Genomic DNA, 56,705 nt, shown 5'->3' on the forward strand with positions numbered 1-56,705 from the left:
ATCGAGCGTCGCGGATCGCACCGTCCACTGTGGGCCGTTTTGCGCTCGCATCCGGCGTGGACGACACGCTAGATCCGCACGGGCCCGCGTGTCCAGTCCGGAACCGGACGGTATCGGACAGCCGGGCCCTCGCCGGACGGGGACCTCGGTCGATCCGGTCGCCCTCGCGTCAGCCGATCCGGAAGCCGAGCGCCTGCGCGATGACCACGGCCTGCTCGGCGTCGACGATGGCGCCGGCCCGCTCGACGACCGTCGGGTCGAGCGCGGTCAGGTCGCTGCCGCGCAGGTCGGCGTCGCCGAGCCGGGCGCTGTGCAGCTGCGCGCCGGAGAGGTCGACACCGGTCACCGTGGCGCCGGTCAGGTTGGCGCCGGTCAGGTCGACCTCGCGCATCCGCACGTCGGTCAGCCGGACCCCGCGCAGGTCCGCCCCGGGCAGCGCGACGAACGACCAGTCACCGCCGGCCACCGTCAACGGGCGCAGGTCGCACTGGTTGAAGGTGCTGCCGACCAGCTTGCACCCGGTGAACTCGGCCTCGAAGAGGTTGCACCGCTTGAAGACGCAGCGGGTGAAGGCAGAGTCGACGTGTTGGGAGGCGTTGAACAGCACGTTGCCGAACGTGCAGCCGGTGAAGACCGCGCCGCGGCTCACCGCCTCGGTCAGGTCCACGTGGAAGAACTCGCAGCCCACGAAGTGCCGGTCGGTCAGCTCCTCGCCGTACCAGTCCTCGTGGCGGAAGGTCACGTCCTCGGTCAGCTCCGGCATCCGGCCAGGCTAGTGCCGGCCACCGACAGCCGGCCGACCGGTGGCCGCCCCTACCGCTATCGGCGTACCGGCTAGTAGGTTCGGCGGCGTGAGTGTGGCGCTGAGCAAGGACCCGGATCAGATCGGCTTCGACCCGGCGCGGCTGGCCCGGATCGACGAGCACTTCGGCCGGTACGTGGACGACGGCCGGCTCGCCGGCTGGCAGGTGGTGGTCACCCGGCGCGGCGAGGTGGCGCACTCCTCGACGTACGGCCTGCGGGACCGGGAGTCGGGCGCTCCGGTCGAGGCCGACACGCTCTGGCGGATCTACTCGATGACCAAGCCGGTCACCTCGGTCGCGGCGATGATGCTGTGGGAGGAGGGCCGCTTCGAGCTGACCGACGAGATCAGCCGCTGGCTGCCGGAGTTCGCCGACCTGCGGGTCTACTCGAAGGGGTCGACGCTCAAGCCGTACACGGTGCCGGCGATCGAGCCGATCCGGGTCTGGCACCTGCTCACCCACACCGCCGGCCTGACGTACGGCTTCATGCAGACCTCCGTGGTCGACGGGCTCTACCGGGCGGCCGGCTACGACCTGTACCCGCCCGAGGACGTCGACCTGGCCGGCGCCTGCGCGGCCTTCGGCGAGCTGCCGCTGCTGTTCCAACCCGGCACCGCCTGGGGCTACTCGGTCGCCACCGACGTTCTCGGCCGGCTGGTCGAGGTGGTCTCGGGGCAGAGCCTCGACGCGTTCTTCGCCGACCGGATCTTCGGCCCGCTGGGCATGACCGACACCCGATGGTGGGTCGAGGGCGACGAGGCCGAGCGGCTGGCCGCGCTCTACGTCCCCGAGCCGCGCAGCGGCCGGGCGGTCCGCTACGACAGTCTCGGCTCGCTCGCCCACCGCAAGCCCGCCCTGCTCTCCGGTGGCGGCGGCCTGATCTCCAGCGCCGCCGACTACCACCGCTTCACGCAGGTGCTGCTGCGCGGCGGCGAGCTGGACGGGGTACGCCTGCTCGGGCCGCGCACGGTGCGCTTCATGACCCGCAACCACCTGCCCGACGGTCAGGACCTGGGCACCCTGTCCACCGGCGGCTTCGCCGAGACCACCCTGGACGGGATCGGCTTCGGCCTCGGCTTCGCGGTGGTCGACGACCCGATTCCCAGCCGGGTGCCGAGCAGCGTCGGCGAGTACTACTGGGGTGGGGTGGCCAGCACCGCCTTCTGGGTGGACCCGGCCGAGGAGATCACCGCGCTGCTCTTCACCCAGCTGATGCCGTCGAGCACGTACCCGCTGCGCTCACAGTTGCGTCAGCTCGTCTACGCCGCCCTGGTCGACTGACGGGATCGTCGTTCCACCGGCGGGCGGCTGGCCCAGTCCCTAGCCTGGGCTGGTGAGCACCATCGTCGTGTTTGGCGCGGGCGGCACCGCCGGGTCGCGGATCGCCGCCGAGGCGGTCGACCGGGGGCACCGGGTGATCGCCGCCGTCCGCCGTCCGGAGGCCACCTCGTACCTGCCGGCCGGCGTGCGGACGGTCACCGGCGACGCCACCAGCGAGCGGAGTGTCCGGGAGTTGGCGCCGGACGCGGACGCCCTGGTGGTCGCGATCGGCGGTGGTGAGCGCGAGCTGTGGCGGAACGCGGCGGAGAACCTGGTGACCACGCTGCGCGGGATGCCGGCCGCGCCGCGGATCATCCACCTGGGCGGCGGGTCGACGCTGCTCACCCCACGTGGCACCCGCATCCTCGACGAGCCGGACTTCCCGGCACAGTATCGGGACTCGTCGCTGGGCCAGGCCGACGCCCTGGACTACTACCGCACCGCCGCCGACGGGGTGAGCTGGACGTACGTCTCGCCGCCCCCGCTGGAGTTCCACCCCGGCGAACGCACCGGGCACTACCGCACCGGCACCGACGAGCCGGTCACCGACGATCAGGGCCGCTCGGTGCTGACGTACGAGGACCTGGCGGTGGCGATCGTCGACGAGATCGAGCAGCCGCGGCACCAGAACGCCCGGTTCACCGCCGCGTACTGACTCCCGGCGCCGTCAGTCGGCGAGCCGGGCGGGGAAGCCGCCGGTGGCGATCGGGCCCCAGGCGTCGATGGTGACCCGGATCAGGGACTTGCCCTGGCGCACCATCGCCGCCCGGTAGTCGTCCCAGTCCGGGTGCTCGCCGGAGATGCTGCGGAAGTAGTCGACCAGGGGCTCCAGCGCCTCGGGCAGGTCCAGCACCTCGGCGGTGCCGTCGAGCTGCACCCAGGGCCCGTTCCAGTCGTCGGAGAGCACGCAGGCCGAGACCCGCGGGTCGCGGCGGATGTTGCTCACCTTGGCCCGCTCGGGGTAGGTGGAGACGACCAGCCGACCCTGCCCGTCCACGCCGGCGGAGACCGGGGAGGACTGCGGGCGACCGTCCGCCCGGGTGGTCATCAGCACGACGCGGTGTCGCGGCCGGAGGAAGTCGAGCAGGGTGTCCCGGTCGACCCGGGTGTTCTTCGCGATGCTGCGCGCCATCACTCCTTCCTACCAGGGCGGCGGCGGGTCAGCCGGGCCGGGCCGCGCGGTGCGCCGCCTGGGCCGGCACCCGGGGCCGACCGGCCGGGCGCCAGGCCCGGCCGTTCGCGTAGATCACCCGGAAACCGAGGTACGAGGCGAGCGGCGCCCAGTGCGCCGAGCCCATCCGCAGTTCGGCGGCATTGTGCCGCTGACCGTTGGCCAGCACGTCGAGCAGCACGGTTTCGAAAGCGGCCGATTCGACCCAGTCGACTTCCCGGGTGAAACCGCAGATCAGCGCGGCTCCGGTGACTTCCAGGAACTCGCGCAGCACCGCGTCGGAGGCGCGCAGCACCGAGCAACTGCCGAAATAGAGCCGGCGCCCCTCGCAGCGGCCGGCCATCAACTCGGCCACCTCGTTCAACTCCACGGACTGCCAGTCGGTGAGGCAGAGTCGGCTCGGCTCGCCGTGCATGGCGAAGAAGCCGACCCGGTGGTCGGCGTACTGCTTGAGGAGCCAGCGGTCCAGGAAGTAGAAGAGCTCGTCGCGGGTGGCCGCGTCCTTGTGGATGAACCGGATCTTGCCGAGCCGTTCCAGCAGCTCGAGGGTGGGCAGCACAGAACCCCGCTCGTTGAGGTCTCGGTGCCACTGGCCCTCGACACAGAAGACGCCACCGCGTGCCACGTGCACCTCCGCCAGTCCGCCGCCCGGGCTGACGTTACCGGCCCCCGACGGCCAAGGAACATCACCCTCGGTGTGGCTGATTGCGACGTTCGGTGTGGTTGCCCACCGGCGGGGCGATCGGGGGCAAATGGCTGTTTCGCAAATCAGCCGAATTCACAGGCAATACCCAAGGAAGACCAATCGTGAGGACAATTCTCGTTATTGCCGCCAAGCGCGCTGATCGGTGCGAGGGTGGAAATCACGGGACGTCTCGGTCGATGTCCTGGAGCCACCCCATTCGCTCTCCTATCGGGAGGACTTCTGTGCGCGTAAACACCTTGAAGCGAGCTGCCGTCGCATTCGCTCTGGCGCTGCCCGGGGCCGCGATCGCCTCGGTGGTCGCCGCACCCGCGGCGCACGCGGACGGCTGCTACACCTGGAACCGCACCCTGTCCCAGGGACGCTCGGGCAGCGATGTCCGCCAGTTGCAGATCCGGGTGGCCGGCTGGGCCGGATACCGGGACATCGTGGAGAACGACGGCATCTACGGACCGAAGACCGCCGCGGCGGTCAAGCGGTTCCAGCAGGCGTACGGGCTGCGCGCCGACGGAATCGCCGGCCCGCAGACCTACGCGAAGCTGTACCAGCTCCAGGACAACGACTGCACGCCCGCGCACTTCAGCTACAGCGAGCTGGACAACGGGTGCGGCGGGAGCGGGTGGAGCGGCGGTCCGCTGTCGGCGAGCCAGACCAAGCAGAACGCGCTGCGCACCATGTGGAAGCTGGAGGCGCTGCGCAAGGGCCTCGGCGACAAGCCGCTCTACGTCTCGAGCGGCTTCCGCAGCAGGAGCTGCAACAACCAGGTCGGCGGCGCGTCCGACAGCCAGCACCTGTACGGCAACGCGGCCGACGTCACCTCGCGGACGTCGTCGCTGTGCCAGGTCGCCCGCAGCGCGCGTAACAACGGCTTCAGCGGCCTCTACGGGCCGGGCTACCCCGACCACGACGACCACGTGCACGTCGACTCGCGGCGGGAGAACAACAGCGACGACAGCTCGAACACCACGAGCTGGTCCGCGCCGGACTGCGGTATCGGGGCCGGCAACGACTGACGGCTCGGGCAGCACGACGCCGGCCCGGCGCGGGTGGGGAACCTCCGCGTCGGGCCGGCATCGTGTCGCCCCGGGTCGGGCAGTCGGGCGGGGGGTGGCGCCGGTCAGCTCGCCCGGGGCCAGCGCGGCGCGGTGACGGGGGGAGTCACCGGCCGGCCGGGAGCGGTGGGTCGTACCCCGGGTGGGACGACCCGCGCGGCCGGGTGTCGCGCCGTCAGCCCGTTGGTACGCGCGGCCTGGGCCGAGTAGCCGGCGGGACGGGCGGACGACGGCCCGGTCGCGGTGAACGGGAAGGGCACGTGCACGAAGGGGTTGCCGTGCCGGATCAACGCCTCGATCTGCCGCTCGTTGAGCCCGTGTGTCTCAAGCACCCGCCGCCCCCAGCGGTGCAGCCGGCAGGGGTAGGAGGCGCCGTCGTTGCGGCACAGTGGCCCGGTGGGCCACTCCTCCGCGGCATGCACGACCACCGCCCGGACCGCGAGCCGGACGTCCTCGGGGGTCAGCGGCGCCGGCACCGGCACCTCACCCAGAACCTGATCGATGGGATCCGTCGACTGCTCACCAACACGCACGGCAGGCCTCCCGCAGTTCGGCAGCGGTACGGCGGACCTACCGCACCGACATCCTCGGCCAGTGGTACGGCCGACACCGGACGAAAGTTCAATTCCGGTACGCGGTAAGCAGATCGTCCGGAGACAACACGGGTATCCCCTCGACGGCGGCGCCGCTGCGCGACACGGCCAGGGCCGGCACCGTCTCGTCAGCGCCGGGCAACCGGGACCGGTGTAAAAGCAGTCGGCCCAGGTCATGCGCGTCGAAGGGGCGATTCTCCTGCCACTTGACGGAGCCGACGAAGCGGATGCGACCGGCGACGGGCCCACGATCGGCGCCGACGACGTCGATCTCCGGGTCGTTGGTCCTGGTCCAGTAGCCGCCGATCACCGCCGCCTCCGCGGGCAGGCGGTCGCCGGGTAGCCGGCGGAGCGCCTCCCGCACAACCGGCTCGATCACCCGCCCCCGCCAGGATCCCCATGACGTGACGATCCGGTTCAGGGTCAGGTCGCCCCGGCCCCGTTCGATCTCGGAGAGATGGGGCCCCAGGAACGACAGCCAGAAACGCAGGTACGGATCGGCCACCGCGTACCGGGTCTCCCGGGACGGCTTCGTCGACAGCGGAACGCTGACCTCCACCGTGCGCTTCTCGGTCAGCAGGCGCAGCGCCCGGGTCAGCGACGCCTGTGGAAGATCGCCGGCCGCCCGTGAGATCAGCGAGAAGGTCCGCTCGCCGGAACCGATGGCCCGCAGCACCAGACCCGCCTGCGACTGGGGCGGGAACTCGGCCGCCAACGCGCGCTCACCGCTGACCAGCAGGGCAGAGGTCGGATCCCGTACCGCGTCGGTCAGATACTCGCGTACCGGTGCGCCGGGCGGCCACTCGTCGAGGATCAACGGGAGACCGCCCGACACCAGGTAGGCGTCGAACGCGTCAGCGGCGGAAAGGTCGAGCATGTCGCGGACGTCGGCCGGGCTCAGCGGTGGGATGACCATCTCCGTGGCACGTTGGTGGAACGGCCGGCCGTAGTCGTTCAACGCCTCCATCATCGCCAGGTCGGATCCGACACAGATCAGCAGGACCGGCCGCCGGGACAGCTCGCGATCAAAGACCTTCTGCAGCGTCCCCTCGAAGCCCGGGTCGCTCCGGATGAGGTACGGCATCTCGTCCAGGACGACGACACTGGGCCGGTCGGTCGGCAGCGCGGCGGCGAGCAGGGTGAGCGCCGCGTCCCAGGTCCGTGGTTGCTGCTCGCTGAGCAGCTGGGCGCCCGGCAGTGTCGACGTGGCCGCCGCCTCCACGAAGAGCGCTAGATCGGCGGCGACGGTCGGCTGCGCCGAGGCGGTGAAGAAGAGGTGCGGCACGTCCGCCCGCTCGACGAACTCCTCCACCAGTCGGGACTTGCCCACGCGACGGCGACCCCGCATGAGGAGGGCGCGGCCTGGCCGTCCAGCCCGACCACCGCGTTCCACTCGGGAGAGCATGCCGTTCAGCAGCGACAGCTCGCCGTCCCGACCCACGAAGCCGTCCACGCGATCACCCCTGACACACCCAACGATGGAACACTCAAAAATGAGTGTAACCGTATCGGTGCTGGCAGGGCTCGATCGCTCCGATCGGCGTGTTGCGCTCAGACCAGGCCGGCGTCGTGCACCAGCAGGGCCACCTGGACCCGGTTGTTGAGATCGAGCCGGGTCAGCAGCCGGGAGACGTACGCCTTCACCGTCGCCACGCTCATGAACAACTCCCCCGCGATCTCCGCGTTGGTGCAGCCCCGGCCCAGCGCGACCGCCACCTGCCGCTCCCGCTCGCTGAGCCCGGTGAGCAGCCGCAGCGCCCGCTCCCGGCGCGAATCGGGGCTGGCCGGCCCGGGGGCGGCGGTCACGTGCGCGATCAGCGTCCGGGTCACCGTCGGGGAGAGCGTCGCCTCGCCGGCCGCCACCCGGCGCACCGCGTGGACGATGTCCACCGGCGGGGTGTCCTTGAGCAGAAAGCCGGCCGCGCCGGCGCGCAGCGCCCGCAGCACCTGCTCGTCGGCGTCGAAGGTGGTCAGCACCAGCACCTCCGGCGGGTGCGGCTGGGCGCGCAGCGCCTCGGTGGCGGTCAGCCCGTCCACCCGCGGCATCCGGATGTCCATCAGCACCACGTCCGGGGCGTACGCGGCGACCGCGGCCGGCACCTCACCGCCGTCGGCCGCTTCACCGACCACGACCAGGTCCGGCAGGCCGCCGAGAATCATCGACAGACCGGCCCGGACCAGGGCGTCGTCGTCCACGATCAGCACCCGGACCGGAGTGACCTCCGCTCCCACCCCGGTCTCGCCGGGTGGGCCGGTCACGCCGGCCACGGCAGCCAGGCGGCCAACCGGAAGTCACCCCCGTCGTCCCGGCCGTACGCCAACCGGCCGCCGGCGAGGGTGACCCGCTCGGTGATGCCCACCAGGCCGGTGCCGGCGCCCGGTAGCGCAACCTCGGTCGGGGTGCCCACCGGCCACCGGTTGCTGATCGCCACGGTCAGCCCGGCTCCCGGACCGCCGGCTAGATCCACGGTGACGGCCGCGCCGGCCGCGTGCTTGCGGGCGTTGGTCAGCCCCTCCTGCACGATCCGGTACGCGGCCCGCCCCAACGCCACCGGCACGTCCTGGGCCGCGGCGACGCTGTCGGTGACGTTCACCCGCACCCCGGCCGCCCGCGACTCGGCGATCAGGGCGGGCAGGTCGGCGAGGGTGGGCTGCGGAGGCTCCGGGGCCTCGCCGTCGCCCTCCGCCCGGAGCACGCCGATCACCTCGCGCAGGTCCTGAAGAGCGGCATGTGCGCTGCCCCGGATCACCCCGGCCGCCCGGGCCACCTCGTCCGCGGGCGCGTCCGGGCGGAATTCCAACGCGCCGGCGTGCAGGCTGAGCAGCGAGATCCGGTGGGCCAGCACGTCGTGCATCTCCCGGGCGATCCGGGTGCGCTCGAGGTGGCGGGCCTGAGCGACCCGCAACTGCTGCTCCGCCTCGGCGCGCTCGGCCCGCTCGCGCAGCGACACGATCAACTGACGGCGGGCCCGGACGAACATCCCCCAGGCCAGCACGGCGAAGCTGAGCACCACGCCCCACGACGCGGTGGCCCAGTACGACATGTTCGGATCCGGGCGCAGCCAACTGAAGACCATGTTGGTGACCAGGCCGGCACCGGTGACCGCGATCGCGACGGCCGTCCGCCGGTGCACCACCACGGTGAAGTAGAGGATCACCAACGGGATTGCGGCGGCCATCGAGAACAGCGTCAGCGGTGTGGTGGCCACCACCAGCCCGAGCGGCCACCGACGGCGCAACCAGAGCAGCCCGCAGCAGACCAACCCGATCAGGGCGTCGGCGCCGGTCATCCAGCCGTGCGGGAGCGGCGTGGTCATCGACGGGTCGGGCGACAGGGCGTCGGCTGTGGCGAAGAGCACCCAGAGCAGGGAGACCAGGAAGGCCAGCGTGTCGACCGCCCAGTCCCTGGTGGTGCGGCGCGGCCGGCGGGTCGCCGCGGCCGGGTTGGCCGCGTCGGCCAGCGCCCCGGGCAGCAGCCAGGGGTGTTCCGGCACGGCGAGGCTGGTCACGAGGCAATGCTAGGCAGCCGACCGGCACCGCGACCAGCTACCAAAGTCGAGACCCAGACGTCGACCAAGGTCGGTGCGGCGCCGACCGGTGGCCGCAGCGGATGGCCGGGCGGCGCGGGCAGGCTCGACGACATGATCACCGTGGAGAACCTCACCAAGCGATACGGGCCACACCCGGCGGTGGACGACGTGTCGTTCCAGTGCGAGCCGGGCACGGTCACCGGCTTCCTCGGCCCGAACGGCGCCGGCAAGTCCACCACCATGCGGATGATCTGCGGGCTCACCGCACCGACCGCCGGCCACGCCACCGTCTCCGGGCGCCCCTACCGGGAGCTGCCCAACCCGGGGCGGGAGGTGGGCGTGCTGCTGGACGCCTCCGCCCAGCACGCCGGGCGGACCGGGCGCGAGGCGCTGACGCTGTCCGCGTACACCATGGGGTTGGACCGGCGGGAGGTCGCCGCGAAGCTCGACCTGGTCGGGCTGAACGCGGTGGCCGCCAAGCGTCGGGTCCGGGCGTACTCGTTGGGCATGCGCCAGCGGCTCGGCCTGGCACACGCGCTGCTCGGTGACCCCCGGGTGCTGATCCTCGACGAGCCGGCGAACGGCCTGGACCCGGAGGGGATCTTCTGGATGCGCGGCCTGCTGCGCGACTTCGCCGACCGGGGCGGCACCGTGCTGCTCTCCTCCCACCTGCTGCGCGAGGTGGAGGCGGTCGCGGACCGGCTGGTGGTTATCGGGGGCGGCCGGATCGTGGCCCAGGGCAACAAGGACGAACTGCTCGCCGGCGGCGGCACGCTGGTCCGGGCCCGCGACGGCGCGGCGCTGCGCCGGGCGCTGGACGCGGCCGGCCTGACCGCGGCCGACAGCACCGACGGGCTGCTGGTGCAGGCCGACGCCGAGGCGGTCGGCCAGGCCGCCGCGAACGCGGGCGTCGCGCTCGCCGAGCTGCGCCCCGCCGACGGCGGTGGCCTGGAACAGCTCTTCCTCACCCTGACCGCCGGCGAATCCACCAAGGAGGCCGTCCGATGACCACCACCACCGCGCCCGCCGCCGGCGCCGTCGCGCCCCGGCAGCACGCTCCGGTACGCCGCCCGTCGCTGCTCCGGCTCACCGCCGTGGAGCTGCGCAAACTCGTCGACACCCGGGCCGGCCGCTGGCTGCTGATCACCATCGGCCTGATCGCCGCCGTGGTCGTCACCCTCCAGTTGATCTACGCCAACGACGCCGACCAGACGTTCTCCAACTTCTTCGTCCCCTCGCTGCTGCCGGTGGGAGTGCTGCTGCCGGTGCTCGGCATCCTCTCCATCACCAGCGAGTGGTCGCAACGGACCGCCCTCACCACGTACGCCCTGGTGCCCCGCCGCGAGCGGGTGGTGACCGCGAAGCTGGTCGCGGTCATGGTGGCGGCACTCGGTTCGGTGCTGGCCAGCCTCGCCCTCGCCGCCGTCGGGACGCTGGTGGCCTCCGCCACCGGGGGCGCGGGCAACTGGCAGCTCGACGGGTCGCTGATCGTGAACGCGGTGATCCTCCAGGTCACCAGCGTGCTGATGGGTGCCGCCTTCGGTCTGCTGCTGCTCAACCCGCCGCTGGCGATCGTCGGCTACTTCCTGCTGCCCACCGTCTGGGGGGTGCTGGGTGAGATGGTCCGGCCCCTGCGCGGCCCGTCCGAGTGGCTGGACACCAGCAAGACCATGGAACCGCTGTTCAGCAGCGACGCGCTCACCGGCGAGCAGTGGGGGCGGATCGTGGTGTCCCTGCTGGTCTGGATGGTTCTCCCGCTGGCCGCCGGCCTGTTCCGGACGCTGCGCCGCGAGGTGTCCTGACCATGGACGTCGCCGGTCACCGACCCCGCACCGTGGTCAGCGGCGGCCCGCTGGAGCTGGCAGTCCTGTGGGGCGGCTTCCCGCTGCTCGGCGCCGGCGCCGGATGGCTCCTCGCGGCGGCGACGGGCTGGCTCGTCCGGCTGCCCTGGGTGCCGTTCAGCGGCCTGGTGGAGTGGCTGGACCGGTTGCCCGAGCCGCAGGCCACCGTCGGCACGATCACGGTGGGCGTCCTGGCCGGTCTGGTCATCGCCGGGATCGGCACCGCCGAACGGCTGATCGTCACCGTCGACGCGGCGCAGGTCCGGCTGCGCCGCTCCGATCAGGACCGGACCGTCGCACGGGCCGACACCCGCGTGGTCTTCCTCGCCGACAAGCACCTCGTGCTGCTCGACACCGACGGCGCGGAACTCGTCCGGGAGCCGACGGACCTGCCGGCCACCCAACTGGCTGCGGCGTTCCGCGCACACGGCTGGGGCTGGGCGGACGGCGATCCGCACCGGCCGGCGTACCGGCTGTGGGTGCCCGACCTGCCCGGGCTGCCCGCCGGCGCGGACGCCCTGCTGCGGGCCCGCGAGCGGGCGATCCAGCGGGATCGCCGCGACGATGCCCGGGAGCTGCGGCGGGAGTTGGGCCGGATCGGGGTGGTGCTGCGCGACGAGGACAAGCGGCAGTACTGGCGGCTGACCGGGCGGGCGGTCACCCCCGGGGCGGAGGAGCCGACTTCGGCCGAGCGGGGGCCGGACGGGCGGTAGCGTCAGTCCCAGGAGATCCTGGGAGCGCGCGATGACCGAGCAGCAGCCGTACCGGGTGGTGTCTCGACACCCCGGCTTCGAGCTGCGCCGGTACCCGGCCCACCTGGTGGCCGAGATGCAGATCCAGGCGTCGTTCACCCGGGCCCCGATGGAGGCGTTCCGGCCGTTGGCCGCCTACATCGGGGGCGCCAACCGGGCCCGGCACCCGATCGGGATGACCGCTCCCGTGATGCAGGAGGCCACCGGCACCGAGAAGATCGCGATGACCGCTCCGGTGGTCCAGGAGGAGGGCGAGCAGCCGGGCGCGTACCTGGTCCAGTTCGTCATGCCGGCCGGCTTCACCGCCGCCACCCTGCCCGAGCCGGTGGACCCCCGGGTGCGGATCCGGGAGGTCCCGGCGCAGCTCGCGGCGGCGATGCGCTTCTCCGGACGGTGGACGGAGAAGGCGTTCGGCGAGCGGGCCACCATGCTCGGCCGGTCGGTCACCGCGGCGGGGCTGCAACCCACCGGGGCCATCCGGTACGCCCGGTTCGACCCGCCGTGGAAGCCGTGGTTCCTGCGCCGCAACGAGGTCGTGCTGCCGGTGGTGGAGTGAGGCGGGCCGAGCAGCGGCCGATTGACCTTCGTCGTTTTCAGGAGTAACAGTGACGGCACGGACCGCGCGGGGGCGCGGTCGGAAGGAGGACGACGATGACCTCCACGGGTGCCAGTTCCGGCGGCAGCGGGGTGTTCCGTCGCAAGCCGGTCGAGGACATCGCGGACGCGAGCGAGGAGGGCCTGTCCCGCTCGCTCGGGCTGTGGCAGCTCACCGCCATCGGGGTGGGCGGCATCATCGGCGCCGGCATCTTCGCCCTGGCGGGCGCCGTGGCCAACGAAACCGCCGGCCCGGCGGTGCTGGTGTCGTTCCTCATCGCCGGCCTCGCCAGCGCCGCCGCCGCGCTGTCCTACGCCGAGTTCGCCGGCATGATCCCCAAGGCCGGCTCGGCCTACACCTACGGGTACGCGGTGCTCGGCGAGGCGGTCGGCTGGTTCATCGGCTGGGACCTGTTGCTGGAGTACACCGCGATCGTCGCGGTGGTGGCGATCGGCATCTCCGGCTACTTCGGTTTCCTCGTCGGCGAGTTGGGCGCGGAGCTGCCGGCCTGGATGCTCGGCGCCCCGGGCACCGGGGACGGCCACGTCGTCGACCTCTTCGCGGTGGCGCTCTGCCTGCTCATCGCGTTCCTGCTCAACCAGGGCATCAAGACCGCCGCCCGGTTCGAGACCTTCGTGGTCGGGCTGAAGGTGGCCGTCGTCCTGCTGGTGATCGTGGTCGGCTTCTTCCACATCCGTACGGCGAACTACTCGCCGTTCTTCCCGTTCGGGTTGAGCGGGGCGTTCACCGGCGCGGCCACCGTCTTCTTCGCCGTCTTCGGCTACGACGCGATGAGCACCGCGGCCGAGGAGTCCCGGGACGCCCGTCGCCACATGCCGAAGGCGATCATCTGGTCGCTGGTCATCTCGATGGTGCTGTACGTGCTGGCCACCTTGGTGCTGACCGGGATGCAGAACTACCGGAACATCGACGCGGAGAGCGGCTTCTCCTCGGCGTTCGAGTCGGTCGGCCTGTCCGGGCTGGCCAGCGTGATCGCGGTCGGCGCCATCATCGGGATCCTGACCGTCATGTTCACCTTCATGCTGGGCGTGACCCGGGTGTGGTTCTCGATGAGCCGTGACGGGCTGCTGCCGGCGTGGTTCAGCAAGCTGCATCCGGTCCGCCGGGTGCCCACCCGGGTCACCTGGATCGTCGGTGGGGCCTCCGCGCTGATCGCCGGCTTCCTGCCGATCCGGGAGGCGGCGGAGCTGACCAACATCGGCATCCTGCTCGCCTTCGTGGTGGTCTGCATCGCGGTGATCGTGCTGCGCTACCGCCGACCGGACGCGCCGCGTACCTTCCGGCTGCCGGGGATGCCGGTGGTGCCGGCGGCCGGCGCGCTCTTCTCGGTCTGGCTGATCACCTACCTGGCCCCGGAGACCTGGCTGCGCTTCGCCGTCTGGTTCGTGATCGGCCTGCTGATCTACGCCTTCTACGGTTACCGGCGCTCCGCGCTCGCCGGCCGCCCGCCGGCGGGACCGGCCGGGCCCTCCGAACCGAGCGGCCGGAGCGGCCCCGACGGATCGGCGCGGTAGCCCAGCGCGGGCGGCCAGGCCAGCAGCAACCCCATCCCGAGCCCGGCGAGCAACCCGATCAGCGAGTACAGCACGTCGGAGTCGGCGGCGTTGATCGGGCTGTTGCCGGCCAACGCCGTGAACATCGCGCCGACCGGCAGCAGCACGATCATGACGATGGCCACCACCAGCAGCAACACCGTCGGACCCACCAGCGCGGCGAGGGCGGCCACCGCGTGACGCCGCCACGACGGCCGCCCACCAGGCCAGTCCCACGCCAGCAGGGTGACCCCGGTCAGCAGCACCGCCCCGAGGGCCAGCTCCGGCAGGGCCCGCGGGCCGGGCGGGATCGTCCGGATCAGTCCGACGCCGGCCACGGCCGCCACGCCGAGCCCGGCCGCCAGCACGCAGCGGGCCCGGGTCCGGGCCGGGGCCGCCGCCAGGGCCGCGCCGATGGTCAGGGCGACCAGCAGCACGCCGGTGGCGAAGGCCGCCGGGTTCAGCTCGGGCTCCCGGTCGGTCGGTGACTCGATGCCGGTGGCCACCATCGTCAGCACCCCGGCCACGCAGGCCGCGCCGGTCAGCGCCCACCGGTCCGTACCCGCGCCGGTTGCGTCGCGCTCCCGCCACCACGGGACCGCCGCCACCGCGCCGAGCACCGCGCAGCCGACGGCGGCGAGCAGCACCGTCGGCCCCGCACCGGTCGGGTCGGCCCGGTCGATCGTCACGTCGGCGGCGAGCCAGAGACCGCCGAGCAGCACCGCCGGCCCGGTCCACCGCAGGCGCCCCCGGCCGGCCAGCACCAGCCCGAGGACCACCGCGACGATCGCCGTGAACCGCAGGTCCCGTGCCCAGTAGGCGTTGTTGCCCGGCAGCCGCTCGGACCAGGGGCCGATCGGCTCGGTGAGTGGTTGCAGCACCGTCATGCCGATCGCCCAGAGCAGCGCGGCGGCGGCGGACAGGAGCAGCCCGACCGGGCGCGCGGATCGCATCCGTGGACCGTAGCGCTGCGAGGGCCGCGGCGGCGGCCCTCGCAGCGGGACGGGTCATCCGGCGAAAGCGCCGATCGCCGACCGGGCGGGCTAGTGGCGCAGCAACCGCCACGTCGGCAGCACGCTCGCCACCACCGCGAGCAGCAGGCACAGGCCGACCACCCCGCCGATCACCGACCAGGGCACGGCGAGGTCCACCGGCACGCCGACCTGCTCGGCGAGGCCGGCGCGGATGCTCAGCAGACCCGCGAACGCCACGCTCCCGCCGAGTAGCGCGCCGATCAGCACCACCAGGGCGGACTCGGCCGTGACCAGCCAGAGGACCTGCCGTCGGGTCGCGCCGGCCAGCCGGATCAGCCGCAGGTCGGCCGCCCGGCCGGCGGCAGCCAGCAACAGCGTGTTGGCCACCGCGATGGCCCCGTAGCCGGCGGACACACCGATCAGCAGCAGCGTGAACAGCCAGACGAGGCGGTCCTCGGCGGCGTCCGCCTCGGCCGCCCAGGTGGCGACGTCGACGATCCGCGCGCCGACCGGCGGATCGATCCGGTCGCGGACGTACACCGTGGAGGTCAGCGCCGACGGGTCGTGCGTTCGCACCACGGCCCGGGGCACGAGCAGGTCGCCGGGGAGCGAGTCGTCGGTGACCACGGCCACGACGCGCAGCGGCACCAACGTCCCGTCGGCGAAGACCAGCTCGTACGCCTCGGATGGCAGCAGGTTCGTCGAGGCGGTGACCACCACCGTGTCCTCGCCACGTAGGTCGTTCAGGGAGCCGGCGACGACGGTGAGCGCCCGGTTCGCGGCGGCGAAGCCCGCCGGGTCCACACCGAGCGCGGTCAGTGGCCGGTTCTCCGGCAGCGTTCCGGGGTCGGTGCGGAAGACCGTGGTCGGCAGGAGGGCGGTGCCACCGGCCGCGGCAACGGCCTGGTCCGACAGACCGGGTCCCCCGTCGGGCACGACGATCCAGCCGGCGTTCACGTTGTCCGCCCGGCCTGCCGCGTACGCGGCGGTGGTGGTGCGCACCATCCCGGACACCAGCACCGCGAACGCGACCGTGAGCAGCACCGGCGCGGCGAGGGACGCGGTCCGCCGGGTGGCGGTCAACGCGCCACCCCGGACCAGCATCCCGATCGCCCCACCGGGCCGTCGCACCGGAGACCGCAGCAACCGCACGACCGGCCCGACCACCGCCGGGGCGAGCACGGTGGCACCGGCCACCAGGGCCATCACCGCGTAGAGGGCGTACTGCGCGGCGACCCGGGCTTCGTCGGCGGTCGCCGTACCGACGCTGAGCGCGGCCCCCACCGCGACGAGAAACGCCCCGGTGGCGACCCGCAGCCGCCCGATCGGTCGCTGCTCCACCGCGGCCTCGCGCAGCGCCTCCAACGGGCGGACCCGGGCCGCTCGGCGGGACGCCGACCAGACGGCCAGCAGAGCGATCACCGGCCCGGCGACGAGCGAGACCGCGACCGGCCAGAAGGCGTAGCGGACCGCGAAGGTCGCCGGCTCGAAGCCGACGTCGACCAGCAGTCGACCCAACCCCGGGGCGAGTGCCGCGCCGACCAACAGGCCGACGAGCCCGGCCGAGGCGCCGACGGCGAGCGCCTCGGCGTACACCATGCGGCGGACCTGGCGTCCGGTGGCGCCCACGGCGCGCAGCAGGCCCAGCTCGCGACGGCGTTGCGCGATGGTGAACGCGAAGGTGGAGGCGACCACGAACACCGTGACGAAGCCGGCGAGGGCCGCCGTGGCGGTGAGCACCTGCATGCCGATCCAGCGGGTACGGGCGTCACCGCGCGGCTCCAGCGCGCCGCGTTCGTCGCCGGTCAGCACCTGTCCATCGCCGCCGACGACACCGCGAGCCGCCACGGCGACCCGTTCCGGGTCGGCGCCGGGCGCGAGCAGCAGACCGATGGCCCGGACGCCGGGCGCGAGCACGGCGGCGACCTCGTCCGCGACGTAGACGCCGGGCGCGTCGACCAGACCGCTGACGGTGTACGGCTCCGGACCCGCCGCCGTGAGAAGGGTGACCGGCACGCCGGTCCGCAGCCCGAGCGCACGGTCGACGACCACCTCGCCGGCCTTGCGGGGCGGCTCGCCGGCCGTGCGGCGCAGTCCACCCAGCTGGGCGCTGGACCAGCCGTGGCCCTGGTGGGCGTCCTCCCGTCGGGCATCAGCGGCCGAAGGACGGTCGCCGACGAGCGGCTGGGCGTAGAAGGTCCGGTCCGGAACCGCCGCCGCGACGCCCGGCAGACCGGCCAGCCTGCTGGTGAGCTCCGCCGCCGCGGTGGCGGACCAGGGTCGGGTCGGCACGAAGGAGTCAGCCTCCGTACCCGCCTCCGGACTCTGCACCACCACCGCCGCCTGCGCCAGCCGGTCCGGGACCTGCGGACGCCCGGAGGCGAGCAGCAGGGTGGCCGTCGCGACCAGCGCGACCCCGATGGCGACGGCCACGAACGCGCTGGCCGAACGCCGGATGCTCAGCACGACAGCCCCTCGGTGGTCTCCGCGGCGTGCCGGGACGCGCCCACGGGATCCGCCTCACGCTCGGCGATCCGGGCGGCGACGGCAGCGGCGGTGATCCCGCCGGTCAACTCGTCGACGACGCGGCCGTCGGCGAGCAGGAGGACCCGATCGGCGTACGCGGCGGCGCTGGGATCGTGGGTCACCATCACGACGGTCTGCCCGTGGTCGTCGACGAGCGCGCGCAGCAGCCGGAGCACCTGCCGCGACGCCGCGCTGTCCAGTGCCCCGGTCGGCTCGTCGGCGAAGAGCACCGCCGGACGGGTGATCAACGCTCGGGCCACGGCGACGCGCTGCTGCTCGCCACCGGACAGCTCACTCGGCCGGTGTCCGGCCCGGTCGGCCAGTCCGACGGCGTCGAGCGCGGCGGCGACGTCCCGGGCCGGTGGGCGGCGGCCGGCCAGGCGCAAGGGCAACTCGACGTTCTGCGCGGCGGTCAGCGTGGACACCAGGTTGAACGCCTGGAACACGAAGCCGACGCAATCGCGCCGCAGTCGGGTCAGCTCGTCCTCGCCGAGGTCGTTCAGACGGATGCCGTCGATCGTGACGATCCCCTCGGTCGGGCTGTCCAGCCCGGCCGCGCAGTGCAGCAGCGTGGACTTTCCCGAGCCGGAGGGGCCCATCACCGCCGTGAAGGTGCCGCTCGCGAAGCTGGTCGTCACACCGTCGAGCGCCGTCACCGGCCGATCCCGGGTGCCGTACACCGCTCGTACCCCCGTCAAGGTCACCGTGTCTGTGGTCATGGCCGTCACGGTGCCGGCTCCGGCAGGTGTCGCGCGTCGTGCCAGCACGGACACTTTCCGGCCCGCCCGTGGGCGGAGTCCGCGGGCGACCGGTGACCAGGCGTCGTACCCGAGGATGACGGCCCACGGGTGGACGCCCCCACCGCGGCTGGCCGATACCGTTTGTCGGGTGATCGCTCTCCTGCTGTCCCGGCGACTGCGGCCGATGGATCTGTACATCCTGGACGCCGTCCTGGCCGTGGCGGTCGGCGGGCTGCTCTGCCCGTACGCGGCGCTCGAGTCGCCGCTGCACGGTGGCGTACGCGAACCGCTCTGGGTGTCCGTGCTCGTCGGAATGACTCTCGGGCTGCCGTTGGCCGTCCGGCGACGGTGGCCGGTCTCGGTCGCCGTCGTGATCAGCTCGATCAGCACCGTTGCCCTGGTCACCGGCGTGATTCCCAACTTCGCGGCTGCCGCGCCGGCGTTCGCCATCGGCCTTTCCTTCTACACGGTGGCCGTGTCGACGGCCACGCGCCGATCGATGATCTGCGCCGCCGGTTGTCTCGCTCTGGTGAGCGTCGCGCTGGTGCTGACCGCGGGTGACCTCTGGTCGCGGACCGGGGCGGTCGCCTACGCCGCCGTCATGATCGCGCCAGCCTGGCTGATCGGCTGGCTGATCCGGGAGCGACGCGCTCTCGCCGCCCGGCAGGGCGAGCATCTGATCCGCCAGGCCACCACCGAGGAGCGGCTGCGGGTGGCCCGGGAGCTGCACGACGTGGTGGCGCACACGTTGAGTCTCATCGTGGTGAAGGCGGCCGTCGCCAACCACGTCGCCGAGGCCGACCCCCGCGAGGCGGGCGCCGCGCTGCGGGTGATCGAGGAGACCGGCCGGACCGCGCTGACCGACATCCGCCGGGTGCTCGGCGTGCTGCGGGAGGAGACCTCGTACGCGCCGGCGCCCGGGTTGGACGAGCTGCCCGGGCTGGCCGAACGGGCGACCATCGGCGGCGTCGACGTCCGGCTGGACATCCGGCGGGAGGAACCGGACGGCGCGGTCCCGGAGTCGGTGGGCCTCGCCGTGTACCGGATCGTGCAGGAGGCGGTGACCAACGTGGTGAAGCACGCGGCGCCCGCCGCCTGCCGGGCGACCGTGACCGTCACGCCCGGTGAGGTACGGGTGGAGGTGATCGACGACGGTCGGCGGCCGATCGGGGTGATCGGGGAGGGGCACGGGCTCGTCGGCATGCGCGAGCGGGTGGCGGTGCACGGCGGCGACTTCCGCGCCGGGCCACGTGCCGGCGGTGGTTTCGCGGTGACGGCGCGGCTGCCCTACCGGGTCGCCGCATGATCCGGGTGCTGATCGCCGACGACCAGGCGCTGCTGCGCGGCAGCTTCCGACTGCTGGTGGACCTGGCGCCCGACTGCACCACCGTGGGTGAGGCGGGCACCGGCGTGGAAGCCGTCGCGCTGACCGCCGAGCATCGGCCGGACGTGGTGCTGATGGACGTACGCATGCCGGAGATGGACGGCATCGAGGCGACCCGGCGGATCTGCGCCGACCCGGCGATGGCGGCCACCCGGGTGCTCATCCTGACCACCTTCGACCTCGACGAGTACGTCTACGGCGGACTCCGGGCCGGCGCCAGCGGCTTCCTGCTCAAGGACACCCCACCGGCGGAGCTGCTGACCGGCATCCGGGTGGTCGCCGCCGGTGAGGGGCTGCTCGCGCCGACGGTGACCCGCCGGCTGATCGACGAGTTCGCCCGGCGGCCGGAGCCGGCCCGACCGCTGCCGCGCCGGCTGGACGGGGTGACCGAACGGGAACGGGAGGTGCTCGCGTTGATCGCCCGGGGCCTGTCCAACGCCGAGCTGGCCGCGCACCTCACCCTCAGCCCGGCCACCGTGAAGACACACGTGGGGCGGCTGCTGACCAAGCTGGCGGTACGCGACCGCGCGCAGCTCGTCATCGTCGCCTACGAGACCGGCCTGGTGGGTCCGGGCGGACCGGGTCCGGTCGGCCTACGCTGACCTGGTCGGCCCGGTGATCGAGGAGGACCCCATGACCCGGTACGTCGCCCTGCTGCGCGGGGTCAACGTCGGCTCCACCCGGCTCGCGATGGCCGACCTGCGCCGCCTCGTCACCGATCTCGGGCACGAGGACGCCCGGACGTACCTGCAGAGCGGCAACGTGGTGTTCGGCAGCACCGTGCGCGACGCCGAGAAGCTGGCCGGCGGTATCGAGCGGGCGCTCGCCGACGAGCTGGGGCTGAGCGTGCCGGTGCTGGTGCGCAGCGCCCGGGAGCTGGCCGCGGTGGCCGGCGGCAACCCGTACGCCGAGCGGGAGGACGACCCGACGAGGCTGCTGGTGGCCTTCCTCGCCACCGCCCCGAAGCGGTCCACTGTGGACGCCCTCACCGTGCCCGGCGGCGAGAACGTGGCGTTCACGGTGACCGGTCGGGAGGTTTACCTGCACTTTCCCGAGGGCGGCTACGGGCGGTCGAAGTTCACCAACGCGTACCTGGAGAAGAAGTTGGACGTGGTGGCCACCACCCGGAACTGGAAGTCGGTGCGCGCCCTGGCGGAGTTGGCCGCCGGCTGACCCGGCGGGGGTCGCGACGCCCGGGCCGCGACCGCCGCCGAGGCCGGTCAGAAGTGGTACGCGGTCTCGTACTCGGGCACCAGCACCCGGCTGCGCGGCGAGATCCTGCGCACCGCCGCGATCATGTCGTCCAGCCGGACGCGGTCGGCCGGTGCGACGGGCGGCGGGTTCCGCAGCTCGGTCTCGAAGTTGTCCCAGTGCACCGGCACCACGACCTTCGGGTAGTCCAGGCCGGCCAGCAGCCGGGGCAGGTAGTCGCCGGTGGTGGTGGCGCTCTGCATGGCCACCATGGCCACGTCCGGCGCCAGGCCGGTGAGGTTCCGCTCGGCGACGTCGCTGGCCCCGGTGAAGTAGACCGACGGCCCGCCGTCGACCCGCAGCAGGTAGCCCAGGGTGTCCCCCTCCGGCAGGTCCGCGATGGTCGCCGGCCGCGGCGGCGGGCTCACCCGCACACCGGGAAAGGCCACCGAGTACGAGGGGTTGCGGCTGTGCAGGGAGCCGACCACCTCGATCGTGTGATCGCCGAAGTCCAGCACCTCTCCGCCCTTCACGGGGCTGAGCTGCGTCGACGGCATCCCGTAGGCCAACCCCAGGTGGTACGCGGTCAGCGTGCCGAACACCCGCGCGCCGGTGCGGCCGGCGATGTACGGCACGTCCATGAAGTGGTCCCAGTGGGTGTGCGTGACCAGCACCGTCGCGGCCCGGTCGACGCGCGGGTCGATCACGTCGGTGCGCACGGTCAACCCGGCGGCCGGGTTGAACGGGCCGGTGAACAGGCCGGTGTCGATCCGGCTGAGGTACGGGTCGACCAGCACGGTCCGGTCCCTGATGTCGACGCGCCAGCCGGCCGTGCCCCACCAGCGGAAGCTGACCGCTCCGGCGCGACGGGTGGCCGGTGCGGAGGCGGCGGCCGTCGGCGCGGCGTGGGCCGGGGTGGCGGAGGTAGCGGCGAGGCCACCGGCGGAGACCAGGGCGGTGGTGGCGGCGGCGTCGCGCAGGAAGCGACGACGGTCGAGACTGGGCATGACGGATCTACTCCCCGTGGTCGGGCGGTTGGTCGATCCGAGCCAACCAGCGCCACCTCGCCCAAGTCCAAGATCCAAGACCGTTCGCTCCGATACCGATCCGCATATCGGGCCGGCTCAGGGCCCGTGTGCCGCCGCTCGGACGGGCGGAAAATCAGTCGGCGCGCAGCGCCTCGACGGCCGTGCGAGCCGCCTGCCCCATCGCCAGGTCCACGTCGATCCGGCGCGGGGCCAGCCGGTCGGCACGGGCGAAGATGGCGATGGCGTACCGGCCGCCGTCGGGATACTCGGCGACGCCGGCCTCCAGGTGCAGGCCGGGCAGGGTGCCGGTCTTTCCGGACACCCGGACGCCGGGCGGGAACCCAGCGGCCAGCCGGGTCCAGAAGATCTGCCGGGCCATCCAGGTGCGGACCATCGCGCAGGCCGCCGCCGGCCCGGCCTCGTCGCGCCAGATCAGGGTGAGCAGCCGGGTGATCTCCCGGGCCGTGCTGGACGTGGTGCGCGCGGGGTCGAACACCCGCATCGCCCGGACCCGGTCGACCGGCAACGTGGGGAAGATCCGGGCGAACTCCGCCTCGGTCCGCGCGCCCACGTCGGCGAGCATCGCCTCGACCAGGTCCCGGGGGCCGCCGAGCACGCGGGTACGCGTCAGCCCCAGCTCGGCGGCGAGCATCGGCAGCAGGTCCGGGCCGACCCGGCGCAGCAGCAGGTCGGCGGCGGTGTTGTCGCTGACCGACATGGCGAAGTACGCGAGGTCCCGCAGCGACACCTCGGCGTCGTCGGTGCAGCCGGCCAGCCCCCACCCGCCGAGCCGGTCGGCGGCGGTGACCAGGATCCGCTCGGTCGGGTCCAGCTGACCGGCGACGACCTGCCGGGCGAACTCCAGCACCAGAAGGATCTTGAAGATCGAGGCGATCACCACCTGCTCGTCGGCGCGCACCCCGACCTCCGGACCGCCGCCCGCCGGGTCGTCGGCGGTCAGGTCCACGGCGTCCAGGTCGACGGCGTGCAGGCTGCCGGTGACCGCGGCCCCGGCGAAGATGGCCTCGATGCGCTCCCCCACGTCCACCCCGGCACGGTATCCAGCAGCACGATGCCGGCGCTGGCGTAGGGTCCCGGCCGTGGACCTGCTCCGACACCTGCGGCACTTCGTGGTGGTCGCCCACGAGCTGCACTTCGGGCGGGCCGCGGAGCTGCTCGGGATGGCCCAGCCGCCGCTGAGCCAGTCGATCCAGCGGCTCGAACGGGAGCTGACGGTCGAGCTGTTCGACCGGTCCCGCCGCCAGGTGCGCCTCACCACCGCCGGTGAGCTGCTGCTCGGCGAGGCGGAAGAGCTGCTCGCCGGGGAGGGTCGGCTCCGCAGCCTGATGGGACAGGTCCGGGCGGGCGAGCTGGGCGTCCTGCGGGCCGGTGTGCCGCCGGAGACGCCGGCGGTGACGCTGCGCGCTATGCTGGACGGGCTCACCGCCCGCGCTCCCGGCCTGGACGTGGAACTGCACGAGCTGACCAGCAGCGAGCAGGTGCGGATGCTCACCGAACGCACCCTGGACGTGGGGCTGGTGCACCACCCGGTCGCGGCGGACGGGCTGCGCTTCGGCGCCCCGGTCGACGTACCCCTGGGGGTGCTGCTGCCGCGCACCTCGCCGCTGGCCCGCGACCGGGAGGTGGCGCTCGCCGCGCTGGCCGGCCTCGACCTGGTGGCCGCGCCCCGGGCCACGGCGCCGCGCTGGCACGACCACCTGCTGGACGTGTGCCGCCGGCACGGCTGGCGGCCGGCGCGGGTCCGGCCGGCCCGCAACCCGGAGTTCCTCTTCGGCCTGGTGCTGGCCGGCGGCGCGGCGGCCGTCGAGCCGGCGACGGTGGCCCGCCGGGAACCCCGGATCGCCTGGCGGCCGATCGCCGGCGCGCCGCTGGCAAAGCGCACCTCGGCGGCCTGGCCGGACCGGTCCGCGCACCCGGCGGCGCCGATGTTCGGGCAGCTCGCCGCCGAGGTGCTGGCCGGTGCCGAGCCCGCGCCGATCGCGCCCGGCACCCCGTCGGCGCCCGCCGCGCGACCTTGGCCGGTGCTCTTCGACACGACCGGGTGAAGCGGCCCGCACGCCACGTTGCGCTCGTCACTTCGGATCCGGCGGTGAAACCACCACCCGCTCGGGTAGGGATAACAGGTGGCACGGGTGGACGTGATCTCGCGCCCGGGTGCCTCGAACGAAAGACGCGAAGGAGCCGCAGTGGCCAACACGATTCCCGACATCAGCCTGAACGACGGCACGACCATCCCGCAGCTCGGCTTCGGGGTGTTCCAGATCGAGCCGAAGGACACCGTCGCGGCGGTGGCGAAGGCGCTGGAGGTGGGCTACCGGCACATCGACACCGCCGAGATGTACGGCAACGAGGCCGAGGTGGGCCAGGCGGTCCGCGAGTCCGGCCTCGACCGCGGCTCGGTCTACGTGACCAGCAAGCTGAACAACGCCTTCCACCGTCCCGACGACGCCCGCAAGGCGTTCGACTCGACGCTGGCGGCGCTGAAGATGGACTACATCGACCTGTTCCTCATCCACTGGCCGCTGCCGACCCTGTACGACGGCGACTTCGTCTCCACCTGGAAGGCGCTGGAGGAGTTCCAGCGCGACGGCCGGGCCCGCTCGATCGGCGTGTCGAACTTCCAGGTGTCGCACCTGCGGCGGCTGGCCGTCGAGGCGGACGTGGTGCCGGCGGTGAACCAGATTGAGGTGCACCCGTACTTCGGCAACGAGGAGGTCCGCGCCTACGGCCGCGAGCACAACATCCTCACCGAGGCGTGGTCGCCGATCGCGCAGGGCAAGGTGCTGGGCGACCCGACGGTGGTCGACATCGCCGAGCAGCTCGGCCGGACCCCGGCGCAGGTGGTGCTCCGCTGGCACGTGCAGCGCGGCGACATCATCTTCCCGAAGTCGACCACCCCGGAGCGGATCGAGGAGAACACCCGGATCTTCGACTTCGAGCTGGACGACACGGCGATGGAGCGGATCACCGAGCTGGACAAGGGCGAGTCCGGCCGGCAGGGCGGGCACCCGGACACCTTCGCCTACCTGCCGGCGTAACGCGACGGTCGGCGACGGCGCACAGTGAAAGGGGGCCCGGTCGGGCCCCCTTTTCGCGTGAAAGGACCGCCCCCGGCGATGTCGCTCCGCCGTACCATCCTGGTTCCGCTGTCGTTGCTTCTGTTCGCCTCGGCGGCCTGCGCCCCGAGCCAGGCCGCCGGGGCTCCCCGCTGGTCCGCGCCGGCGGTGTCGGCCTCGCCGACCCCGCCGAAGCCGCGCCCGGCGCCGACCTCCACGGCCGAGGTCCGCAGCCGGGTGACGGGGGCGATGCTGGACCTGGACGCCCAGTTCAACCCGGAGATCGCCCAGTACACCGACGAGAACACCGACGCCTGGAAGTTGATCTCCCTGTGCAGGGCGAGCCTGCCGTCGGACATCAAACGCACCGCGTACCGGGAGCGGCTCTGGGACGGCGAGACCGTGTGGATCCGGCAGTACGTGGTCGGCTACCTGAAGGTGTCCGGTCGCAAGCTCGCCGACGAGCTGCGGTCCGTCCTCGCGACGTGCAAGGAGTACGAGGTGCCCGACGACGGGCGCACGTCGACGATCGTGCGGCCCTCGCCTCCGCCCATGCCGAACGGCCCGGACGTGATCACCTTCTGCGAGCGGCTGAAGGGGAAGGCGACCCGGCACCAGTGCACTCTGCTCCTGGTGCGCGGCAACTTCGTCATGGAGGTGGACGCCTCTGCGGCCAATGGCGACCTGGCGGCCAGCACCGCGCTGATCGCGAAGATCGCGCCGCTGGCGGTTGCCGCCTTCGAGAAGGCCGTCTGAACGCTGCCGTTGGGCGGGCGCCGCTGCTGCCGCGCCCGCCCCTCCCCCCGGCCGACGACCCCTCGCCAGCCTTCGGTCAGATCCGGCCCACGGAGTCCTGGTTCTGCAGCACCAGCCAGCGCCCGTGGTGGTACGTGTAGCTGACCCCGATCAGCAGCGGCACCCTGGTGCCGGTGGCCGGCACCGCGTAGACGGAGTCGAACAGCACGAACCCGGTCCGGCAGCCCACCACGGTCTGCTTGGCCACACTGAACGACTGCGTCCAGGAGTCGTCGGCGAAGAACCCGCGCAGCCAGTCCACGGTGGCCCGTTTGCCGTCCAGCACCTCCCCGTCGGACGCGAAGACGGAGGTCACGTCGGGGTGCAGCAGCGCGGCGAAGCCGTCCAGGTCGCGGCGGGCGGTGGTCTCCACGTACGCCCGGACCGCGCGGTCGAATGCGCGCTCGCAGCCACGGGCCGCCGCGTCGCCGGCTGTGGTGTCGCCCGGTGCGGGGCCGGCGGCCGACACCGCGGCGGGAGCAGCCGCCAACAATCCGGCGGCGAGCCCGACCAGGACGATCGTACGGCCGAGCCGGCCGGCGGGGCGGGCGGAGGCAGGTGGGCGCATCGGGTTCTCCTTCGGACGAGTGGTTGTGCCGTCGCAGCCAACCCGGCCCGCCACGCTGCCGGCCACTGATTCGAACCAGCTCGAATGCGGACCGCACATCGATGCCACCGCTTGTACGATCCGCGCTGTGATGGTCGCGCATCTGGACGGCCCGAGCCTCGCCCGGCTCCGGTTGGCGATCTCTCCCGCCGCGGAGGTGACGTCCTGGCTACGGGCCGCGCTCTCGCGGTTCGGGCATCCGGTGCACGGCGATCCCGGTCCGGCCGCCCGCGCCGCTCTGCGGCACCCCGACGTGGCCCTGGTCGCGGAGCTGGTGACGCCGCCCGGCCGGCTCGGCTACACGCCGGACCTGCTCACGCCGAAACCGCCGCTGGGTCCGCTCGACACGGTCTTCGACCAGCAGTTGGCGGCCATGGCGGCGACCCCGGCCGACGCGGTGGCGATGCAGGTGAACGAGCGGTTCCCGGCGGGCGGGATGCCGGCGCGGGTCCGCGCGGCGGTCGACGACGGCACCCTCGCCCGGCGGGTCACCGACGGGCTGCGCCACTTCTGGCAGGCCGCGCTCGCCGAGCGGTGGCCGGCGGTGCGGGCCACGCTGGAGGCCGAGCTGGCGGTGCGGGCCACCGCGATGGCCACCGCCGGGGTGGGCAGCATGCTGAACGGCCTGCACCCCGGGGTCGGCTGGACCGGCAGGTCGCTGACCATCGACAGCTCGTACCGGATCACCACGGCGCTCACCGGCGCGGAGCTGGTGCTCGCGCCGTCGGCGCTGGCCTGGCCGCAGTTGTCCACCCAGCTCTGCGACGAGGGCAACGCGGTGCTGGTCTACCCGATCGGCGCCGGGCGGGCCCAGCAGCGCCGGGCGGGCCGGCTCGGCGACCTGGTCGGTGTGAGCCGGGCGGCGATCCTGGCGGACCTGAACGTGCCCCGGTCCACCGGGCAGCTGAGCGAGCGGCACCGGCTGGCCCCGGCCACCGTCTCCTACCACCTGGGGGTGCTGCTGCGCTCCGGCCTGGTGGTCCGTGCCCGGGAGCGGCACAGCGTGCTCTACCGGCGGTCCGACCACGGGGACGAGCTGGTTGGCTGCCGGTCGGATCAGGGTGCGACGCGCTCGGCGAGCCCTTGATCCCGGCCAGGGTACGGTAACGCGCTTCCACCGTCCGGTGCACGTACTGGTGTCACGCGTCAGCCCGGCGGAGGCGTTCGGCTGCATGCGCCCGTAGCGCATCGCCGCCCGCCGGGGTGCCACCGCACAGTGCCATCTCCCGGGCGTTGTACGCGGCCATCCACAAGCTGGCCGCCCATGCGATCTCCAGCTCCACGGCCGTGAACAAGCGCCCTCGAAGGTCTTGATATCTCACCAGGAACGCCTCGGAGCTGTCGATCGGCGCCAGCGTGGGCGGTCCGGAACTGGCGAACGACCCGCTCGCCGCTCCCACCAGCGCCGCCTCCGGCTGCCACGCCAGGCTGTCCCAGTCGTGCACCGCCCACACCTGCCGACCCTGCCACCGCAGGTTCTGCGCCTCGAAGTCGGCGTGGCCGAGCACGCACGGCAGGCCGGCGGCCAGCAGCCGCCGCCGGGCCCGCTCAGCCGTCTCCACGATGTGCTCGGACACGACACTCTGGTCCCGGCTGTCGAGAACGTCGATCGCCGGCCACACCCCAGAATCGGTGTGGTCCCACCGCACCCAGGGCGGATTCGGAAGCGGCGGCGCGACGGTCACGCCGGCAAGTTCGCCCATCAGCCGGGCGAACACCTCCGCGCAGCGCATGGCCATGCCCGGCGAGTCCCCGTGCAACACCTCGCCGCCGGGCCGCAATTCTTCGGCGTGCACGGCCAGCGCACCGACACCGACCACCGGCGTGAGCGGCCGGGCACACGGGAACCCGCGCTCGGCCAGCCGGGCCTGCGCCGCGACACACGACGCGGCCCGGCCGTCGTCGGCGCGCGCCTTGACCACGACGTCCCTGCCGCCGGCCAACCGCAGACCGAACACCGTCGAGACCTGCTGCGACTGGAACAGCACGCCGGCGGGTTCACCGCCCAGATGGTCCAGACACCAAGCCGGCAACCAGGCCGGCAGCTCATCCAACGGCACACTCAGGACTGTGCCACAGGGGCACCGAACGCACCTGAGACGAGATCGTCCGCTGGACGATCACCGAACCTCCCTGACGATCCGCCCTGCCCTGGTGAACGCTTGACCTGGAGTGCGCTCCAGCCGGCAGGGTGGCACGCGGGCGCCCACCGGTAGGGCGCCCGGAAGGAGATCCCCATGCGGTACCGCACGATCGGCACCGACCCGGCGACCCGGCGCGAGGTCAGCGTGCTCAGCCTCGGCGCGATGCTCTTCGGCAGCGCCACCGACGAGGCCACCTCGTACGCGATCCTCGACCGGTACGTCGAGGCCGGCGGCACCTTCATCGACACGTCGGACAACTACGCGTTCTGGGTGGACGACGGCCAGGGCGGGCAGAGCGAGGAACTGCTCGGACGGTGGCGGCGCAGCCGGGGCGTCGGCCCCGAGATCGTCATCGCCACCAAGCTGGGCGCCCGCCCGCTGGCACCCGGGACCAGCTACCTGGACAACGCCGAGGGCCTGTCCGCCAAGGTGATCCGCGAATCCGCCGAGCGCAGTCGGGACCGGCTCGGCGTGGACCGGCTGGACCTGCTCTACGCGCACATCGAGGACCGCACGGTGCCGCTGGCGGAGACCGTCGAGGGCTTCGCCGAGCTGGTCGCCGAGGGGACGGTGGGCCTGCTGGGGGCGAGCAACCACCGGGCCTGGCGGGTCGAGCGGGCCCGCGCGCTGGCCGCCGCGGCCGGCCTGCCGGGGTACGAGGTGCTCCAGTACCACCGCAGCTACCTGCCGAACCGGACCGACCTGACCAGCGCGCTGGACCCGGACGGCGAGCCGGGCGGCGTCAGCGGCGACCTGCTCAGCTACCTGCGCGCCGAGCCAGAGCTGACCCTGGTGGCGTACTCGCCGCTGCTCAAGGGTGCCTTCACGCGGGCGGACAAGCCGCTCAGCGCGGCGTACGACCTGCCGAGCGCGCCCCGCCGGCTGGCCGCGCTGCGCGAGGTGGCCGGTGCGACCGGTGCGACGGTCAACCAGGTGGTGCTGGCCTGGTTGCTGGGCGGTGACCTGCCGTCGATCCCGCTGGTCGGCGCGTCCTCGGTGGCCCAGCTCGACGAGAGCCTCGCGGCGGTGGACCTGGAGCTGACCGCCGAGCAGCGGCACCGCCTCGACACCACCTGGTGACCTGCGACAAACCGCCCCGCCGGCGTCAGCCCTCGGCCGGTGGGGCGGTCAGGTCGAGCTGCCAGTCGTTGGCACGCATCAGGTGCCCCGGCGGGTATTCGAACCCCGTCTCGCCCAGCAGGGTGAACCCGGCCTTGCGGCAGACCGCGTTCGAGGCGGGATTGTCGACCGAGGGGTAGGCGTGCGCGTAACGGCGGGTCCGCCGGGCGCGGGCCACGTCGACGACCGCGCGCACCGCGGCGGTGGCCAGCCCCTGCCCCCGGTACGCGGGCAGCACCGCCCAGCCCATCTCGTACACCGGCTGCTCGCGCCAGTCCCGGGCCCAGTAGCCGACGCTGCCCGCCCGCGCCCCGTCCGGCAGCACCAGGGTGAACATGCAGCCCTGGCCACCCTCGGCGAAGTGCACGTAGCGGTCGTGCCGGGCGAGCACCTGCTCATCGGTCTCCGGGCCGCCGGTGTGCTTGCGCGTGTCCGGTGAGTTGAGCTGCCGCAGCAGGTCGAGGTCGTCCTCGTGCCACGGCTCGATACGTATCTGTGCCATTCCTTAACTGTGTCGCGGCCGAGCAGCCCGCAGAGTCGCCTGGGCTAGCCGGTCGACTCGGTCGGCAAACCCCGTGCGCGGCCCGCCCTTGGCTTCGGCAATGGGGGACGCCGTTTCGACGGGGTGCCCGGACTCCCGGTCGCCTGAGGGTGTGACCGACAGGTTGGCCTCGTCGATCAAAGCTTGGGCGCGATCCCCGACCTGCCGACGCTGCTGCGGCGACTCTAGGGCCTCGGCCCGCAACGTCGACATGGTGAGCGACCAGGCCCGGTTGAGGCGCTGAGGGTCGTCAAAGAGGCTCGTCTCCAACGGCGGCCCTGGATCGACGTAGCTGCTGGACGGCAGCACCCAGACGGCGTCGTCCACGAGGTACTGATCCTCGGGCTGCCCTTCGGGCTGCCCCTCAGGTCTCGGTGTGTCGGGTGTCGCCACAGTTCCTCCAGTCTCTTTCGTCATCGCCATGCGAAGTCGCCAGCACCAAGATCCTCGCGCCTTATCAGGTCATTGAAGTGCACGAGCTTGAGCGCGAACCGGTAGCTGATATAGATCAAGTTCATCGCCGAGATGAGGCAGAGCGTGATCCACCGCCAATCGGTTATTCCAACGAAGGTCAGCGGGTCGGCGATGCTCTCCGCGATGATCGGGTCCGGTGCAGTCGGTGGAGGAGAGCCGAGATAGAGCACAACCGCGACCACCGAGACCACTCCACTGACGATGAGCGACAGGCGCGCGAGCAGTGACCCACCGACCAGCGCGTCCTTGTCCGACGAGAGGCCGAACCAGGAGGCGGCCACCGCCGGCAACGCCAGCATCAGGGCAGGCAGACCTCCCACCTGGGCGCTCTGCGGACTGGTCACGAGATTGCCGGCAACCGCCAGCAGGAGGGTGGTGGCCAGGGCGGTGATCGTCGCGCGCCCTCGGGCACCGGGCGGGGTCTCTTTAAAGGTGGTGATCAGCTGCAGGTCTCGCAGTTTCGGCGCAGCCCGGGAATAGCCACGCATGTAGACGTGCACGAAATTCTGCCCACGCTTGCGGCGTACTCGGAAATGATGATCGGTGACCCGGTCATCGTCGGTCGCACTTCTCGACCTGTCGAGTTCGTGCGCGCAGAGGTGCCTCTTGTTGTCGGCCTTTTTGCCGTGTCGGCCCTCGTCGGCGGGGACCCCGACAGCTGCCCTGCCGCGCCACTGGCGAGTCAATAGGACCCTGCAGTGCCGGCACTGCAGGAACTGCTTGATCACGTACTTGTTCGCAGGGGCGTTGACCCGGAGGTGGTAGCTCTCGGCGGTGAGGGCCATCTCCACGGGGATCGCCACCTTGTCCGGCTTGAGGCCGAGCCCGAGCCGGAGCAGACCCCGCCAACTCGTGGTCAGGGAAGCCGGCACGTAGGTCCGCTCGTACTTGATTAGGAATCGCCCACTGGACGCTTCGGCCGTGGAGATGACCGCGACGATCGGGTACGACCAACCCAGGGCCGAGACGTACTTGCGGACGCGTTCCCGACTGTCGTCGTCGGGAAATTTGATCTTCTCAAGAATCACGTTCAACCGTTCGTGCACCTGACCGGTGGGCAATGGCCCACGAGTCGCCACGATCTGGAGCATGGCCAGCTCGGCTGCGCGCACGGGCTCGTCCAGTGTTGTCGGCGGAGAGGGCGCGTCCTTGGCAGCGAAGATTTCCATGAGGATGAGCCGAAGCCCCGCTGCGGCCAGCTTGGTGGTCTCCTCGTAGGAGAGGGTCGGCAACGAACTGCCTCCCGCCGACTGCAGCTGGAAGTTGTCCACCAGTTCGCCCTTCACCGGCTGCAGGATCGGGATGTAGAGAGCCCTTCCGCCATCCTCGGCGTCGGGCAGGCTGAACGAGATCGCTACCTGCTGCCGCACCGCCCGCTCGTCGAGGTCGATGGTTTCCGCCAGCCGTGAGCGGGAGCGGGCCGGGTCGACGATGAGCTCCACGAACATCGTCATCGCCTTGCGGTCCTGCTCGCTGAGGCGCTCGGCCGCCGACACCTGAAGGCGCTGCAACCACGGTACGTCGGGCTGTCCGGGGCGCTGCGTCACCGTCTTCTCCTCGCCCAGACGCTGCCGCAACCGAGAGAAGATCACCCCGCCGAGGACGATCGCGGCGGTCAGGCAGAGGATCCGCGCAAGACCCTCCAGCAGGTTTCCGTTGCGGACGAACCACTCGCCGTACGCATCGAAGCGGTGCCGGAGCCAACCTGTGCTTCCCGCAGTGGTGACGAGAAGGGCGCCCGCGCCAGCGAAGGCGATGTTCATCATCATCTTCCGTACGGAGTGCCGCTTCTTCATTGACCATCACGCTCCCCGCCCTGCGACAGCGATGAGTACTCAAGGTGGTACACGCTGCTACAGCACAGCAACCCATGTCGAAGTCCCGTCCAAATAGGGCAATCCGTCATGATTGGCGGTTCACGATGTGATGTAAACCACTCTGACCTGGCATTGAATACACGGGCAATGTTTGCGAAAAGATCGACGCCAGTGACACCTGTTACCACAACGTGACGCGATCTCACCGAAACGGTCACAGCTGCCTGCCTGCGCCGACAACGCACCGACAAACATCGGGTCCACGGTACTCAATGCAATGGCCGTGACTCTGTCGTCCAACCGGCTGAATGCGCTGGTCGAGTGGACGCTTGGTGTTGTGTGGATTCCGAGCTCGCTAGATCCGATCTAGCGGGCCGCCGGTCGCTGCCTCGCGCCTTACGAGTGAGACCACGAGGCCGGGGAGGGGAAACGATGACGCCGCTCAGAATCGCCGTGATCATCGGCAGCACCCGGGAGGGGCGGGCCGGTGACCGGGTCGCCCGCTGGTTCGTCGAGCAGGCCGAGCGGCACGACGACCTCACGGTGACGGTCGTTGACCTCACCGAGTACGACTTTCCGGCCAGCTACCCCGCCGAGCCGACCGCGTCCATCCGGGCGTTCGTCCGCGCGGTGGGCAGGGCGGACGCGTTCGTCGTGGTCACCCCCGAGTACAACCACAGCTTCCCCGCACCCTTGAAACAGGCGATCGACTACGCGTACGACGAGTGGCAGGCCAAGCCGGTCGGCTTCGTGTCGTACGGCTGCCGGTCCACCGGCCTGCACGCGGTCGACCAGCTGCGCACCATCTTCACCGCACTGCACTCGATGACGGTGCGCGACGTCGTCGGCATCGACCTGCTCGCCGGTGAGCCGACGCCGCAGTGCACCGACGAACTGCGCCGGGACGCCCGCGTCCTGCTCGACCAGCTCCGCTGGTGGGGTCTGGCGCTGCGCGAAGGCCGCGCCGCCCGGCCCTACGCCTCCTGAACACGTCCAACGAAAGGTAAGGATCATGAGTAGACGCACCACCGGCCTGGCCATCGAGGCCGCGGGGCTCACCCGTTCGTTCGGGGACACCCGGGCGCTGGCCGGCATCGACCTCCAGGTGCCCGCCGGCACCGTCTACGGCCTGCTCGGCCCGAACGGGGCGGGCAAGACCACCGCCGTGCGGGTGCTCGCCACGCTGCTGCGCCCCGACGGCGGCACGGCGCGGGTGTTCGGGCACGACGTGGTCACCGAGGCCGACGCGGTCCGCTCCCGGGTCAGCCTCACCGGCCAGTACGCCTCCGTCGACGAGGACCTGACCGGCACGGAGAACCTGGTGCTCCTGGCCCGCCTGCTCGGCCTGCGCAAGCCGGCCGCCCGCGAGCGCGCGGCGGCCCTGCTCGCCGCGTTCGGCCTGACCGACGCGAGTGACCGCCAGGTGAAGAAGTACTCCGGCGGGATGCGGCGGCGCATCGACATCGCCGCCAGCATCCTCAACACCCCGGACCTGCTCTTCCTCGACGAGCCGACGACCGGCCTGGACCCGCGCAGCCGCAACCAGGTGTGGGAGATCATCCGCGCTGTCGTCGCACACGGCACGACGGTGCTGCTCACCACGCAGTACCTGGACGAGGCGGACCAGCTCGCCGGGCGGATCGCGGTCGTCGACCACGGCCGGGTGATCGCGGAGGGCACCCCGGGCGAGCTGAAGTCGTCGGTCGGCTCCGGCACCGTCCACCTGCGACTGCGCGACCCCGCGCAGCGGCCCGAGGCGGAGAAGGTGCTCCAGGCGGCCCTCGGCGTACCGGTGCAGCTCGAAGCCGACCCGGTCGCGCTGCTGGCCCGGGTCGGCGAGGCCGGCACCGACCTCGACGCCAGCGCGCAGGCCGCCCGCGCGCTCGGCGACCTGGCCCGCGCCGGCATCGTCGTCGACGACTTCTCCCTCGGCCAGCCGAGCCTCGACGAGGTCTTCCTGGCCCTGACCGACCACCCCGCCGTGCCCGCCGACGAGCGGGACGACCAGCTGGAGGCAGCCCGATGAGCAACGTCACCACCACCACGACCGAACGGGCGCCCGCCGTCTACGTCCCGTCCGCCGAGGCGCTGGCGACCGTGCTCGCGCCCGGTTCCCGACCGCCCCGACCCAGCGCGCTGGGAGCGTCGCTGACGTTCGGCTGGCGGGCCATGCTGAAGATCAAGCACGTGCCGGAGCAGCTCTTCGACGTGACCGCGTTCCCGATCATCATGGTGCTGATGTTCACGTACCTGTTCGGTGGCGCCCTCGCCGACAGCCCGCGCGACTACCTGCAGTTCTTCCTGCCCGGCATCATGGTGACCAGCGTCGTCATGATCACCATGTACACCGGCGTCGGCCTCAACACCGACATCGAGAAGGGCATCTTCGACCGCTTCCGGACCCTGCCCGTCTGGCGGCCGGCCGCCCTGGTCGGCATGATCTTCGGTGACGTGCTGCGCTACATCCTCGCCGCCCTGGTGATCCTCGGCGTCGGGCTGGCGCTCGGGTTCCGACCCGACGGCGGGGTTGCCGGTGTCGCCGCCGGGATCGGGCTGCTGGTGGTCTTCTCGTTCGCGTTCTCCTGGGTGTGGACGTTCTTCGGGCTGGTCCTGCGCAGCGAGAAGTCGGTGATGGGCGTCAGCATGATGGTGCTGTTCCCGCTGACGTTCCTGAGCAACGTCTTCGTCGAGCCGAGCACCATGCCCGGCTGGCTCCAGGCGTTCGTGAACGTCAACCCGGTGACGCAGCTGGTGGCCGCGGTCCGCGCGGCGATGGCCGGCTCGTCGGACCCGTCCAACACGATGTGGTTGCTGGCGTGGAGCGTCGGGTTCGTGGTCGTCTTCGGCACGCTGACCATGTACCGATACAACCGCCGCTGACCCTGCCGCACCCGGACGGGCGTCGCCCTTGATGTGGCGGCGCCCGTCCGTCGTTGTTTTTTCAGAGGCGCCAGGGCGGCGGCTCGGGCGGCAAATAGCGGCAGGTGCTGCCGGTCGAGACGGTCTCGCGCAGGTGACCCGCGAGGGCCGGATGACGCTCGTCGAGCTTGCGCAGGGTGTCCCGGATCCGCGCGGTGACCGTCTTGCGGGCCCGCTCGGCCTCGTCGCCCAGCCGGCGGCTCCGGCCGGCCAGCCCGGCCGCGGCGCGCAGCTCGTCGAGCAGCGCGCCGCGTTCACCGTCCAGCGCGGCCACCTTCCGGTCGTCGCCGCGCGCGGCGGCCCGGTCGATCTCCTCGTCGAGGCGTTCCAGGTGCCGCCGGTACCGGGCCTTCGCCTCGTCGTCGAGGACCGGATCGCCGCCCATCCGGCGGGCGGCGACCAGCTCCGGCCCTGCGGCCGGGTCGAGCAGTTCCACCGCCGGAATGTCACTGCCCGGCCGGCTCAGCAGCAGATGCAGGTCGTGCAGCCCCTTGGCGTCGGGCAGGTGCACGACGGCGCCGGCGTAGGCGAGCTGCCAGACCGGCCCGTCGCGGCGGAACTCGTACCCCTCGACCGGCGCTCCGGCCGGCGCGACCTGGCGCGGCCCGACGGCCGGACCTGGTTCCGCTGCCTGGCCTGACGCGACGAGCCGGCCTGCTTCCGTGGTCTGGCCTGACGCGACGAGCCGGCCTGCTTCCGTGGTCTGGCCTGACGCCTCGACCTGGTTGGCCGCGATGACCTGGTTGAGCGCAATGGCCTCGCCAGCCATGGTGAACTGGCCAGGGGTGGCGGGGTCGGCCGAGGTGGCGGCGCTGGGGGACGTCGGGCCGGCGAGCCGGTCGAGCACCTGGGTCATGCCGAGGGCGGTGGCGTCCCGCACGGTGGCGGCACTCAGGGTGGCCGCTGTCGCGGCGTCGCCCGGCTGGCCACGAGCGGCCAGGGCGTTCGCCAGCTCGGCGCGGGCGATGAGCGACCAAGACCGGGAGCCCATCCGGTCGGCAGCGTCGCGGGCCGCCTCGAAGCCCGCGATGGCGTCGTCCCAGCGCTCCTGGGCGGCGTCGACCACCGCGAGCCAGTGGTCCACGGGACCGCTGATGTCGCAGCCGAAGAGCGCCACCGTCCACTCTCCGTGGTGTGGGGTCAGTGCGGCGCGCGCGTCGTCGCAGCGCTGCGGGTCGCGGGACGCGGCCGCCGCCTGGGCGCGCAGCCGCAGCCAGAGCGGTGACACCGGGCGCGGGTACCGGATGTCGGCGGCCTCGATGCCGGCGGTCAGCCGGACCGCCGGCTCGTCGTCGCCGCGCTCCGCGGCGGTGATCGCCCGCAGCAGCTCCCGGTACGGGTAGTCGGCCGGGGCCAGTCCGTCCAGCAGTGCGTCGGCCTCGTCGAACCGGCCCTGGAGCAGCAGCCGGGACCAGAGCAGGTGATGGCCCATGAACGCGAACTCGGTGTGCCCCGGGTCGACGAAGTCGGTGAGGATGGCGAACCGCTCGTCGGCCTCGGCGAAGTCGCCCCGGAACGCCGCGATGATTCCACTGTCGATGGTCGCGGCCATCCGGTGCCGGGCCAGGTCGTCCTGCCCACCGCCGGTGACGAAGGCGGTGAACTCGTCGACGAAGCGGGGGTCGCCCAGCTCCAGCAGCGCCACCCAGCGCAGCGAGGTGGCCCACAGCTCGGTCTCCCGGTCGCCGGTGCGGCGGGCCACGTCCCGGATCTCCGAGGTGAGGGCGGCCCGGGCCGCCGCGGTGCCCAACCCCCAGGTGGTGTCGTGGCGGGCCCACAGGCTGAAGGTCAGCGTCTCGTCGTCCCGGCCCCGACGGGCGATCGTCTCGGTGGCGGTGATCAGGTCGGCGATCAACGTGCCGACCGACGCGGTGTCGTCCGGCTCGCCGATGAGCCGCCGGTACGCCTCCCGCACCAGCTCGACCGCGTTCATCGAGCGCCTGGTCTCGACCTGGCGGGAGCGGTGGACGGTGAGCGCCACACGGGCCAGCAGCACCGGGTCGTCGAGCGTACGGGCCAGCGTCGCAGCCTCGGCGAGCAGTCGCCCCGCCTCCTCCCGGCCGGCGTGGTGGTAGCGCACCTCGCCGAACTCGACGAGGATCCGGACCCGCTGCGCCCGGTCCTCGACGACCTCGAGCGCGCGGTGGAAGTGCACCCCCGCCTCGTCGGTGGCGAGCCGGGCGAACGCGTCCCGCCCCGCGGCGACGAGCAGCTCGGTGACCCGGGCCCGGTCGAGCGCGGGGCCGGCCAGGTAGGCGTGGCGGGCCAGGTCGGCCGGGATCAGCAGGTCGCTGAGCTCCGCCGGTGGGTCCACCGCCCGGACGACCGCGGCGTGCCGGGCCCGCCGGTCCTCGTCGCCGAGCCCGTCGTAGAGCGTTTCCCGAACCAGGTCATGGGCGAAGGCGAACCGGCCGCCGCCCCGGGCGACCACCAGCCGGGCGGTCACCGCCCGGTCGAGCAGCCGGTCGACCTGCGCCGCCGGCGCAGCCGCGCTGGCCGCCAGGACCTGACGGTGGAACTCCCGGCCCAGCACGGCGGCCACGGTCAACACCTCGACCACCGGTGCGGGCAGCTGGGCCAGCCGGCGGCGCACCGCCTCCCGTACGCCGGGTGCGATGGTGCCGCCGGCACCGTCGGCGCGCCACAGCCGGGCCGTCTGCTCGATGAAGAACGGGTTGCCCCCGGTACGCCGGTGCACCTCGTCGACCAGGCCGGCGTCGGGCTCCCGCCCGGCGGTACGCGCCATCAGCGCGGCCACCTCGTCCCGGGACAGGCCGGTGAGGGTGACCGTGGTCGCCTTCGTGACCAGCGGCATCAGCAGAGGGCGCAACGGGTGCTCGCCCGACTCGACCTCGGCGTCGCGGTAGGTGCCGATCAGCAGCAGCCGTTCGAACCAGGTGTGCTGGGCGGCGAACGCCAGCAGCCGCAGCGAGGCCGGATCGGCCCAGTGCAGGTCGTCGAGGACGACCACGACCGGCCGGTGCTGGGAGACGGCGACCAGCGCGGCGGTCACCGCGTCGTACAGGGCGAACGCCTCGCGGTCGGCGGTGTCGCCGCCCGTGTCGACGCCGGCCCAACTGGCGGTGCGACCGGCCTGCTCGCCGCCGGTGCCGGCCTCGCCGAGCAGGGTCGTGAGCGCCGGCTCCGCGGTCTCCCGCGCCACCGCCCAGTCGTCGGCGGAGCGTTGCAGGCCGCGGAGCACCTGCACCCACGGCCAGTAGCCGGGGGCGCTGTCGGAGTCCCAGCAGGCGGCGCCGAGCACCAGTGCCCCGCGCTGTCGAGCCTCGCGCGCCGCGGCCGTGACCAGGGTCGTCTTGCCGATGCCCGGCTCGCCGGTGACCAGGACAAGGGCCCCGTGGCTGGTGGTGGCCCGATCCAGCTCAGCACGCAGCAGACCTGCGGGATGATCCCGCCCGATGATGGCGTCGCCGAGCCGCGCGTCCATGGTTTCCAGACCGTACTGGAATCGTCTGACACCGGGGGATCGTTGGCGCTGCGCGCCCGGCCGGCGTCTCAGGTGTGAAGACGTCGCGGGCGGTGCCGGGAGTGTGTCGCGGACCCTTTTGGGGGTGACCTACCTCATCGCTCCCCAACCTTCCCTTTGTGGGTAGGATAGGGAGCGATGAAGGAAGACATGTATTCGGTCGAGCAGGTCGCCGACCGGCTCGGGCTGCACGTACGCACGGTGCGCGGCTACATCCGCTCCGGCCGGCTGAGGGCGGTGCGGATCGGCAAGCAGTATCGGATCGCCGCCGGTGACCTCGACGCGCTCACCGGGCAGACCCGGGCCACCACCGGCACCACGGCCGGGCCGGCGGAGGTGTCGAGCATCGTGCAGATCGACGGGGTCGACCGGGCCGCCGCCGACCGACTCGGCACGCTCGTGCTCACCAGCGCCAACACCGGCCACGACCCGGCCAACCCTCTGCGGGTGCAGACCGTGCACGACGAGGAGCGGCGACGCATGAAGATCATCATCCTCGGCGACCCCGCCGCGACCGCCGAGCTGCTGCACCTGCTCGACGCCGTGCTCAACGCCGACAACGGCCTGTTCGACAGGGAGGTCCACGATGCCTGACGAAGTCCAGGAACGCGCCGGGGTGCCGGTGCTGGTCTGCGACCCGGCGGGCCCGCCGCTGGCCACCGAACAGGACGCGCTCGACCTCATCGGCGCGGCCTTTCTCGGCGCCCAGGTGGTGGCCGTGCCGGCCAACCGGCTCGACGAGCGCTTCTTCTCGCTGGGCACCCGCTTCGCGGGCGACGTGATGCAGAAGTTCGTCAACTACCGGCTGCGACTGGCCGTGGTCGGCGACATCTCGGCGCACCTGGCGGAGAGCTCGGCGCTGCGTGCCCTGGTACACGAGTCGAACCGGGCCGGGCACATCTGGTTCGTCCCCGACCTCGACGCCCTCGACGCCCGCCTGCGCGCTATGTCGTAGCCGCCTCGGCCTCCCTACCGATCGCCATCTCGACCTCGTCCGGCTCAACGCCTCGGGCCTGCGCCTGCTCGGCCGCCCAGCGCAGGTACGCGAGCCACTCCTCCGACAACCAGTCGGACTGTCGGCCGACGCCGGCCTCGACGGGGAGGCGGCTGGCCACGACGCGGTCGAGGATCAGCGGCTGCACACCGCCCACCCCGCGCCGGTAACCGACGAAGTAGAGGACCTTCGTGAACAGTCCCGGCCCCAACCACGGCAGCCGAGCCTGGTTGGGGTCGCGGAATCTGCGGTAGGCCGTGCGCAGCGCGTCCTCGTCTGGCGCTGACGCGGACATCTCCTCCAGCGCGTACGCCAGACGTTTGCCGTCCGGGTCGGCGCCGAGCGACCTGGCGGCGCGCCACGGCCCGTACCCGATGGGTCCGTAGCCCCAGATCAGCACGGCGGTCAGCAGTTGGCGGGCGCTCGCCGAGCCGGCCCGGTACGCGTCGGCCACGGCGAAGACGTCGCGCCGCCAGACGTCGCCGCTGATTGGAAAGTTGTCCGGCCAGGCGTCCGGCGGCAACCCCGCCCGCCACCGGTCGACATTCACGATGACCGGGGCCTGCTCCCCTGGTAACGGCCTCTGCATTGCTGCCCTCCCTCAGGTCGCGCGCTTGGGGACCCGCGCGGTTCGGACGCTACGGTCGGGCACCCGTGCACGCCGTCCGCGGACGCCATATCGCGGTATCGACCGCCTGCCTGCCCTACGCGCATCCCCAGCGGCCTGATCGGCGAGTCGAACGCATCGGCCGACGACGGGGCGAGGCAAGCTGTGCGGCATGGGGCCGGAAATCGTGATCGCTGTGGTGTCCGCCGCCGTGGCGCTGATCAGCGTGGCGGTGACGTATCGGACTGCTCTCGTCACCCACCGCCTGCAGGACGAGACACGCAACCGCGAGAAGGTGGAACTCGCCGAGGATCTGTTCCGGCGTTACCGGGTGCCGCTGCTGTCGTCAGCTGAGTCGCTGCAGTCTCGGCTGCACAACGTGCTCAGCCGAAACTTCCTGCGCACGTACCTGCACTCCGGCGACAGCGAGGCCCAGCACTATGTCCGCCACAACACCGTGTACGTCCTCGCCGAACACCTGGCCTGGCTGGAGGTCCTCCGCCGTGAACAGCGCTTCCTCGATCTTGAGTCGGTGAAGAGCACCAAGGAGTTCTTCACTGCGATACAGCGGATTCACCATCCCTTGGCGACCGACTCACTGCCCGGCCCGTTCCGCGTGTTCCGGGGACACCAGCGGGCCATCGGTGAAGTCATGTTGCACCGAGTGGAGTCGCCTGAGGGCGCGGTGACCGAGGTGCTCGGATACGCGGCCTTCTGCGAACGCCTCGACACCGACCCGAGGTTCGCGTCCTGGTTCACCCGCCTCCTGAAGGAGGTGGACGAGGTAGAAGCCCGAGGCCAGCATGGGAATGAGCGGCTGGTACGCCTACAGAACGAACTCGTCGAGTTCATCGAACTGCTCGATCCCAAGGGTGAATGGCTCCCGTTGGAGCAACGCGAGCGACTGCCAAGAGCGGTCCCAGTCCTGCCCACCACGCGGACACCCAACGGCTGACGTTCGCCGGTCGGCTGGTGACTAGCCGCCGGGTGACCGGGTACGCGCGGTGCATGGGTAGCCACAAGCAGAACAAACACGACAGCGGTGGTGAGTCGGCGCGAGGCCGGCGGCATTCGGGCAGTGGCGCTCCGGGTCGCCAGGGCTCGCCCATGGAGCACTCGCCCGACCAACGGAACCGCCGTACCGCGACCGGCTCCGCCGGCACCGAGAACGACCTGGGCCGGGCCAAGGTCTCGGGCGAGGGGCGTGTTCAACGCCAGGGCGGCTCCTGACCGAACAGTCAACGGTGTAGCCGCCCCGCGCGTTCGCGGGGCGGCTACACCGGATGAGCCGTGTTACGCCGTCGCGCAGATGGCGTACGCCGTGTCGGACCAGTTCCCCGCGAACGCGTCCTCCTCGTACGCACCCGAGGCGGCCGACGTCGGAGCGGTGGCCGGACCACCGTTGGGCCGGAAGTCGTCCACGATCCCCTCGCCGGTGACACCGTTCAGCTCGTAGCCGGCGCCGGTCAGCACCTTCCCGACCGGACAGGTCGCGACGACACTGCGGAAGTCGAGGGAGTTGCTGGCACCCACCGCAGACGTCCGCACCAGGCCGGGCAACGGGTTGGCGCAGATCGCGTACGCGGTCGCGGACCAGTTCAGAGCGGTGGCATCCGACTCGTAGGCACCGACGTTCACCGAGGTCGGCGCCGCCGCGACCCCACCGTTGGGGCGGAAGTCGTCGACGACACCCTCACCGGTCACGCCGTTCAACTCGTAACCCGTACCGGTCAGCACCTTTCCGACCGGGCAGGTCGCCGTGACACTGCGGAAGTCGGCCGAGTTGCTGACGCTGGTTGCGGAGACCCGCACCAGGCCCGGCACCGGGTTGGCGCAGATCGCGTACGCCGTCACCGACCAGTTGCCGGCGAACGCCTCCGTCTCGTAGGCGCCCACGGTGACCGCCGTCGGCGCGGTGGCCGGGCCGCCGTTGGGGCGCAGGTCGTCGACGACGCCCTCACCCGTGACGCCGTTCAGTTCGTAGCCCGTGCCGGTCAGGACTTTGCCGACCGGGCAGGTGGCCGTGGCGCTGTGGAAGTCGGCGGAGTTGCTGACGCTGGTCGCGGCGATCCGCACCAGGCCGGGGACCGCGGCGGACGCCGGGCTCGCCGGGGCGACCACCGCCGCGGCCACGACAAGACCGAGCACGAGTACGGACGCTCGGGCACCGAACCGCCGGCCTTGTTTCTGAGCACGCATATGTTTCTCCCGTCTGAGGCCCCGGTGGCGGCTGCTCGGTTCAGGGGAACCGGTGCCGACACCAAGGCCGATCGTGATGACGGGTTCACGGTAGGTAGTGGCATGACCAGGCATTATCTCCAAACTGACTACGTCGCGTAACGGACCAGTGGCTGCGCCTGTCAGGTATCAACCTGGGCCCAACGAACAGCCAGATCCAGCGGACCCGGCAGGTCACCAACAGCCGCAACGGGCTGCGGAGTCGTCAGCCGGCGATAGCCCGAAGGTTCACCTCTGACAGGCGATTGGCGGAACGACAGAGGCCGTAACGCCCCATATCGTCAGGACACCTTGCAGTTACAGCCCGGGAAGGCGCCGGCCAGCCGGGCCATCCCCATGCTGGCAAGCACCGCACCGACGATCGGCCACGGGAGATCAACATGGACGTGCTCTCGGAAGAGCTCCGTCGTGAGCAGAAGTACTTTGACGCGGCGTGGGATCACCGAGAGCGGATGCGTACGAACTTGAGTCTCGCCGCCGGAGCCGCGGCCAACAGTGGTGCCGCCACCCGCATCAAGCAGGACACCCGGGCTCGGCTCGACCGCATCGGTGCGTCAGATGAGCCTGTCGCGTTCGGCCGGATGGATGACGAGGGCGGCGAGCGCTTCTACATCGGCCACCATGCGATCTTCGACGATGACTCTGAACTACTGGTCATGAATTGGCAGGCGCCAGCGGCAGCCCGCTACTACGAGGCCAGTCACGCCGACCCCAGGAAATTGCGGCTTAAGCGCACCTACGACTGCTCCATGAACCGAATCGCCTCGTTCAGCGACATCGTCTTCGCTCAGCTCGCCGAGGCGGTCGAGGAGCTGGAGGCGTACGAGGAGATCAGCGACGCGCTGCTCAGCGATCTGGAGAGCAACCGCACCGGCACGATGCAGGAGATCGTGCGGACGATCCAGGCGTCGCAGTTCGACCTCATCCGTGCCGACGCCGATCAGCTGACGATCATCCAAGGCGGCCCGGGGACGGGCAAGACGGCAATCGCCCTGCACCGGGTCTCCTGGTTGTTGTTCAACAGCCTCGGCAACCTGACCGCAGACGACATTCTGATGGTGGGGCCCAGCCCGACCTTCACCCGTTACACCCGGCTGGTGCTGCCCAGCCTCGGTGACACCAGCGTCACCCAGGTCGATGTGCACCAGTTGCATCCGCCGGTGAAGCGGGGCCGCCAGGACGATCCGGCCGCTGTCAAGCTCAAGGGGGACGGCCGGTTGGCTGGGCTCGTCCGGCGGGCGCTCTATGGCCGAGTAGGCCCAGCAGAAAGCCAGCAGTGGGTCGAGGTGCAGATCGGGAATCGCACGCTGAGCCTCACCGCCGAGGAGCTGAAGCCACTGGTGAGCCGCTCCCGCGCGAGCGCTGGCACCTACTCGGAGCGCCGTCAGCTCTTTCGGGAGCTGTTGACCGAGCTCGTTGGATCCCGGGTGCGGATGGATCGCAGTCGTCTGCGCCTCGCACTGGATCCGGTGATGGACCGGCTCTGGCCGTCCTTCACTCCAGCGTCGTTCCTGCGGGAGCTCTACGGCTCACGGGACCGGCTGATCGCCGCGGCCGGCGACGAGTTCACGGCACGAGAGGTGTCCGTGCTGCACCGGCGACCGGCCGAACGGCTCTCGGACGAGACGTGGAGCGACTCCGACCTCGCCGTACTTGACGAGCTCGACCACCTGATCAACGGCGTCAAGGCGGGTTACCTGCACATCGTGGTGGACGAGGCGCAGGACCTCTCCCCCATGCAACTCCGTGCGATCGCACGCCGATCCCGCAACGGGTCGATGACGGTGGTCGGGGACATCGCCCAGTCGACCGGACACTGGGCGCGCGACGACTGGGACGACCTGCTGGACCATCTCCCGGCGGAGCTGCCCCACGTGCTGGAAGAGCTGCACTACGGCTACCGCGTCCCCCGGCAGGTCTTCGACCTCGCGGCCAGACTCCTACCGATCGCCGCGCCCGACGTCGAAGCACCCCAGGTCGTGCGGGACGGGCCGGCGGATCCAACCATTCACCGGGTAGAAGACGAGGATGAGCGGGCCTCGACAGCGGTCCGAGTGGCCATGGACCACGCCTCGCATGGTCGGTCCGTGGCCATCATCTGCCCAGCGTCGGGCCGGGCGGACATCGAACGGCAGCTCACGGTCAGGGATGTCGTCTGGCGGGCAGCTTCCGCTGGCGACCTAGGGCCGGGCGTGAACGTGGTCAGCCCGCAGGAGTCCAAGGGGCTCGAGTTCGACGCGATCGTGGTCGTGGAGCCGGACGACATCATCGCCGAAGACGAGCGTGGTCACCGACTTCTCTATGTCGCTCTCACCCGCACGACGAGGTACCTCGACATCGTCGCTCTCCACATTCCGACCGAATTGAGCATAGAGAGGATCGAAACCAGCACGGAGCCGAACTCGAACGCGACCAACGTGGAGGATCCACGGCGTCAGGAGGCTGAGCGTTCCACGGTTACTGGTCCCCTCGAGGAACGCGAGTCGGACGGGCGCGTGGCTCCCGCCGCGGAATCGGATACGTCGACGGTCACGCAGCTGTCACCGCGCCCGGTGTCGCGGCGCTTCGTCGATCTCGGGGCCGAAGAGGTTGTGGCGCTGCTCAAGGAAACAGTGGCACCGAACCTCTGGCACGCCGTCCTGAACAGAGCCGGTGAGCTGCTCGATCAGGAGTCAGAGCGATGACTTGTTGACGGAGCGACAAGGGCCGCGGTCGAGCGCAGACCGGGCCTTCGACTCCTGATCGCGTCCCGCCCCTAGGCGAGAGACGACCGCCGCAGAGGGCGGGGCACCCGTCAATCTGAAGCCACTCAGCGAGCACATCAAGGACGTCCGGCGCGACAAGGCGACGTGAGGGAGGCGGCGCCTCTGGAGATCGAGAAACGAGCGTTGCTATTCAGTCGTCCCCGGGCCGCAGGTCAACCCTAATTTGCGCCAACTCACCCTGCTGCTCCGGGCTGAGCTGGCGGGCCAGACTCCGAAGCAGCTCCTCCTGTCTTGGCTGGCCGAAGGCGATCCGGTACATGGCCGTTGAATTCAACAGATGCGGCAGCACGGATGCGTCTCGCGTGTAGGGAGCGACCAGCAGGTGCCGCTCGATGCTCGCAGGCCCTTCGAAGACCCAGTACGGCACGATTTCTGACTCGCCCTCGGGCCGGCACCTTGCTGCGGCTTCGAACATCGATCGCCACGGGTCCCCGTCAGGGTTCGAAGGCAAGCCGCAGCGGTGTGCCACGTTCTTCCGCACGGCATGCCCCTTGTAGCGGTGCACCCGGCCTTCGCGCTGCTCCAGATCGACCGGATTGTGCGGCAGGTTCCAGTGCACCACGGCATGGCAGTAGAGATGGAAGTCCAAGCCCTCCTGACCGATGGAAGTGGTGGCCAACACAAACGGCCAGAACGGCGAATTGAACGCTTCGGAGACGCTTTCCGCACGTACCTCACCATTCATTTCGTCCCGTCCACGGCCGAAGCGGACGGCGTACCGACCGCGCATGTGGCGAAGGTCCAGACCCTTCGCCGCATCGACAACGTCCACCTGATACGGCACGGCCCGGAGTGTCGCTGCACGAAAAACATGGTCGGCGAGGTCTGGCAGAGCCTCCGCGTCGAAGCGCTGCCACTCGGTCACGACGTGCAGGTACTCGTCGAGCACTGCCTGAAGGTTGCCGCGGGCGGCATAGCTCAGGCACTCGCGCCAGAACACGCTGCTGTCCTCGCTGGCGACGACCGCGGCTGCCTCCGGACCGTTGAACATGGCCCGGATTCCTGAAGCGATGCGTGCCGCCGCTGGCAGCGACATCTCTGGCGTCGCTAGCGGTAGCACCCGCCGAATGGCACGGAGCGCGCACACTGCTGGGGAGGCGAGTGACACCTCGGCAAGAACCTCGACCAGGTCTCCCGGAGGAGAACCGACGTCCCGCGGCAGCCCACCCGACGCCACGATGCGCTGCCAGTCATGCATCCGGCTCCGATAGGTCTCCGCCTCATCGCCCATCCGGCTGTCAGCCAGATCTATCGCGGCGGTCGCTTCTCCCGCTATTTGTCGCTCGTGGTCCAGCAGCAGCATTGCCAGCCAGTACCACCTCGGATCGGTCGGCCCACTCCGGTGCCCTGCCGTCAGCCTGTCGATCCGACCGCGCAACAGCCGCTGCGCACCGTCCGAAACCGTTTGCCAGGTTGGCAGTTGGCTGGCGCTCACGCCCATCGCGAGCGGATCGACCGCGTCGGCCAGGGCCAGGCTCGGATAAAGCAGGAGGTAGGTGGTGTCGGCCTCGAGACGCAGCGGGCGAGCCGCCCGGCTCACCGCTTCGGTGTACGTCACGTCGGGTCGCGCACCGGTGGTCGCGCGTTCGACCTCGTAGCTCAGCATCGCGCTGATCGAGTTCGGTACGGCATGCCAGGCAGAGAAGACCAACTGCTTGGTGAATGCCCGCGCCACCGGCGACTCGAAGGGGCCGTCAGCCCGGTAGTACGGCGCAGATGCCGGCAACCACAGCAGACGATGTGTCGCAGGACCCGCAGCGGAGTTCAGGAGTTGACGCAGTCGGGCGTGGCCTGGCTCTAACTTCTGGTAGGTGTCTACGTCGGACCAGGGGATGGTGGCGGTGGTATGTGCCAGGACTCCGGTGATCGCTGCCGGCTCGTCGGCTATCGAGATCGCTTCCTGCAGTGCCGCCTTGACCTGATAGTTCTCCCGGTTGAGGAAGCTGAGCAGGTAGGGAGTCGACTTCCACAATTCGATCAGATCGTGATCGCGAATGCCCTCCCCCAGGGGAATTCGGCCTGCCAGTCGACTAGCTGCGAGGTAGCCGCGGATCTCCTCCGCGTCCGGCGCCGGCACGCCCTGCGTCACGGTGCGCAGCATGCCGTCGCGGTCTGCGGTGCTCGCCAGGCGCTCGGTACGCACCATCACCGTTCGCAGCCGGGCGGAGATGGCATCGGTCACCACCCTAACCGGGCCGAGGCCGTCGTCGGGAATGCGGGTCAGCGCCCACCGCAACTGACGAAGGTCGGCGGCGAGCCCTGCCGCACTGGGTTCGCCAGCCAGGAATCCGATGGTACGCAGCAGGTCACGGTAGTGATCATCCTCGCCTGCGGCCCGTTCCACGTCCGTGGTGTGCATCCGGTACGGCGTAGCCGAGAGGAGGAGGGTGCGCGTGGCCGCAAGGTTTTTCCTGCCGCCGCCTCCCGTGAGCAGGTTTTCCAGCAGCGACTGGATCTCGGGCTCGGTGCTGTGCAGCAGATCGGCGAAGCGTTGGAACTCGTCGAAGATGACCAGATCGGGACGGAGCAGTTCGGCACCTGTGGCGGCCATCGCCCGGCGCACGCACCCGATGAACTCGTTGCGCACCGCGTTGGCATCCGGATCCCGGCGAGACGTCTTCCGGAACTCGCTGTCGAGCCAGTCGAGCGTTTCCCGCATCCAGGACCCGCTGGCCTCCCGGTACCGAGCGTTCACTGCACTGAAGTGCCGCGCGAAGATGTGCTTGGCCCCCCACACCGGCTTCAACGGCCCGCGAGCAGCGGCGAACCTCTCCCGTAGGTCGCGCAGGCTGCCGTCACGGTCGCTGATGTTGCCCGCAAAGGCCCGGTAGACGCCCTTCCGCTCGGTTGCATCTGTGCCGAGCGTACTTGCCAGAAACTCCAGTGCGACAGCGCGTTCGGCCAACGTGCCGAGGGCGGTGCCGTGCTGGAGTGACGTGCCAGGGGTGAGCGCAACGAGGTTGACGCCCCTCGGTTGCGCCCCGGGTTGTCCCGGCAACAGGGAGAGCCGGCCAGCAGCTGCCGTAGTCGATACCCCATGCGGGCTGAGCTTGCGGAGGTTCTGACGGGCGATCGCGGTGTTGGAGCAGACGTAGATGATGTCGATTCGCTGGTCGCCGAGTTCGCGCAGATGAGCGATTGTCTGAGCAACCACAGCTCGAGCCACCAGGGTCTTGCCGAGTCCAACCTCGTCGGCGACGAGGAATCGGGTGGCCGGCTCAGGATCCAGATACATCCGGCGGAAGACGTACTGTGCGGTCCTGCGCTGGAAGTCGGTGAGTCCGGCGAGTGCGGCGGCTTCAGCCATGGATGTCCTCCTGGGCAACGTGCCATACGGCGTCCCAGAGCCCGTCCAGGCCATCGGGCAATTGCCCGCCGCCATCCCGGACCGTCTTGAGCAGGTCGGCCACCTCACGCAGGCGCCCGGGATCCTTGGCGAGGGCTCTGAGCATCACCTCTGTCAGCGGTAGCCGCTCGAGGTCCGCGCCGGTCCAGTCGTACGCGCCGACGCGATCCACCTCTTCGCCGTTCAAGGGCAGCTCGTCGTCGGCGAGCAGGGCAAGCAGGTAACGCACCAGGCGGTGCGCATCCCCCACCAGGTCCGCGATGAGCCGCTGCCTCCGATCTTCGGGCTCGCCGTGCAGGGTGCACCTGACGACAAAGACGGTGCTCAGCCCAGCCAGCGTCAGTTCGATGACCAGGAACGCGGAAAGGTTGGTGAGTGTGGCTGAAGTGCAGAACACCAGCCGGCCCTCGGTGTCGAACACCGACGGCTGGTCGAGTTGCGCGACTGTCGCCGGCCGACAGCGCACCTCGACCCCGGCCGGAAGCGGCAGCGGTTTGTCGGACCGGTAAGTGACCTCGTAGCGGCCGGGCTCGGACTCGGCAACGGTGGCGGTGAAGGGGATGGCGGTCACGGCTCGGCGTACCTCGTCGAGCTCGTCTCGGTTGTCGTCGGCCGGTTCGTGGCCGTCCTCGGCCTCCCAGCTCAACAGCAGGTCCCGGAAGGTGCGCCTCTCGGGATCCCCCTCCCTGCGCTGTTGCAGTAGAGCCCGCACGGAGTGCCGTTCTGCTGTCGTATCCAGTTGCAGCAGAACCTCGACGTTGCGCTCGAAGGCGGCGCCGGTGGCGTTGGCGCTTCCGGTCCACCAGCTCGTTCCGGTGGCATCGTCAGTGACGTAAAGCTTGGCGTGCAGGCCGTCCTGCACGCGCCGAGGGTCGTCACGGCTCGCCCGCGGCACGTCGGGCGCATCATCTAGGACAGCGGAGTTCAGGGTGAAGCATTCGTATGTGCTGGCCGCCTGTCCGGCCGCAGAGAGGGCTTCCGGCCGGGACATCAGGGCTCGTCGTGTCGTCGCCGTCGGCAGGCGCTGCAGCGTCGTCGAGCTGAGGAACGGGGACACCACCAGGAGCCGGTGGCAGCTCTTCGGGAAGGGCCATGGCCCTTCGTCGAGGCCGAACACGTGCAGGCGGAGATTACGAAACCCCTCCGGGGGCGCGAATCGCACCGCATCGAGCTCGTCGGCGAGGGCGGCGATCGGCTTGTGCCGTGCGTCGGGCAGTGACGTGACCGACAGCGCGGGCAACCCGCGGACCAGGTCACCGATCCCCGCGAGCCGCTGACCGCCGGGGTCGGATTCCAGGACGGTGATCGTGTCCCAGCACCGGTCAAAGGTGAGGTTGCGGGTAGCGACAAGCAGCCGGAACGTCGGGCGCCCCGCCTCGTCGACATGGCGCAGTGCCCACAGCTTCGGGTGGAATGCGCCGCCACGGGGAGCGGTGACCGGCACGACCGCCTGCTCGATGAAGCCGAGGAGGGCTCTGCGACGGTGCAGGGGAGGGGCGATCTGCGCGGCATCGCAGAAAAGCGTGATCCGGTCGGCAGTACGGTGCAGCGCGTCGAGCAGGCCGATGGGTGTGAGCCCTTCCGGGGCCTCATCCTCGGAGTCGCCCGATTGGCCCGCGTCGAGGAGCGCGTGCGCCGCAGGAACCATGAGCAGGGTGGTCAGATTCAAGGTGTAGGTCGTGCCCACCGCGCAGTCCAGTCGGGTTCCGGGCAAGGGTCGGAGAGCGTCGACGAGAGTCCTTCGGTTGTCAGGCCGCACCATCGGCCACCTTTCCTGCAAGCCCGCCTTGCAGATCAGAAAGGAACTGTCGTACGGTCGGCCACCGGTACCTGAGTGGCGCGCCACCAATCGCATCGCCATCCCACGACTGAAGCGCCGGCTGATAGCTGAGCCGAGCGTAGCGGCCCTTTAGCGCGAGTTCCTGCTCCGTGACCCGCCGCCGCAACCCGGCATCTTCCAGCGCCGTTCGTGGATCCTTGACGGCGGCGCCGATCCAGTGTTCGAGGAAGGCACGGGTGCCGGGCCGCGCCCGGCCACGGCATCCGGAGACGACGCCCCAGAAGGCGTCAGACCGCGACCACCAATCCTGAAGGGAGTCAGACCGAGCCGTAATTTTCCCGATCCAGGCGTCGATCTCGCTGGCGACCCAGTCATCGAGATGGGACGTCTCGGCGCAAAGCAGCTTTGCCGCTCGCCGGGAAAGCAGAACGTTGTAGAGCAACTGGGCCCCGAAAGTGATGTCTGAAAAGTTGCGGGCATGCGTCAGCATCTCGCTGACAGGCGCCGGGAGGGTGAGTAGCGATTCGGACCACGGTTCTTCCTGGTCGTACCAAGCAGCAGGGTCCTCGGCAAGGCACGCGAGCATGGATGGCGCGCCTGCCTGACCTGCGCCAACGGCACGCGTGGATCGCATCCGGTCCCGCAGATAGCAGGCCTCGTCTCTGGTCAACTGCATGCTCAGGCCCGTGGCGGGATATTCGTCCGGCGGGTCGGGGAGCCCGGGGTCCCAGGGCGCCGGAGGGCCGCCGAGCACGACGTTCTCGTCGTCGCGGATAGTCCGGTCTCCGCGACCCGGTCGAGTCACCAAGTCGCGGTAGTCGGCGAGGGTCATGCGCGGTTGGGTGCGAACGCCCCAGGCGCCGAGGCCGTGCCAGTAGACCGAGGCCGGCAGGCGGGTGAGCTTTCTACCAGCGCGGTAGCCGATCACACCCTGATTGGCCCCGATCGGACGCAGTGCCTCGATCAGTCGCCACTCCTGCTCACGCAACCGGTCCTGGAACGCCTTGCGGCTGGGTCGCTTGGCCGCGACGGCGTAACAGGTCCACGGCACGAAAAGGAAATAGCGCAGGCGAGTCTGGATGGTCGACGTACCCGGAAAGAGAGCTTCCGAAAAGGCGTCACGGATGGTGCCGGTGCCGATCGGATCGAAGGTTTCCTTGTCGTCGAGTGCCGCGATCGCCTCACGGATCCGCCGACTTTGGTCGTCGTCCATGTCTAGCCAGGAAATCGTCGACACCGCGGAGGTGGAAATCATTCGCGCCTCTCCTGTACCAGGCTTGGGCTTGGCGATGCTGCATTCATGCGCTGGGCCGCTTCGCGTTCCGCCCACCGGGCAACGTCGCCGTCCTCGGTGACAAGGAAGGCGTCAATGAGCAACGCCCCGAGACTGCGCTGCGTCTCTGCGAGGAGAGACCGGTAGCGGCCGAAGTCCGGGAACGCCACCGCTACCGCGTCATGCGGATGCTTGTCCCGCAGCCGAACCGCTTTCAGGAGCGCGTGCGCGTACCAGTGGCCGGCCTGCGTGCTGGCCTGCGTCGGCTTGGCTTCGCCCGTCCGCCGCGGGTCGACGTACGACCTCGACGGGTATCCCTTGACCTCGACGTGTAGCCGCACCTCGCCGCGGCAGGCTTCGATGTCGGTGCCCTGTTGCCTCGTGGCAGTATTCATCACCTGGATAAGTGACCATCCCTGCTGGACCAGCCAGCTGCACAGGCGCGCCTGAACGTTGCCCTCCCAGAACCACTCCCGGGTGGCGTCCAGCGAGGCGGCGGCAGCCGGTCCCGGGTCGCACACCGCGGAGTCGGTCGCGCCAGCGCCGATCCTGTTGACGATGACGCCGGCGCTGTCATCACGAACCAACCGACCCTGCTCGGCGAGTGTGCGGCACCGCTGGTTGACCTGCTGGTGCAACTTCCCAGTTCGCTTGGCGAGCTCAGCGTCGGACAGGCCATTCGGGTTCTGGCGCAGCAGTTCGACGATGTCCTCTGCGATTGTCATGTGACTAGCCCTCCGGGCAGCCGAATCGGCTGTGGTGCCAGATGACGATGTCGGCAAGCCGGAGGACCGACAGTTGCCGACCATCCGGCGTTCGGACGCCCTCGCTGAACTCGGACAGCCACTCGTGGTTCGCCTTGAGATCCTCCAACAGGGCCGCGAAGAAGTCCGCTGGTCGTTCCCTCGATGTCCCATAGAAGTTGCGTAGAACGCTGTCGTAGAGCGGAACAAAGTGGGGACGGAGCCGGTGCAAGACCTTGCAGACGGCGACCGCCGTCCATTCGGGCACTTCACTCGTCAGCGTGTTCGCATCCCGCAGGAGCCGGAAGGCGTCGTCTTCGATGGAGCGGAGCGTGAGGAACTGCGGGTCGGAGGGTGTGGGTTCTGGGGACGTCTGATCCAGGACCTGTTGCATCGCCTCCCGCAGCCTCGTCGCCGCACTGGGACCGGGTTGGAACAGGGGGATGACTTCAGCGTGGCCGAGCCGGAGGCTCAACAGATTGCCAGCGAGACAGTCCAGGGGAGTCAATCGATCCGGCGTTGTGTACCACCGGTCGTAGCTACCGAACGCGAATCCAGCCGATGGGTCGATGTAAGCCGACAGGTGTTGGTCGGCGCACCCCCGCAATAGACCAATCGTCGCCATGGTGTGGTTCGGCATAGCTGCACTCCCCCGTTCACTGGCCTTCGTTCGCACCGCGCCCACGGCCTCCGCTACCGCTGTGGCGATGCCGCGTTCAGCAGCCTCCGCAAGGCAACGCCATCGATACTTCGCCGCTCATGCCCGCCATAGAGCAGCTTCGCTCCAAAGCTTGAATCCCGGAAGGACCGAAAGGGCCACGATCAGGTGGGCTGGTTGGCGCACAAGTGCGGGCCCGGTCAGCGGCCCGGGTGGGCAGTTTGAGGGGTGGTTGATTTTGCGCTGGGTCGCGGCGATTCAACAGGCGGGCACCTTGGGGCAGTCGCCCCCGCCGCTTCGCTATTCGCCACCGCCCACGTGACGTGGCTTCGGCACCTGCCGGTTGAAGCGCGGCTTGAGGGCGACGACGAGGGCGTCCTTCGTACCCTCCGGGTTGTCGGTCTCCTGCCAGCGGACCTCGCACCGACCCAGCCAGTCGGCAATATCGGCGGCCGACGCCGCGTTTTCCGGGGTGTCTAGGAGCTGTCCAACCTGGTCGTGCAGCACCGACGATCCGCGGTCTCCAGGGTGTACGGCTGGGGAGCCGTGAAGCCGGCCAGCAGGTCGTCGTGTGCGGTGTCGGGCATGTCCGGACGTTACCGGCGTGGGCCCTCATCGGTGGCCCCGCAGGGGCCGACGTGGTCGTCGGGGCGCCAGCAGCGGCCGGCCCCGTCGAGCTTGGCGTCACACCAGATTCGGGTACGCAGGAACTGGCGATCCTCCTCGCTGAGGGTGGTCTCGCCGAAGTCGATGGCGGTGACGTGGCCGAGCGAGTAGCGCAGGGCTGCGGCGAGGGTGATGGCCTCATCGAGGCTGGTCAGGGTGGTGGGGAGGTGGATGATCCAGCGGGGTGAGGTCATCGCTGCCACCGGCTGTTCGGTGAACCTTGATCTGAGTGACGGCAGCCGATGTGCCGCGACTGCCACTGCCGCAGCGCCTGGCGGATGCGTTCGGCCTCGGTGTTCGCCGTGCTCAGGTCGCGGTGCAGACGTTCGAGTTCGTCGGCTACCCGGTTGAGGTAGTCGCGCACCTGAGCGGGGTCGAGGCCGCGCCAGCGCGTGTCGAAGGAGGCAATGCGGGCGTGGTGTGGGTGCAGGCGTACTCCGGTCACGTAGATCATCGCTGCGGTGCCTTCTGCTCGGCGGTCAGGGCGCGGATCTGACGGTTGCTGAGGCCGCGTTGGTTTAGGCTCCGGCGGCCCCAGCGGTGCAGGCGGCAGGGGTGGGGTGCGCGGTCGTTGCAAGACGGCATGCGGTCGGGCCACTGCTCAGCGCGTGCACGGTGCCCGCCGTGACGGCAATGCTGACGTCTTCGGCAGTGACGTGGGGCGGTAGGGGCAGTTCACCGAGAATCTCGTCGACCGAGTCCATGGCCCTCCTTGATCGGTTGGTTGCGGCGCCGAGGCGGGCGGGTCGGTCGGTACGACCGCGCGTCCGTACCGACCGGAGCCCAGCACCCACCCTGGGCCTGCTTCCTGCTCGCTCGCCGCTAGGCGGCCGAGTCACGTGTTCGGCGTCGGAGCAGCGCGCGTCGGCCATGAACTCTGGTATCCGCGCCGGCGGTAACCGCTGCTCCGACGAAGTCAGGGACCTCAGTGCCTAGCTGGGGTCTTTCTCGCCTTCGCTCCCTACCGGCATTGCTGGTAAAGTCACCGTTGCCCTTGAAGTTCTCCTGGCTGCCGTGATCAGATGTGTGGGCCTAGCTGGGAGTACTTCGCATGCCCGCACCACGAAAGTTCGAGCCGCACTACCGGCGAATCATCGCCGACATCAGGGAGCGCGTCACCTCCGGCGAGTGGCCGCCCGGCCACAAACTGCCGTCCACCAAGACGCTGGCCGAGATGTACGAGGTGGGCAGCCAGTCGACTGTTCGGCAGGCCGTGACCATTCTCATTGAGACCGGAGAGCTGTACGGCCACCAGGGATTAGGCGTTTTCGTCGCCGACCGGGCCGGCAGACAGTCAGAAGGCTGAGCGAGAACTCTCCTCTCAGCGGGCCTCCGAGCTCACGGCTGCTGCGGTCAGCTACCTCGAACTGCCGCCGCCCGCCAGCGAGGGCAGACCTCACGAAGCACGCAGGCACCGCGGTTGGGAATTCCGGCACCGCACCAACGCCAACGCCACCCGACCAGCCAGGCGGCGCGCATCAACAGGGTCGACTTGCCGGCCCCGGGCGGCGAGTCGACCACCACCCCATGCTGATCACCGGAGCGCAAATCGGCCAGCGCCGCCTTGATCACCTGTTCACTACGACCGTGGGCGGTACTTCCAGCCCCGCAAGCATCGATCCCACCTCCCCACAAGGAGTCCCCGGACACTACCGGCAGGAGTCCTGCCAGCGGGCCCTCCGATCCTCTCCGGCAAGCTGGACGAGGTCGGCCGACCTCAGGACTCGAACAGCGAAGTTTGCTTGGAGCGACGACTGCTTTGAGCTGGCAACATGGACAAGGTCAACCCTGTGAGCTACAGCAGTAGGACCTCCGACGGCTGCTCAAACGAGGCGTCAACTTCCTGCCTATAGAAGGTAGACGTTCCACCGATGGAAGCGGCAACTCTCCGGGATAGGACACCGCAAGGTTGTCCGACACGAGTGATAGGGATGACGCGTGCAGGAAACATGGTCGCCGCGACGGGGTGCGCGAGCGTGGCGATGACCAGCGACTCTGGGAGGCCACCCGCTGGTCGGCCTGCTCCATTGAGTGAAGCGGTCTCCAACCAGATGAAGCGAATGCGCCGGGCCTCCACCAAGCCCGAGCTACTCATCCGCCGAGAACTGCACCGCCGCGGTCTGAGGTTCCGGATCAACCATCCTGCGCTGCCGGGACGACCTGACATCGCCTTCACCAAAGCACGTCTGGCGGTCTTCGTTGATGGGTGCTTCTGGCACCAGTGTCCGAAGCACGGGATGATGCCGAAGAACAACCGTGAGTGGTGGCAGGCGAAGCTGCGTCGAAACGTCGAACGGGACCGGGAGAAGGACGCGGCACTGACGGCGCTGGGCTGGCAGGTTCGGCACTTTTGGGAACACGAGGACCCGGCGGCCGTGGCGGAGGAGTTGGAGCAGACTTGGCGGCATTTGCGGACACCGCCGGCTCCTGTTTCAAGATCACGACGTAGGTTGTGACATCCTGGTCGTCACCAGGGACGACTTGACGGAGGAGGGCGTATGCCCGGCAAGACGTGGTTCGACGTCGCACCCTCGGCTGCACGCCTGACGAACTCGCTGCGCGACATCGGTTACGACTTCCCGACCGCAGTGGCGGACATCGTCGACAACAGCATCGCCGCTGGCGCGTCGCGGGTGGAGGTGATGATCGAGTTCGCTGGGTCAAAGACGCGGGTGTACATCGCTGACGACGGGCGCGGCATGTCTCCCGGAGCGCTGCTCGAGGGACTCCGACTGGGCACACGTCGCACGTACAAGGCGGGCGAACTCGGCCGCTACGGGCTGGGGCTGAAGACCGCATCCCTCTCCCAGTGCCGCTCGGTGGCTGTGATTTCCCGGAGCACCCCCGACGTCGTGCGGACCTCAGCCCGAGTCCTCGACCTTGACATCGTCGAGGAGTGGGA

General features: G+C 70.8%; 52 protein-coding genes and 2 pseudogenes (1 of these 54 running past the window's edge). 26 read left to right on the plus strand and 28 right to left on the minus strand.

Going from position 1 to position 56,705, the window contains the following annotated elements:
- Positions 1–169 precede the first annotated feature (169 nt).
- The gene (locus EAD89_RS16215; protein WP_121676312.1) at positions 170–763 is read right to left on the minus strand and encodes a pentapeptide repeat-containing protein; all 594 of its coding nucleotides are present in this window, start codon (positions 761–763) and stop codon (positions 170–172) included.
- An 88-nt stretch (positions 764–851) separates the two neighbouring features.
- Here EAD89_RS16215 and EAD89_RS16220 point away from each other — a divergent pair, with 88 nt between their 5' ends.
- Together EAD89_RS16220 and EAD89_RS16225 are read left to right on the plus strand one after the other, a co-directional pair.
- Positions 852–2,084: a serine hydrolase gene (locus EAD89_RS16220; protein WP_121676313.1), complete on the plus strand. Its 1,233-nt coding sequence runs from the start codon at positions 852–854 to the stop codon at positions 2,082–2,084.
- Between the two features lie 52 nt (positions 2,085–2,136).
- Entirely contained in the window at positions 2,137–2,778 is a 642-nt protein-coding gene (locus EAD89_RS16225; protein ID WP_121654685.1) for an NAD(P)-dependent oxidoreductase, read from the plus strand.
- Between the two features lie 12 nt (positions 2,779–2,790).
- On the opposite strand, the gene EAD89_RS16230 is transcribed toward EAD89_RS16225, so the two are convergent.
- Both EAD89_RS16230 and EAD89_RS16235 read right to left on the minus strand, forming a co-directional pair.
- On the minus strand, positions 2,791–3,255 hold the full coding sequence (locus tag EAD89_RS16230; RefSeq protein ID WP_121676314.1) for a PPOX class F420-dependent oxidoreductase: 465 nt from the start codon (positions 3,253–3,255) through the stop codon (positions 2,791–2,793).
- Positions 3,256–3,283: 28 nt separating this feature from the next.
- Complete coding sequence (locus tag EAD89_RS16235) at positions 3,284–3,919, minus strand: DUF6642 family protein (RefSeq protein WP_121654696.1); 636 nt, start codon at positions 3,917–3,919, stop codon at positions 3,284–3,286.
- Positions 3,920–4,221: 302 nt separating this feature from the next.
- Here EAD89_RS16235 and EAD89_RS16240 point away from each other — a divergent pair, with 302 nt between their 5' ends.
- The gene (locus EAD89_RS16240; protein WP_121676315.1) at positions 4,222–5,010 is read left to right on the plus strand and encodes a D-Ala-D-Ala carboxypeptidase family metallohydrolase; all 789 of its coding nucleotides are present in this window, start codon (positions 4,222–4,224) and stop codon (positions 5,008–5,010) included.
- Positions 5,011–5,114: 104 nt separating this feature from the next.
- On the opposite strand, the gene EAD89_RS16245 is transcribed toward EAD89_RS16240, so the two are convergent.
- The 4 genes from EAD89_RS16245 to EAD89_RS16260 form a co-directional block, all read right to left on the minus strand.
- Complete coding sequence (locus EAD89_RS16245; protein WP_121676316.1) at positions 5,115–5,582, minus strand: hypothetical protein; 468 nt, start codon at positions 5,580–5,582, stop codon at positions 5,115–5,117.
- An 88-nt stretch (positions 5,583–5,670) separates the two neighbouring features.
- Entirely contained in the window at positions 5,671–7,095 is a 1,425-nt protein-coding gene (locus tag EAD89_RS16250; protein WP_121676317.1) for a DUF234 domain-containing protein, read from the minus strand.
- Positions 7,096–7,193: 98 nt separating this feature from the next.
- Positions 7,194–7,910: a response regulator transcription factor gene (locus tag EAD89_RS16255; protein ID WP_199733528.1), complete on the minus strand. Its 717-nt coding sequence runs from the start codon at positions 7,908–7,910 to the stop codon at positions 7,194–7,196.
- Positions 7,898–9,151: a sensor histidine kinase gene (locus EAD89_RS16260; protein WP_121676318.1), complete on the minus strand. Its 1,254-nt coding sequence runs from the start codon at positions 9,149–9,151 to the stop codon at positions 7,898–7,900. The genes EAD89_RS16255 and EAD89_RS16260 overlap by 13 nt, the downstream gene beginning before the upstream one ends.
- 132 nt (positions 9,152–9,283) lie before the next feature.
- Between EAD89_RS16260 and EAD89_RS16265 the strand changes: the two genes are divergently transcribed.
- From EAD89_RS16265 to EAD89_RS16285, 5 genes are all read left to right on the plus strand, one after another.
- Positions 9,284–10,180, plus strand: coding sequence for an ABC transporter ATP-binding protein (locus EAD89_RS16265; protein WP_121676319.1), 897 nt, complete (start codon positions 9,284–9,286; stop codon positions 10,178–10,180).
- Complete coding sequence (locus tag EAD89_RS16270; protein ID WP_121676320.1) at positions 10,177–10,974, plus strand: ABC transporter permease; 798 nt, start codon at positions 10,177–10,179, stop codon at positions 10,972–10,974. Before EAD89_RS16265 ends, EAD89_RS16270 begins: the two co-directional genes overlap by 4 nt.
- A 2-nt stretch (positions 10,975–10,976) precedes the next feature.
- Positions 10,977–11,726: a hypothetical protein gene (locus EAD89_RS16275; RefSeq protein ID WP_121676321.1), complete on the plus strand. Its 750-nt coding sequence runs from the start codon at positions 10,977–10,979 to the stop codon at positions 11,724–11,726.
- A gap of 31 nt (positions 11,727–11,757) precedes the next feature.
- On the plus strand, positions 11,758–12,321 hold the full coding sequence (locus EAD89_RS16280; RefSeq protein WP_121654676.1) for a heme-binding protein: 564 nt from the start codon (positions 11,758–11,760) through the stop codon (positions 12,319–12,321).
- Positions 12,322–12,416: 95 nt separating this feature from the next.
- The gene (locus tag EAD89_RS16285) at positions 12,417–13,895 is read left to right on the plus strand and encodes an amino acid permease (RefSeq protein WP_121676322.1); all 1,479 of its coding nucleotides are present in this window, start codon (positions 12,417–12,419) and stop codon (positions 13,893–13,895) included.
- Here EAD89_RS16285 and EAD89_RS16290 read toward each other — a convergent pair.
- The 3 genes from EAD89_RS16290 to EAD89_RS16300 form a co-directional block, all read right to left on the minus strand.
- A complete protein-coding gene (locus EAD89_RS16290) occupies positions 13,799–14,866 on the minus strand; it encodes a hypothetical protein (protein ID WP_121676323.1) in 1,068 nt (355 codons plus the stop codon). The genes EAD89_RS16285 and EAD89_RS16290 overlap by 97 nt on opposite strands.
- 90 nt (positions 14,867–14,956) lie before the next feature.
- Positions 14,957–17,353 (minus strand): ABC transporter permease, encoded by a 2,397-nt coding sequence (locus EAD89_RS16295; protein ID WP_233578741.1) that lies wholly within the window; start codon positions 17,351–17,353, stop codon positions 14,957–14,959.
- Positions 17,347–18,132, minus strand: coding sequence for an ABC transporter ATP-binding protein (locus EAD89_RS16300; protein WP_199733529.1), 786 nt, complete (start codon positions 18,130–18,132; stop codon positions 17,347–17,349). Before EAD89_RS16300 ends, EAD89_RS16295 begins: the two co-directional genes overlap by 7 nt.
- 169 nt (positions 18,133–18,301) lie before the next feature.
- Between EAD89_RS16300 and EAD89_RS16305 the strand changes: the two genes are divergently transcribed.
- Genes EAD89_RS16305 through EAD89_RS16315 form a run of 3 tightly spaced genes read left to right on the plus strand, consistent with a single transcriptional unit; the run spans position 18,302 to position 20,710 of the window.
- The gene (locus EAD89_RS16305; RefSeq protein WP_233578742.1) at positions 18,302–19,459 is read left to right on the plus strand and encodes a sensor histidine kinase; all 1,158 of its coding nucleotides are present in this window, start codon (positions 18,302–18,304) and stop codon (positions 19,457–19,459) included.
- A complete protein-coding gene (locus EAD89_RS16310) occupies positions 19,456–20,139 on the plus strand; it encodes a response regulator transcription factor (RefSeq protein WP_121654671.1) in 684 nt (227 codons plus the stop codon). Before EAD89_RS16305 ends, EAD89_RS16310 begins: the two co-directional genes overlap by 4 nt.
- A 31-nt stretch (positions 20,140–20,170) precedes the next feature.
- Entirely contained in the window at positions 20,171–20,710 is a 540-nt protein-coding gene (locus EAD89_RS16315) for a DUF1697 domain-containing protein (protein ID WP_121676385.1), read from the plus strand.
- A 47-nt stretch (positions 20,711–20,757) separates the two neighbouring features.
- Here EAD89_RS16315 and EAD89_RS16320 read toward each other — a convergent pair whose 3' ends face one another.
- Positions 20,758–21,735 carry an MBL fold metallo-hydrolase gene (locus EAD89_RS16320; protein ID WP_121676326.1) on the minus strand — a complete coding sequence of 326 codons (978 nt, stop codon included), beginning with the start codon at positions 21,733–21,735 and terminating at the stop codon, positions 20,758–20,760.
- Positions 21,736–21,889: 154 nt separating this feature from the next.
- Positions 21,890–22,804 carry a serine hydrolase gene (locus tag EAD89_RS16325; protein WP_121676327.1) on the minus strand — a complete coding sequence of 305 codons (915 nt, stop codon included), beginning with the start codon at positions 22,802–22,804 and terminating at the stop codon, positions 21,890–21,892.
- Positions 22,805–22,856: 52 nt separating this feature from the next.
- On the opposite strand from EAD89_RS16325, the gene EAD89_RS16330 reads away from it, so the two are divergent.
- The 3 genes from EAD89_RS16330 (at position 22,857) to EAD89_RS16340 (ending at position 25,589) form a co-directional block, all read left to right on the plus strand.
- On the plus strand, positions 22,857–23,822 hold the full coding sequence (locus EAD89_RS16330; protein WP_121676328.1) for a LysR family transcriptional regulator: 966 nt from the start codon (positions 22,857–22,859) through the stop codon (positions 23,820–23,822).
- A 141-nt stretch (positions 23,823–23,963) separates the two neighbouring features.
- Positions 23,964–24,815: an aldo/keto reductase gene (locus tag EAD89_RS16335; RefSeq protein ID WP_121676329.1), complete on the plus strand. Its 852-nt coding sequence runs from the start codon at positions 23,964–23,966 to the stop codon at positions 24,813–24,815.
- 78 nt (positions 24,816–24,893) lie between these two features.
- A complete protein-coding gene (locus EAD89_RS16340; RefSeq protein ID WP_121676330.1) occupies positions 24,894–25,589 on the plus strand; it encodes a hypothetical protein in 696 nt (231 codons plus the stop codon).
- A 76-nt stretch (positions 25,590–25,665) separates the two neighbouring features.
- Here EAD89_RS16340 and EAD89_RS16345 read toward each other — a convergent pair whose 3' ends face one another.
- Positions 25,666–26,196 (minus strand): nuclear transport factor 2 family protein, encoded by a 531-nt coding sequence (locus tag EAD89_RS16345; RefSeq protein ID WP_158610745.1) that lies wholly within the window; start codon positions 26,194–26,196, stop codon positions 25,666–25,668.
- A 130-nt stretch (positions 26,197–26,326) separates the two neighbouring features.
- Between EAD89_RS16345 and EAD89_RS16350 the strand changes: the two genes are divergently transcribed.
- Entirely contained in the window at positions 26,327–27,322 is a 996-nt protein-coding gene (locus EAD89_RS16350) for a DUF5937 family protein (RefSeq protein ID WP_121676332.1), read from the plus strand.
- A 52-nt stretch (positions 27,323–27,374) separates the two neighbouring features.
- On the opposite strand, the gene EAD89_RS16355 is transcribed toward EAD89_RS16350, so the two are convergent.
- Positions 27,375–28,295 carry a hypothetical protein gene (locus EAD89_RS16355; RefSeq protein ID WP_121676333.1) on the minus strand — a complete coding sequence of 307 codons (921 nt, stop codon included), beginning with the start codon at positions 28,293–28,295 and terminating at the stop codon, positions 27,375–27,377.
- 177 nt (positions 28,296–28,472) lie between these two features.
- Between EAD89_RS16355 and EAD89_RS16360 the strand changes: the two genes are divergently transcribed.
- Positions 28,473–29,459: an aldo/keto reductase gene (locus tag EAD89_RS16360; protein WP_121676334.1), complete on the plus strand. Its 987-nt coding sequence runs from the start codon at positions 28,473–28,475 to the stop codon at positions 29,457–29,459.
- A gap of 25 nt (positions 29,460–29,484) precedes the next feature.
- Here the strand turns inward: EAD89_RS16360 and EAD89_RS16365 are convergent, their stop codons facing one another.
- Together EAD89_RS16365 and EAD89_RS16375 are read right to left on the minus strand one after the other, a co-directional pair.
- Entirely contained in the window at positions 29,485–30,000 is a 516-nt protein-coding gene (locus tag EAD89_RS16365) for a GNAT family N-acetyltransferase (protein WP_121676335.1), read from the minus strand.
- Between the two features lie 452 nt (positions 30,001–30,452).
- On the minus strand, positions 30,453–32,309 hold the full coding sequence (locus tag EAD89_RS16375) for a hypothetical protein (RefSeq protein ID WP_121676337.1): 1,857 nt from the start codon (positions 32,307–32,309) through the stop codon (positions 30,453–30,455).
- Positions 32,310–32,762: 453 nt separating this feature from the next.
- Here EAD89_RS16375 and EAD89_RS16380 point away from each other — a divergent pair, with 453 nt between their 5' ends.
- From EAD89_RS16380 to EAD89_RS16390, 3 genes are read left to right on the plus strand one after another with little or no spacing between them, the layout of a single operon-like run.
- A complete protein-coding gene (locus EAD89_RS16380; protein ID WP_121654660.1) occupies positions 32,763–33,317 on the plus strand; it encodes an NADPH-dependent FMN reductase in 555 nt (184 codons plus the stop codon).
- Positions 33,318–33,342: 25 nt separating this feature from the next.
- Complete coding sequence (locus tag EAD89_RS16385; protein WP_121654659.1) at positions 33,343–34,356, plus strand: ATP-binding cassette domain-containing protein; 1,014 nt, start codon at positions 33,343–33,345, stop codon at positions 34,354–34,356.
- Complete coding sequence (locus EAD89_RS16390) at positions 34,353–35,210, plus strand: ABC transporter permease (protein ID WP_121676338.1); 858 nt, start codon at positions 34,353–34,355, stop codon at positions 35,208–35,210. The genes EAD89_RS16385 and EAD89_RS16390 overlap by 4 nt, the downstream gene beginning before the upstream one ends.
- Positions 35,211–35,271: 61 nt before the next feature.
- On the opposite strand, the gene EAD89_RS16395 is transcribed toward EAD89_RS16390, so the two are convergent.
- Positions 35,272–38,694 (minus strand): AAA family ATPase, encoded by a 3,423-nt coding sequence (locus tag EAD89_RS16395; protein WP_121676339.1) that lies wholly within the window; start codon positions 38,692–38,694, stop codon positions 35,272–35,274.
- 177 nt (positions 38,695–38,871) lie between these two features.
- Here EAD89_RS16395 and EAD89_RS16400 point away from each other — a divergent pair, with 177 nt between their 5' ends.
- Complete coding sequence (locus EAD89_RS16400) at positions 38,872–39,327, plus strand: helix-turn-helix domain-containing protein (RefSeq protein ID WP_199733530.1); 456 nt, start codon at positions 38,872–38,874, stop codon at positions 39,325–39,327.
- Positions 39,320–39,688 (plus strand): DUF4180 domain-containing protein, encoded by a 369-nt coding sequence (locus EAD89_RS16405; protein WP_121676341.1) that lies wholly within the window; start codon positions 39,320–39,322, stop codon positions 39,686–39,688. Before EAD89_RS16400 ends, EAD89_RS16405 begins: the two co-directional genes overlap by 8 nt.
- Here EAD89_RS16405 and EAD89_RS16410 read toward each other — a convergent pair.
- The gene (locus EAD89_RS16410; protein ID WP_147458813.1) at positions 39,678–40,316 is read right to left on the minus strand and encodes a hypothetical protein; all 639 of its coding nucleotides are present in this window, start codon (positions 40,314–40,316) and stop codon (positions 39,678–39,680) included. The two genes, EAD89_RS16405 and EAD89_RS16410, sit on opposite strands and share 11 nt — an antisense overlap.
- Positions 40,317–40,506: 190 nt before the next feature.
- On the opposite strand from EAD89_RS16410, the gene EAD89_RS16415 reads away from it, so the two are divergent.
- Positions 40,507–41,289 carry a hypothetical protein gene (locus tag EAD89_RS16415; RefSeq protein WP_121676343.1) on the plus strand — a complete coding sequence of 261 codons (783 nt, stop codon included), beginning with the start codon at positions 40,507–40,509 and terminating at the stop codon, positions 41,287–41,289.
- A 338-nt stretch (positions 41,290–41,627) separates the two neighbouring features.
- Here the strand turns inward: EAD89_RS16415 and EAD89_RS16420 are convergent, their stop codons facing one another.
- Positions 41,628–42,482 carry a hypothetical protein gene (locus tag EAD89_RS16420; protein ID WP_121676344.1) on the minus strand — a complete coding sequence of 285 codons (855 nt, stop codon included), beginning with the start codon at positions 42,480–42,482 and terminating at the stop codon, positions 41,628–41,630.
- Between the two features lie 470 nt (positions 42,483–42,952).
- Between EAD89_RS16420 and EAD89_RS16425 the strand changes: the two genes are divergently transcribed.
- The gene (locus tag EAD89_RS16425; RefSeq protein WP_121676345.1) at positions 42,953–45,256 is read left to right on the plus strand and encodes a UvrD-helicase domain-containing protein; all 2,304 of its coding nucleotides are present in this window, start codon (positions 42,953–42,955) and stop codon (positions 45,254–45,256) included.
- 211 nt (positions 45,257–45,467) lie between these two features.
- Here EAD89_RS16425 and EAD89_RS16430 read toward each other — a convergent pair whose 3' ends face one another.
- From EAD89_RS16430 to EAD89_RS16465, 8 genes and pseudogenes are all read right to left on the minus strand, one after another.
- Positions 45,468–48,644 (minus strand): DEAD/DEAH box helicase, encoded by a 3,177-nt coding sequence (locus EAD89_RS16430; RefSeq protein WP_158610746.1) that lies wholly within the window; start codon positions 48,642–48,644, stop codon positions 45,468–45,470.
- Positions 48,637–50,370, minus strand: coding sequence for a phospholipase D family protein (locus EAD89_RS16435; RefSeq protein ID WP_147458814.1), 1,734 nt, complete (start codon positions 50,368–50,370; stop codon positions 48,637–48,639). Before EAD89_RS16435 ends, EAD89_RS16430 begins: the two co-directional genes overlap by 8 nt.
- A 61-nt stretch (positions 50,371–50,431) precedes the next feature.
- Complete coding sequence (locus EAD89_RS16440; protein ID WP_121676348.1) at positions 50,432–51,718, minus strand: DUF6361 family protein; 1,287 nt, start codon at positions 51,716–51,718, stop codon at positions 50,432–50,434.
- A complete protein-coding gene (locus EAD89_RS16445; RefSeq protein ID WP_121676349.1) occupies positions 51,715–52,461 on the minus strand; it encodes a hypothetical protein in 747 nt (248 codons plus the stop codon). Before EAD89_RS16445 ends, EAD89_RS16440 begins: the two co-directional genes overlap by 4 nt.
- A gap of 4 nt (positions 52,462–52,465) precedes the next feature.
- Positions 52,466–53,119, minus strand: a complete 654-nt coding sequence (locus EAD89_RS16450; protein ID WP_121676350.1) for a DUF6308 family protein — start codon at positions 53,117–53,119, stop codon at positions 52,466–52,468.
- A gap of 318 nt (positions 53,120–53,437) precedes the next feature.
- Complete coding sequence (locus EAD89_RS16455) at positions 53,438–53,644, minus strand: hypothetical protein (protein ID WP_121676351.1); 207 nt, start codon at positions 53,642–53,644, stop codon at positions 53,438–53,440.
- Positions 53,645–53,760: 116 nt separating this feature from the next.
- Positions 53,761–53,997, minus strand: a pseudogene (locus EAD89_RS16460) (hypothetical protein); the annotation flags it as partial.
- Entirely contained in the window at positions 53,994–54,257 is a 264-nt protein-coding gene (locus EAD89_RS16465; protein ID WP_121676353.1) for a DivIVA domain-containing protein, read from the minus strand. The pseudogene EAD89_RS16460 and the gene EAD89_RS16465, both read right to left, overlap by 4 nt.
- Positions 54,258–54,854: 597 nt before the next feature.
- Between EAD89_RS16465 and EAD89_RS16475 the strand changes: the two genes are divergently transcribed.
- Positions 54,855–55,109, plus strand: a complete 255-nt coding sequence (locus tag EAD89_RS16475) for a GntR family transcriptional regulator (protein ID WP_121676354.1) — start codon at positions 54,855–54,857, stop codon at positions 55,107–55,109.
- Between the two features lie 161 nt (positions 55,110–55,270).
- Here EAD89_RS16475 and EAD89_RS31060 read toward each other — a convergent pair.
- Positions 55,271–55,419, minus strand: a pseudogene (locus tag EAD89_RS31060) (helicase); the annotation flags it as partial.
- Positions 55,420–55,830: 411 nt separating this feature from the next.
- On the opposite strand from EAD89_RS31060, the gene EAD89_RS16485 reads away from it, so the two are divergent.
- A complete protein-coding gene (locus EAD89_RS16485; protein WP_233578744.1) occupies positions 55,831–56,259 on the plus strand; it encodes a very short patch repair endonuclease in 429 nt (142 codons plus the stop codon).
- A 42-nt stretch (positions 56,260–56,301) separates the two neighbouring features.
- A protein-coding gene (locus tag EAD89_RS16490) for an ATP-binding protein (RefSeq protein ID WP_121676356.1) crosses the window boundary here: on the plus strand, positions 56,302–56,705 show its 5' portion. Its footprint extends 901 nt past the window's final position; only the first 404 of its 1,305 coding nucleotides appear in the window; the start codon lies at positions 56,302–56,304; its stop codon lies off the right edge, out of view.

The sequence above is a fragment of the Micromonospora sp. BL4 genome (assembly GCF_003667505.1).
Classification (GTDB): Bacteria; Actinomycetota; Actinomycetes; order Mycobacteriales; family Micromonosporaceae; genus Micromonospora.

Coding starts and splice junctions, on each gene's coding strand:
- EAD89_RS16215 (WP_121676312.1), bottom strand. CDS start 763: ATGCCGGAGCTGACCGAGGACGTGACCTTCCGCCACGAGGACTGGTAC.
- EAD89_RS16230 (WP_121676314.1), bottom strand. CDS start 3,255: ATGGCGCGCAGCATCGCGAAGAACACCCGGGTCGACCGGGACACCCTG.
- EAD89_RS16265 (WP_121676319.1), top strand. CDS start 9,284: ATGATCACCGTGGAGAACCTCACCAAGCGATACGGGCCACACCCGGCG.
- EAD89_RS16270 (WP_121676320.1), top strand. CDS start 10,177: ATGACCACCACCACCGCGCCCGCCGCCGGCGCCGTCGCGCCCCGGCAG.
- EAD89_RS16275 (WP_121676321.1), top strand. CDS start 10,977: ATGGACGTCGCCGGTCACCGACCCCGCACCGTGGTCAGCGGCGGCCCG.
- EAD89_RS16280 (WP_121654676.1), top strand. CDS start 11,758: ATGACCGAGCAGCAGCCGTACCGGGTGGTGTCTCGACACCCCGGCTTC.
- EAD89_RS16285 (WP_121676322.1), top strand. CDS start 12,417: ATGACCTCCACGGGTGCCAGTTCCGGCGGCAGCGGGGTGTTCCGTCGC.
- EAD89_RS16290 (WP_121676323.1), bottom strand. CDS start 14,866: ATGCGATCCGCGCGCCCGGTCGGGCTGCTCCTGTCCGCCGCCGCCGCG.
- EAD89_RS16300 (WP_199733529.1), bottom strand. CDS start 18,132: ATGACCACAGACACGGTGACCTTGACGGGGGTACGAGCGGTGTACGGC.
- EAD89_RS16310 (WP_121654671.1), top strand. CDS start 19,456: ATGATCCGGGTGCTGATCGCCGACGACCAGGCGCTGCTGCGCGGCAGC.
- EAD89_RS16315 (WP_121676385.1), top strand. CDS start 20,171: ATGACCCGGTACGTCGCCCTGCTGCGCGGGGTCAACGTCGGCTCCACC.
- EAD89_RS16320 (WP_121676326.1), bottom strand. CDS start 21,735: ATGCCCAGTCTCGACCGTCGTCGCTTCCTGCGCGACGCCGCCGCCACC.
- EAD89_RS16340 (WP_121676330.1), top strand. CDS start 24,894: ATGTCGCTCCGCCGTACCATCCTGGTTCCGCTGTCGTTGCTTCTGTTC.
- EAD89_RS16345 (WP_158610745.1), bottom strand. CDS start 26,196: ATGCGCCCACCTGCCTCCGCCCGCCCCGCCGGCCGGCTCGGCCGTACG.
- EAD89_RS16350 (WP_121676332.1), top strand. CDS start 26,327: ATGGTCGCGCATCTGGACGGCCCGAGCCTCGCCCGGCTCCGGTTGGCG.
- EAD89_RS16360 (WP_121676334.1), top strand. CDS start 28,473: ATGCGGTACCGCACGATCGGCACCGACCCGGCGACCCGGCGCGAGGTC.
- EAD89_RS16365 (WP_121676335.1), bottom strand. CDS start 30,000: ATGGCACAGATACGTATCGAGCCGTGGCACGAGGACGACCTCGACCTG.
- EAD89_RS16375 (WP_121676337.1), bottom strand. CDS start 32,309: ATGAAGAAGCGGCACTCCGTACGGAAGATGATGATGAACATCGCCTTC.
- EAD89_RS16380 (WP_121654660.1), top strand. CDS start 32,763: ATGACGCCGCTCAGAATCGCCGTGATCATCGGCAGCACCCGGGAGGGG.
- EAD89_RS16385 (WP_121654659.1), top strand. CDS start 33,343: ATGAGTAGACGCACCACCGGCCTGGCCATCGAGGCCGCGGGGCTCACC.
- EAD89_RS16390 (WP_121676338.1), top strand. CDS start 34,353: ATGAGCAACGTCACCACCACCACGACCGAACGGGCGCCCGCCGTCTAC.
- EAD89_RS16395 (WP_121676339.1), bottom strand. CDS start 38,694: ATGGACGCGCGGCTCGGCGACGCCATCATCGGGCGGGATCATCCCGCA.
- EAD89_RS16400 (WP_199733530.1), top strand. CDS start 38,872: ATGAAGGAAGACATGTATTCGGTCGAGCAGGTCGCCGACCGGCTCGGG.
- EAD89_RS16405 (WP_121676341.1), top strand. CDS start 39,320: ATGCCTGACGAAGTCCAGGAACGCGCCGGGGTGCCGGTGCTGGTCTGC.
- EAD89_RS16410 (WP_147458813.1), bottom strand. CDS start 40,316: ATGCAGAGGCCGTTACCAGGGGAGCAGGCCCCGGTCATCGTGAATGTC.
- EAD89_RS16415 (WP_121676343.1), top strand. CDS start 40,507: ATGGGGCCGGAAATCGTGATCGCTGTGGTGTCCGCCGCCGTGGCGCTG.
- EAD89_RS16425 (WP_121676345.1), top strand. CDS start 42,953: ATGGACGTGCTCTCGGAAGAGCTCCGTCGTGAGCAGAAGTACTTTGAC.
- EAD89_RS16430 (WP_158610746.1), bottom strand. CDS start 48,644: ATGGCTGAAGCCGCCGCACTCGCCGGACTCACCGACTTCCAGCGCAGG.
- EAD89_RS16440 (WP_121676348.1), bottom strand. CDS start 51,718: ATGATTTCCACCTCCGCGGTGTCGACGATTTCCTGGCTAGACATGGAC.
- EAD89_RS16445 (WP_121676349.1), bottom strand. CDS start 52,461: ATGACAATCGCAGAGGACATCGTCGAACTGCTGCGCCAGAACCCGAAT.
- EAD89_RS16450 (WP_121676350.1), bottom strand. CDS start 53,119: ATGCCGAACCACACCATGGCGACGATTGGTCTATTGCGGGGGTGCGCC.
- EAD89_RS16465 (WP_121676353.1), bottom strand. CDS start 54,257: ATGATCTACGTGACCGGAGTACGCCTGCACCCACACCACGCCCGCATT.
- EAD89_RS16475 (WP_121676354.1), top strand. CDS start 54,855: ATGCCCGCACCACGAAAGTTCGAGCCGCACTACCGGCGAATCATCGCC.